Origin of the sequence: Evtepia gabavorous, assembly GCF_003425665.1 — a bacterium.
GTDB classification, from domain to species: domain Bacteria; phylum Bacillota; class Clostridia; order Oscillospirales; family Oscillospiraceae; genus Evtepia; species Evtepia gabavorous.
Window position 1 is genome coordinate 1 of record NZ_QQRQ01000007.1, and the last position, 57,671, is coordinate 57,671.

General features: G+C 56.3%; 56 protein-coding genes and 2 pseudogenes (1 of these 58 running past the window's edge). 10 read left to right on the forward strand and 48 right to left on the reverse strand.

All coding sequences use genetic code 11. The features are described from left to right. A partial coding sequence (locus DV520_RS05595; RefSeq protein WP_117142067.1) for a recombinase family protein occupies window positions 1–1,157 on the forward strand: 1,157 nt, incomplete at its 5' end. Between the two features lie 187 nt (window positions 1,158–1,344). Here DV520_RS05595 and DV520_RS05600 read toward each other — a convergent pair. The 23 genes from DV520_RS05600 to DV520_RS05710 form a co-directional block, all read right to left on the reverse strand. Beyond that, window positions 1,345–1,764 (reverse strand): GNAT family N-acetyltransferase, encoded by a 420-nt coding sequence (locus DV520_RS05600; protein ID WP_117142068.1) that lies wholly within the window; start codon window positions 1,762–1,764, stop codon window positions 1,345–1,347. Between the two features lie 150 nt (window positions 1,765–1,914). Next, on the reverse strand, window positions 1,915–3,492 hold the full coding sequence (locus DV520_RS05605) for a recombinase family protein (RefSeq protein ID WP_117142069.1): 1,578 nt from the start codon (window positions 3,490–3,492) through the stop codon (window positions 1,915–1,917). Window positions 3,493–3,659: 167 nt separating this feature from the next. Beyond that, window positions 3,660–4,793: a recombinase family protein gene (locus DV520_RS05610; protein ID WP_242984655.1), complete on the reverse strand. Its 1,134-nt coding sequence runs from the start codon at window positions 4,791–4,793 to the stop codon at window positions 3,660–3,662. Window positions 4,794–4,819: 26 nt separating this feature from the next. After that, on the reverse strand, window positions 4,820–5,020 hold the full coding sequence (locus tag DV520_RS05615; RefSeq protein ID WP_117142070.1) for an SHOCT domain-containing protein: 201 nt from the start codon (window positions 5,018–5,020) through the stop codon (window positions 4,820–4,822). Continuing rightward, window positions 4,996–5,412, reverse strand: coding sequence for an RNA polymerase sigma factor sigma-70 region 4 domain-containing protein (locus DV520_RS05620; protein ID WP_117142071.1), 417 nt, complete (start codon window positions 5,410–5,412; stop codon window positions 4,996–4,998). The genes DV520_RS05615 and DV520_RS05620 overlap by 25 nt, the downstream gene beginning before the upstream one ends. Before the next feature lie 135 nt (window positions 5,413–5,547). Continuing rightward, window positions 5,548–6,507, reverse strand: coding sequence for a LysM peptidoglycan-binding domain-containing protein (locus DV520_RS12775; protein WP_117142072.1), 960 nt, complete (start codon window positions 6,505–6,507; stop codon window positions 5,548–5,550). Further along, window positions 6,494–6,913: a phage holin family protein gene (locus tag DV520_RS05630; RefSeq protein WP_117142073.1), complete on the reverse strand. Its 420-nt coding sequence runs from the start codon at window positions 6,911–6,913 to the stop codon at window positions 6,494–6,496. Before DV520_RS05630 ends, DV520_RS12775 begins: the two co-directional genes overlap by 14 nt. Window positions 6,914–6,976: 63 nt before the next feature. Continuing rightward, window positions 6,977–7,345 (reverse strand): DUF2977 domain-containing protein, encoded by a 369-nt coding sequence (locus DV520_RS05635; protein WP_117142074.1) that lies wholly within the window; start codon window positions 7,343–7,345, stop codon window positions 6,977–6,979. Between the two features lie 10 nt (window positions 7,346–7,355). Next, window positions 7,356–9,899: a DUF859 family phage minor structural protein gene (locus tag DV520_RS05640; protein ID WP_117142075.1), complete on the reverse strand. Its 2,544-nt coding sequence runs from the start codon at window positions 9,897–9,899 to the stop codon at window positions 7,356–7,358. Between the two features lie 12 nt (window positions 9,900–9,911). Then, on the reverse strand, window positions 9,912–12,305 hold the full coding sequence (locus DV520_RS05645) for a phage tail spike protein (RefSeq protein WP_117142076.1): 2,394 nt from the start codon (window positions 12,303–12,305) through the stop codon (window positions 9,912–9,914). Further along, window positions 12,302–13,036 (reverse strand): phage tail domain-containing protein, encoded by a 735-nt coding sequence (locus tag DV520_RS05650; protein ID WP_117142077.1) that lies wholly within the window; start codon window positions 13,034–13,036, stop codon window positions 12,302–12,304. The genes DV520_RS05645 and DV520_RS05650 overlap by 4 nt, the downstream gene beginning before the upstream one ends. Beyond that, a complete protein-coding gene (locus DV520_RS05655; RefSeq protein ID WP_117142078.1) occupies window positions 13,033–15,645 on the reverse strand; it encodes a phage tail protein in 2,613 nt (870 codons plus the stop codon). The genes DV520_RS05650 and DV520_RS05655 overlap by 4 nt, the downstream gene beginning before the upstream one ends. A 94-nt stretch (window positions 15,646–15,739) precedes the next feature. Then, window positions 15,740–16,069, reverse strand: coding sequence for a type II toxin-antitoxin system RelE/ParE family toxin (locus DV520_RS05660; RefSeq protein WP_117142079.1), 330 nt, complete (start codon window positions 16,067–16,069; stop codon window positions 15,740–15,742). Beyond that, a complete protein-coding gene (locus DV520_RS05665; protein ID WP_117142080.1) occupies window positions 16,066–16,368 on the reverse strand; it encodes a type II toxin-antitoxin system RelB/DinJ family antitoxin in 303 nt (100 codons plus the stop codon). Before DV520_RS05665 ends, DV520_RS05660 begins: the two co-directional genes overlap by 4 nt. A 268-nt stretch (window positions 16,369–16,636) precedes the next feature. After that, complete coding sequence (locus DV520_RS05670; RefSeq protein WP_117142081.1) at window positions 16,637–17,020, reverse strand: hypothetical protein; 384 nt, start codon at window positions 17,018–17,020, stop codon at window positions 16,637–16,639. Window positions 17,021–17,033: 13 nt separating this feature from the next. Beyond that, a complete protein-coding gene (locus tag DV520_RS05675) occupies window positions 17,034–17,630 on the reverse strand; it encodes a major tail protein (protein WP_117142082.1) in 597 nt (198 codons plus the stop codon). 102 nt (window positions 17,631–17,732) lie between these two features. Continuing rightward, window positions 17,733–18,068 carry a hypothetical protein gene (locus tag DV520_RS05680; RefSeq protein ID WP_117142083.1) on the reverse strand — a complete coding sequence of 112 codons (336 nt, stop codon included), beginning with the start codon at window positions 18,066–18,068 and terminating at the stop codon, window positions 17,733–17,735. Further along, the gene (locus DV520_RS05685) at window positions 18,065–18,496 is read right to left on the reverse strand and encodes an HK97-gp10 family putative phage morphogenesis protein (RefSeq protein ID WP_117142084.1); all 432 of its coding nucleotides are present in this window, start codon (window positions 18,494–18,496) and stop codon (window positions 18,065–18,067) included. Before DV520_RS05685 ends, DV520_RS05680 begins: the two co-directional genes overlap by 4 nt. Next, window positions 18,489–18,821, reverse strand: coding sequence for a head-tail adaptor protein (locus DV520_RS05690; protein ID WP_117142085.1), 333 nt, complete (start codon window positions 18,819–18,821; stop codon window positions 18,489–18,491). The genes DV520_RS05685 and DV520_RS05690 overlap by 8 nt, the downstream gene beginning before the upstream one ends. Before the next feature lie 2 nt (window positions 18,822–18,823). Further along, window positions 18,824–19,135, reverse strand: coding sequence for a head-tail connector protein (locus DV520_RS05695; protein ID WP_117142152.1), 312 nt, complete (start codon window positions 19,133–19,135; stop codon window positions 18,824–18,826). A gap of 19 nt (window positions 19,136–19,154) precedes the next feature. Next, on the reverse strand, window positions 19,155–20,357 hold the full coding sequence (locus tag DV520_RS05700; RefSeq protein ID WP_117142086.1) for a phage major capsid protein: 1,203 nt from the start codon (window positions 20,355–20,357) through the stop codon (window positions 19,155–19,157). Between the two features lie 15 nt (window positions 20,358–20,372). After that, complete coding sequence (locus DV520_RS05705; RefSeq protein ID WP_117142087.1) at window positions 20,373–21,110, reverse strand: head maturation protease, ClpP-related; 738 nt, start codon at window positions 21,108–21,110, stop codon at window positions 20,373–20,375. Further along, window positions 21,007–22,374 carry a phage portal protein gene (locus DV520_RS05710; protein ID WP_117142088.1) on the reverse strand — a complete coding sequence of 456 codons (1,368 nt, stop codon included), beginning with the start codon at window positions 22,372–22,374 and terminating at the stop codon, window positions 21,007–21,009. The genes DV520_RS05705 and DV520_RS05710 overlap by 104 nt, the downstream gene beginning before the upstream one ends. 120 nt (window positions 22,375–22,494) lie before the next feature. Here DV520_RS05710 and DV520_RS05715 point away from each other — a divergent pair, with 120 nt between their 5' ends. Then, window positions 22,495–23,421 (forward strand): ribbon-helix-helix domain-containing protein, encoded by a 927-nt coding sequence (locus DV520_RS05715; RefSeq protein WP_117142089.1) that lies wholly within the window; start codon window positions 22,495–22,497, stop codon window positions 23,419–23,421. A gap of 185 nt (window positions 23,422–23,606) precedes the next feature. Here the strand turns inward: DV520_RS05715 and DV520_RS05720 are convergent, their stop codons facing one another. The 25 genes and pseudogenes from DV520_RS05720 to DV520_RS05840 form a co-directional block, all read right to left on the reverse strand. Beyond that, window positions 23,607–25,208 (reverse strand): terminase large subunit, encoded by a 1,602-nt coding sequence (locus DV520_RS05720; protein WP_205727603.1) that lies wholly within the window; start codon window positions 25,206–25,208, stop codon window positions 23,607–23,609. A 106-nt stretch (window positions 25,209–25,314) separates the two neighbouring features. Continuing rightward, entirely contained in the window at window positions 25,315–25,611 is a 297-nt protein-coding gene (locus tag DV520_RS05725) for an Nmad4 family putative nucleotide modification protein (protein ID WP_117142090.1), read from the reverse strand. A gap of 135 nt (window positions 25,612–25,746) precedes the next feature. Next, window positions 25,747–26,067, reverse strand: a complete 321-nt coding sequence (locus tag DV520_RS05730; RefSeq protein ID WP_205727602.1) for a hypothetical protein — start codon at window positions 26,065–26,067, stop codon at window positions 25,747–25,749. Window positions 26,068–26,201: 134 nt separating this feature from the next. Continuing rightward, window positions 26,202–26,408: a hypothetical protein gene (locus DV520_RS05735; RefSeq protein WP_117142091.1), complete on the reverse strand. Its 207-nt coding sequence runs from the start codon at window positions 26,406–26,408 to the stop codon at window positions 26,202–26,204. Further along, on the reverse strand, window positions 26,395–26,877 hold the full coding sequence (locus DV520_RS05740; protein WP_117142092.1) for a gamma-glutamylcyclotransferase family protein: 483 nt from the start codon (window positions 26,875–26,877) through the stop codon (window positions 26,395–26,397). Before DV520_RS05740 ends, DV520_RS05735 begins: the two co-directional genes overlap by 14 nt. After that, a complete protein-coding gene (locus DV520_RS05745; protein WP_117142093.1) occupies window positions 26,867–27,070 on the reverse strand; it encodes a hypothetical protein in 204 nt (67 codons plus the stop codon). The genes DV520_RS05740 and DV520_RS05745 overlap by 11 nt, the downstream gene beginning before the upstream one ends. A gap of 95 nt (window positions 27,071–27,165) precedes the next feature. Continuing rightward, window positions 27,166–28,116 (reverse strand): amidoligase family protein, encoded by a 951-nt coding sequence (locus DV520_RS05750; RefSeq protein WP_117142094.1) that lies wholly within the window; start codon window positions 28,114–28,116, stop codon window positions 27,166–27,168. Window positions 28,117–28,251: 135 nt separating this feature from the next. Beyond that, window positions 28,252–28,476 carry a DUF4314 domain-containing protein gene (locus DV520_RS05755; RefSeq protein WP_117142095.1) on the reverse strand — a complete coding sequence of 75 codons (225 nt, stop codon included), beginning with the start codon at window positions 28,474–28,476 and terminating at the stop codon, window positions 28,252–28,254. Beyond that, a complete protein-coding gene (locus DV520_RS05760; protein WP_117142096.1) occupies window positions 28,460–29,167 on the reverse strand; it encodes a virulence protein in 708 nt (235 codons plus the stop codon). The genes DV520_RS05755 and DV520_RS05760 overlap by 17 nt, the downstream gene beginning before the upstream one ends. An 87-nt stretch (window positions 29,168–29,254) precedes the next feature. Continuing rightward, entirely contained in the window at window positions 29,255–30,946 is a 1,692-nt protein-coding gene (locus tag DV520_RS05765) for a DNA cytosine methyltransferase (RefSeq protein ID WP_117142154.1), read from the reverse strand. A gap of 10 nt (window positions 30,947–30,956) precedes the next feature. Continuing rightward, window positions 30,957–32,210, reverse strand: coding sequence for a site-specific DNA-methyltransferase (locus DV520_RS05770; protein WP_117142097.1), 1,254 nt, complete (start codon window positions 32,208–32,210; stop codon window positions 30,957–30,959). Further along, window positions 32,200–33,366: pseudogene (gene metK, locus DV520_RS05775) on the reverse strand (methionine adenosyltransferase). Before metK ends, DV520_RS05770 begins: the two are co-directional and overlap by 11 nt. A gap of 1 nt (window position 33,367) precedes the next feature. Further along, window positions 33,368–33,919, reverse strand: coding sequence for a P27 family phage terminase small subunit (locus tag DV520_RS05780; protein ID WP_117142098.1), 552 nt, complete (start codon window positions 33,917–33,919; stop codon window positions 33,368–33,370). Window positions 33,920–34,329: 410 nt separating this feature from the next. Continuing rightward, on the reverse strand, window positions 34,330–34,710 hold the full coding sequence (locus DV520_RS05785) for an HNH endonuclease (RefSeq protein WP_117142155.1): 381 nt from the start codon (window positions 34,708–34,710) through the stop codon (window positions 34,330–34,332). 109 nt (window positions 34,711–34,819) lie between these two features. Continuing rightward, a complete protein-coding gene (locus DV520_RS05790; protein ID WP_117142099.1) occupies window positions 34,820–35,248 on the reverse strand; it encodes a DUF1492 domain-containing protein in 429 nt (142 codons plus the stop codon). Beyond that, window positions 35,245–36,602 (reverse strand): annotated as a pseudogene (locus DV520_RS05795) (SNF2-related protein). The gene DV520_RS05790 and the pseudogene DV520_RS05795 overlap by 4 nt, the downstream one beginning before the upstream one ends. After that, window positions 36,583–36,864 carry a VRR-NUC domain-containing protein gene (locus DV520_RS05800; RefSeq protein ID WP_117142100.1) on the reverse strand — a complete coding sequence of 94 codons (282 nt, stop codon included), beginning with the start codon at window positions 36,862–36,864 and terminating at the stop codon, window positions 36,583–36,585. The pseudogene DV520_RS05795 and the gene DV520_RS05800 overlap by 20 nt, the downstream one beginning before the upstream one ends. Before the next feature lie 169 nt (window positions 36,865–37,033). After that, window positions 37,034–39,385, reverse strand: coding sequence for a virulence-associated E family protein (locus DV520_RS05805; protein ID WP_117142101.1), 2,352 nt, complete (start codon window positions 39,383–39,385; stop codon window positions 37,034–37,036). Next, on the reverse strand, window positions 39,382–39,807 hold the full coding sequence (locus DV520_RS05810) for a DUF7768 domain-containing protein (RefSeq protein WP_117142156.1): 426 nt from the start codon (window positions 39,805–39,807) through the stop codon (window positions 39,382–39,384). Before DV520_RS05810 ends, DV520_RS05805 begins: the two co-directional genes overlap by 4 nt. A gap of 10 nt (window positions 39,808–39,817) precedes the next feature. Then, complete coding sequence (locus tag DV520_RS05815) at window positions 39,818–41,758, reverse strand: DNA polymerase (protein ID WP_117142102.1); 1,941 nt, start codon at window positions 41,756–41,758, stop codon at window positions 39,818–39,820. A 66-nt stretch (window positions 41,759–41,824) separates the two neighbouring features. Continuing rightward, the gene (locus DV520_RS05820; protein WP_117142103.1) at window positions 41,825–42,376 is read right to left on the reverse strand and encodes a DUF2815 family protein; all 552 of its coding nucleotides are present in this window, start codon (window positions 42,374–42,376) and stop codon (window positions 41,825–41,827) included. Window positions 42,377–42,380: 4 nt separating this feature from the next. After that, window positions 42,381–43,523, reverse strand: a complete 1,143-nt coding sequence (locus DV520_RS05825; protein ID WP_117142104.1) for a DUF2800 domain-containing protein — start codon at window positions 43,521–43,523, stop codon at window positions 42,381–42,383. Next, a complete protein-coding gene (locus DV520_RS05830; protein WP_117142105.1) occupies window positions 43,523–43,834 on the reverse strand; it encodes an rRNA biogenesis protein rrp5 in 312 nt (103 codons plus the stop codon). Before DV520_RS05830 ends, DV520_RS05825 begins: the two co-directional genes overlap by 1 nt. Then, window positions 43,827–44,027, reverse strand: coding sequence for a hypothetical protein (locus DV520_RS05835; RefSeq protein ID WP_117142106.1), 201 nt, complete (start codon window positions 44,025–44,027; stop codon window positions 43,827–43,829). The genes DV520_RS05830 and DV520_RS05835 overlap by 8 nt, the downstream gene beginning before the upstream one ends. A 76-nt stretch (window positions 44,028–44,103) precedes the next feature. Beyond that, window positions 44,104–44,502, reverse strand: coding sequence for a sigma factor-like helix-turn-helix DNA-binding protein (locus DV520_RS05840; RefSeq protein ID WP_117142107.1), 399 nt, complete (start codon window positions 44,500–44,502; stop codon window positions 44,104–44,106). 398 nt (window positions 44,503–44,900) lie between these two features. Here DV520_RS05840 and DV520_RS05845 point away from each other — a divergent pair, with 398 nt between their 5' ends. The 8 genes from DV520_RS05845 to DV520_RS05880 all read left to right on the forward strand — a co-directional run. Further along, the gene (locus DV520_RS05845; RefSeq protein ID WP_117142108.1) at window positions 44,901–45,764 is read left to right on the forward strand and encodes a hypothetical protein; all 864 of its coding nucleotides are present in this window, start codon (window positions 44,901–44,903) and stop codon (window positions 45,762–45,764) included. Window positions 45,765–45,768: 4 nt separating this feature from the next. Continuing rightward, window positions 45,769–46,431 (forward strand): hypothetical protein, encoded by a 663-nt coding sequence (locus DV520_RS05850; protein ID WP_117142109.1) that lies wholly within the window; start codon window positions 45,769–45,771, stop codon window positions 46,429–46,431. 33 nt (window positions 46,432–46,464) lie between these two features. Next, window positions 46,465–46,665 (forward strand): helix-turn-helix domain-containing protein, encoded by a 201-nt coding sequence (locus tag DV520_RS05855; protein ID WP_117142110.1) that lies wholly within the window; start codon window positions 46,465–46,467, stop codon window positions 46,663–46,665. A 33-nt stretch (window positions 46,666–46,698) separates the two neighbouring features. Beyond that, window positions 46,699–48,987: an AAA family ATPase gene (locus tag DV520_RS05860; protein ID WP_117142111.1), complete on the forward strand. Its 2,289-nt coding sequence runs from the start codon at window positions 46,699–46,701 to the stop codon at window positions 48,985–48,987. A gap of 70 nt (window positions 48,988–49,057) precedes the next feature. Next, the gene (locus DV520_RS05865) at window positions 49,058–51,148 is read left to right on the forward strand and encodes a type I restriction-modification system subunit M (RefSeq protein ID WP_117142157.1); all 2,091 of its coding nucleotides are present in this window, start codon (window positions 49,058–49,060) and stop codon (window positions 51,146–51,148) included. Window positions 51,149–51,160: 12 nt separating this feature from the next. Further along, entirely contained in the window at window positions 51,161–52,435 is a 1,275-nt protein-coding gene (locus DV520_RS05870; protein WP_117142112.1) for a restriction endonuclease subunit S domain-containing protein, read from the forward strand. Beyond that, window positions 52,428–55,391: a type I restriction endonuclease subunit R gene (locus tag DV520_RS05875; protein WP_117142113.1), complete on the forward strand. Its 2,964-nt coding sequence runs from the start codon at window positions 52,428–52,430 to the stop codon at window positions 55,389–55,391. Before DV520_RS05870 ends, DV520_RS05875 begins: the two co-directional genes overlap by 8 nt. A 12-nt stretch (window positions 55,392–55,403) precedes the next feature. Further along, on the forward strand, window positions 55,404–57,671 hold the 5' portion of the coding sequence (locus tag DV520_RS05880; RefSeq protein ID WP_117142114.1) for an AAA family ATPase. The gene runs 129 nt beyond the window's last position; only the first 2,268 of its 2,397 coding nucleotides appear in the window; the start codon lies at window positions 55,404–55,406; the stop codon falls past the right edge of the window.

A 57,671-nucleotide genomic window follows, 5' to 3' on the forward strand; every position in this document is an offset into this window, starting at 1 on the left:
GCCTGTCGCAAATCGTGCAGGAGGGGCGGTTCCGTGGCGGGATTGTCCCATATGGATACCGCCTGGAAAAGCAGGGGCGCTTCAATAAAAAGAATCATGAAGTCAACGAAATTCTGATTGACCCGGATGAAGCCGCTGTGGTGCGCATCATCTTTGAAAAATATGTCCATGAGGGCTTCGGCGCACAGCGGTTGTCCCGGTGGCTATATCACAACGGCTATCTCAATCGAAAGGGAACCAACTTCGCCAATACCACCATCATCAAAATGCTGAAGAACATCATGTATGTAGGCATCCTGCGCAGTGGGGAAACACGCTCAGAAATCTTTCCAGAGCTGCAAATCGTTCCTCTGGATCTGTATGAGCGGGCACAGGAGCTGATGGAGGCCAGGACAATGCACCACAATGAGGTGCCCTTTAACTCCAAGGGGAAGGCGCTACTCTCCGGAATGGTCTACTGTGCCCACTGCGGTTCCAAGCTGATGCTGACCACCAGCAGCGGCAGACGTGCCAAGGGTGAGCCCAAGCGGGAAACCCGCATCCGCTACGCCTGCCACTACAAGATCCGCCATCCTCAGGACTGTGATGGTCAGACCGGATACTCCGGCGAGAAACTGGACGGCATCGTTGATAAGATTGTTATTCGGCTTTTTGAACGGATGAAGACTGCCCCCAGGAGCCAGCTCATTCAAAAGCAACGGGAGAAGGAACTTCAACTGGCAAACAGTTCGGTGGCCAATCTGGAGAAGCTCCATGCCGCCACGGAGCGGGAGCTGGAAAGCTACAAAAAAGAGATCATCAAGACCATCAACGGGACTGGCAGTTTCGGAGCAGATATTCTCGGTGAGATGATAGAGGAAACCCGGAACAAACTGTTGGATCTGGCACAGGAATTGGAACAGGCCAAAGCAAAAGCGGCTGATCTGGAGAGTTCTGCCGTTGCTATTCAAAAGGAGTATGATAAGATCATGACCTGGGCCGACCTGTATGCGGGAAGCAGCATCGAGGGTAAGAAGATGATCCTGCGGCAGCTCATTGATCGAGTAAATATCGGCAAGAACTTTGAAATCGAAGTAGAGCTCAACATCAGTGTGATACAGTTCTTCGACTTCCTGCATCCAGAAGGGGACAGGAGTGTGTACTATCGCGCTTCCTGAGTGTATAAAAAACTCGGGAGATCTCAAAACGAGATCTCCCGAATGTGGCAAATGACCCTAATTGTGATACAAATGAACCCCTTTTTGCGTCAGGGGGTTCACTTTGTGTAAAGGGGGTTCACTCCGAACCGAGAGGGGTTCACTCTGTCCACCTCAAAAGCAAAGAACAACTCAACTGCCGAGCGAACTAACCCTGCGGAGGTAGCAGCTCTTTTATTGCTACCCGCAGTTCTGTCCCAACTTCATATCCTTCATTCTGATAATGAGACTCAAGCGTTTTATGGTAGAAAATTAAAGAAACGCCGCAGTGTGAGGATTCCTCCAATGCTGACATAAGACGTTTCCCTATGCCAGCCTTCCGGTTTTTCTCTTTCACAAACATAAACTGCGGGTACAAGGTATCGCAGAGAACTCCGCCATATATAAAACCGACAAGCTCTGTTCCCTCATATGCGACAAAGCAATTATCCCGGTACTCTTTATAGCGTAGCAAAGCCCCTGTTGTCGCTTTAACTTGTGGAGAATACCATTCTGAATCATCACACAGATCACCGAATTGCGGTATATCAGAGAACTCAAACTTTTTAATTTGAACGGAATCCTCCATACGTTTTGCACTCCTCAACTCCGCACCCTACCTTAAATAGAAGGGCACTACCTACAGTGCTTATTTTAGCACAGATAGTCGCACATTTCCAGTAAAAAAACAGCCAAGCCCACAGGCCACTACACCTGTGGGCTTGGCGCTATTCTGCGGTCAAACCGTAATCTCATGCCCTGTCTGGAACTTAAAGGTCAGCCGCCCGTCCCGGTGGACGGTCACGGTGTCGATGACCGTGAGCCAGAGTCGATCATCGAACTCGGTGATGGAATCGCCGTACTCCGCCAGCTCGAACATAAAACCGCCGATATCCTCGGATTTGGCTTCCCGCTGAGCCTTTGTCGCCTGGAGCTTCTCCAGCTTGGCCTTGGCGGTTTCGTACCGCTCTGCCAGGCCGTTGTAGCGTTCCAGGTAAGCGGCCTGGTCCTGCGCCGTGGTGGAATTCTCCTCGATGCACCGCTTGGTTAGCTCGGCCACCACCTCCATTTCGGAAAGGAGCGCCGCTATCTCGCTGTCCAGGGAGCCGGTATCGGTGAGCGCCGCCTGCATGGTGCGGCACTCGTCCAGCAGCCGCTCTTTGTCCGCTACCAGCGCATTGAAGGCGTCCAGGAACCGAGCCTTGATCTCCTCCTCGGTCAGGTGCGGTGTCTGGCACTTTTCTTCTCCGGTGAACTTGCTGTTGCACCGCCAGATAGTGCGCCGGTATTTGTCGGTGGAATGCCAGACCTTGGAGCCGAAGTAACCGCCGCAGTCTCCGCAGACCAGGCGGGAGGAAAAGATGCTGTTACCGCTGTAGCTGCGCCCGATGGCTTTCCTGCGCTCCAGCTCCCGCTGCACCAGTTTCCACTCGGCGGGGTCGATGATGGCCGGATGGCTGTTCTCCACATAGTACTGCGGCACCTCGCCTTCGTTTTTCTTCTGCTTTTTGGTGAGGAAATCCACCGTGAACGCTTTTTGCAGGAGGGCATCGCCCTTGTACTTCTCGTTTTTGAGAATGCTCTCCACCGTGCTTGCCGCCCACTTTTTCTTGCCGGCGGGGGTGGGTATCCCTTCCCTGGTAAGAAGGCTGGCAATAGAACCTGTGGTCTTTCCGCTGAGAAACAGGCTGTAAATCCAGCGGACGGTTTCCGCTTCCTCCGGCACAATCTCCGGCAGACCGTTGTCGCCCTTCCGATAGCCCAGGAAGTGGCTGTACGGCAGGCTGACCTTTCCATCGGCGAAACGCTTTCTCTGTCCCCAGGTGACGTTCTCCGAAATGGAGCGGCTCTCCTCCTGCGCCAGGGAGGACATGATGGTAATCAACAGTTCGCCCTTGCTGTCCAGGGTGTAGATGTTTTCTTTCTCGAAGTAGACCTCCACACCCTTCTCTTTCAGCTTACGGACGGTCACCAGGCTGTCTACGGTGTTCCGGGCAAACCGGCTGACGGATTTCGTCACGATGAGGTCGATTTTCCCATCGAGCGCATCCCGCACCATTTGGTTGAAGCCCTCGCGCTTTTTGGTGTTCACCGCCGAAATGCCTTCATCGGTGTAGACCCTTACGAACTCCCATTCTGGCTTGGACTGAATGAAGCGGGTGTAGTAGTCCACCTGGGCTTCGTAGCTGGTGAGCTGCTCCTCGCTGGAGGTGGAGACACGGGCATAGGCCGCTACCCGCCGGCGCACCACAGCGTTTCGCGCCAGGTGCGTGATGGGCTGAATGGTGGGCGGGATGACCGTTACGGCTCTTGCCATTTCTCACCCCTCCTTTGCGCCAGCGCCCGCTGCCGGGCGATTTCCTTCATTTCCGGCGTCCAGCTCTTGGCCCTGGATATGTGTTCCCAATGCCGCTCTGCCGTGGAGCCGTCTTTGAAATGGAACACCAGGGTCTTGTCCGGGGGGGCATCGATGCCCTTGACTCTTTACAGGAAGACGCCCTCATCAAACTGTGAAAGGCCGAGTACCTGGGCGGCAAGGTCGTAGAGCACCTTCTCCGGGATCTGGGATGTGCCGCAGGAAGGCAGATCTGTCTGCACCGCAGTTGGGCAGTTCCAGAAATGTCGCTTTCCGCCGGTACATCGCTTGTAGTTGCGACCGCACACCGTGCAGGTAATCATGCTGGTAAAGGCCGACCGCCGGCGGGGCCGCTTGACCGGGCTATTCTCCGTAATTCCGGTAAGAAGCTCCTGGGCGGCATCGAAAGTGGCCTGGTCAATGATAGCTTCATGGGTGCCCTCCGCATAGTATTGGGGCAGCTCACCCCGGTTCGGAATTTCCTTCTTCTCCAGATGGTTGTTCCGGTACTGCTTTTGCAGGAGCGCGTTGCCCAGGTACTTCTCATTGGACAGCATCTCCCGGATTCGCATGGAGTTCCACTTTCCGCCCAGAACACCAGTGAACCCTCTCCGGTTTAGGTCGATGGCCAGGCTGGTAAGGGATTCTCCCTCCAAAGCCCTGCGGAATACCTCTTGCACTACCGCTGCCTTTTCCGGGTCAACGGCCACGCGGCCCTTCTCGATTTTGTACCCGAACAGGAAGCGAAGGTTGACCAGCTCACCGCGCTCGAAGCCCCGGCGAATCCGCCACTTCTGATTCTCGCTGGCGGAGCGGCTCTCTTCCTGTGCGTAGGAAGCCAGGATGGTCATCATCAGCTCTCCGTCCGAACTCATGGTGTGGATGTTCTGTTCCTCGAAATAAACGTCAACCCCCAGAGCTTTCAGCTCCCGGACGGTTTCCAGCAGGGTCACCGTGTTCCGTGCAAAGCGGGAGATGGATTTCGTGATGACCATATCGATGTTTCCGGCGCGGCACTCAGCCAGCAGGCTTTGAAACCCATCCCGGCCGTCCTTGGTGCCGGTGAACGCTTCATCGGCGTAGACCCCGCAGTAAAGCCAGCCAGTGTGCTTCTGGATCAGCGCGCTGTAGTAGCTCACCTGCGATGACAAAGAATGCAGCATGGCATCCTTCCCGGAAGAAACTCTGGCATAGGCTGCGACCCGCTTCAGGCTGGGCCGCATGGGTGCGGGGAATGAAATTTGTTGAATGGTTCTTGCCATTCCGTCACCTCCTTGTCCAGTGCATATTACCTCTCAAAGGGCCTGTTATCCAGCGATTTCGGCGATTCAAAGCGGAATATACTACACGAAGATACCTCGTGCTTTTTGGCGATAATTGTATCAATTTTGCAGTAGTCATCCTCGCTGATGATGCCCTGGCGGAGCATATTCCTGGCAAGGCTCATGGCGGTCTGATAGGCGGTCAGCCGCTGGTACAGCTCATCCATCGGCGCTCACCGCCTTTTTTCCGAGCTGCGGCATAGCAGGTGCGGGAGCAGTAACGCCGGACTTTCGCACCGCTTTGAAACGAGCGCCCACAATAGGCGCAGTTAAAGGTGTAGAGGGTGCGCTTTCCACCCTTGTCGGGATGGTCGTTCCACCAGGAGATGCGGCATGAGTCCGAGCAAAACCGCTTTCGCTTTCGGTGGGGTGTCTGGATGATGGGCTTCCCGCACCTCTCACAGATGTCTGGAACGGCAGCGGCATTCTCGCCAGCGGGATGGCGGCGGAGGTAGGTTTTCACACTGTTGACCGGCAGGGCCAGGGCGGCGGCGATTTTCTTATACCCCAGCCCTTCCTGACTGAGTTTATGGATTCTGAGCTTTTCGGCTTCTGTCATAACAAGCCCCTTTCCGAGAGGCATAAGGCACTTCTCACCTTACAGCCACGGAAAAGGGCAAATATGAGGATGACAAAAAAATAAAGGGGTGCAGCCACGAAAAACATGACTGCACCCCTTCGGCTGGGCGGATATTCAGTTGGGGATCTTCAGCTTCTGACCGCTGTAGATGGTGTCGCCGTCAAGGCCGTTGAGTGCCTTGATCTCCTTGTAGCGAACGCCGCTGCCCAGATACTTCTCGGCAATGCCCCAGAGGATGTCGCCCTTGACTACGGTGTGGACGCGGTAGGTCACCGCCGCGCTCCCCGCCAGCGCCAGGTCGGAGACCCGCACCGGAGACATGATGGCGTTGGCGCCGCTCTCGTTTTTGTTGATGACCGCACGGTCGCCGGAAACCTCGTAAACATACCACTTCTGCTTCCGCACCCAGGCGGGGATGGTCTGGCCGCCGTAGTACTTCGTCCCGGTGATGGTCACCAGATCGCCGGCCTTAATTTTACCGCCGGGCTGCTCCGGCTCCACAGGCGTGTCCGGCACAGAGCCGCCCAGCTTGTCCTTGACCGCCGCACGGAAAGTGTCCATATTCTTCCCGTGCTTCGGCCACCAGTGCAGCACGTCCCCGTGGTTGGACGCGATGCCCAGGTCATGGCCTTCGCAGTGGCAGATGATGTCCTGCTCTGTCAGACCATAGAGCTCGCAGAGATACACGCAGAGATACACCGCCTCGTTGTAGACCTTGTCCAGATAGGCGGCGTCCGTGAGATAATCCTCGCAGATCTCGAAAGAGATGTGGGTGTCGTTGCCGGAACCGGCGCAGTGCCAGCCCCGGTAGTCCCACGGCAGGGTCTGGTAGGTTGCCACAGTCCCATCAGCCAGCTTGCCAATGAAGGCGTGGACGCACACCTCCCGGTCCATGGACTGGTTCCAGTGGTTGTTGTACTGGTTCTTGCCAAGCAGTCCGTCATCCGGTCCCACGTAGCGTTTGAGCCAAGGGTTGTTGGCGCCGGTGGAGTGTACCATGATGCCCTTGGGGGTGATTCGGCGCCCCGCCTTGTAGCAGGCGTTGTTGGTGAAAATCAGTTTATGCAGATTCATTGTCGTTTCCTCCTTTGTCATGCAGTTGTTCCAGCACGTCTTTCAGCTTCTCCGGGATGGGCAGGCCCAGGTGTCCGGCGTTCTCCAGGAAAGAGATGCCCTCATTGGACAGGTAGAAGAAGATCACCGCCGTGCGCAGAGCGCCGCCCTCTCCCAGCACATACACGTCCACCAGGTTGCCGATGCCCACCAGCACAAAGATGAGTACCTTCCGGCAGATGCCCTTAAAGCCCACGGCGCTGGACAGCTTCTTGTCCGCGATGGCGCACATCACACCGGTGATGTAGTCCACCAGCACGAAGGCGATCAGCGCGTAGAGAAAACCGTCCACGCCTCCCAGGTACCAGCCCAGGAAGCCGCCCAGGGCGGAAAAGGCAAGCTGGATGCTGACCCAGATTGATTTCATTGTCTCGTCCTCCTTTGATTTGAATATGGAAAAGACGCCCCCCCGGCGGGAGCGCCTTTGTCCTCATGTCAGCCATTCCGGTTTCTCCGGGATGGTTTGTGTGTTGGTACCGTCCAGCCATGCGCGGTACCAGGTCTTCAGCTCCGAGAGCTGCTCCCCGGTGAGAGCGTCATACCACAGCCGCCCCCGGTTGATGACGGGGAAGCACTCCGTCTGCCGCCGCTGACGGTATGCGGTTTTCGCCGCCTCTGCCTGTTCCGCAGCGGCCTGTGCGTCATCGAAGACCAGGACGCCGTCCTGCACCCGGTAGGCGGTAAAGTGCTCCTCAAAATGAGAGAGGTCAGCCGGTTCCGCCGCTTCCACAGCGTCCAGCAGATCCCCCTCAAGGGCGTAGCTCACCACATAGCCCTGTTCGTTCAGCAATACTTTCATAGGCGTCACCTCAGTTGACCCCGAATACACGGTTGATCTGTCCGTTGCCGTTGCCCATGGAGAGCGTCACCAGGGAGCCGGAATAGGACAGGTTGAAGGATTTGTAGTTGGACTCGTCCGCGATCTGGAAGGAGACAGCGGAGGTAGTCAGCATGATCTTCGGCACCACCAGGGACGCACGGGACGCCGAGCTGTTAGGCCGGCCTATGAACACATAGAAGTTGTAGTTCCCGTAATTGAAGGTGATGCTCCCGCTGGTCAGCGTCCCGTTGTAGAGGGATGTGGCGCTGATGCCCAGGTTTGTCCGAGCCGCCGCTGCGGTCTTCGCACCGGTGCCGCCGTAGGCAATCGCCAAGGCGTTGGTCAGCGAGATGGACGTCCAGGAATTCCGGTCATACGCCATTTTGACCGCATAGGGCGTCGCCGCCAGCGAACCACTGGTAGAGTTCAGGCTGTTGGACAGCATGGTGATGCCGTACCGGGCGGTGGTAGCCGGGAGACAGTTCAGTGCGATCCACCACGTCCCGTTATACACAAAATGCACCATCTGGTTGGCTGTCCACATATTTGCGTTGACGTAGTATCCGTTCGTTCCGCAGATGGCTATAGCCCCGGTCCCGTTCACATTCATGGACGGAGAGGTTGCCGTGTTGGCGTAGGTGAACTGCACCGCCAGCAGCGCCCCCTTCTCCAGCCTGAACTCATCGCAGGTGACCACCTTTGTCTGTGTGGCGGCGGCGGTTTCGCAGACGCCGAAGTAGGGTTTGTCAAAGGTGTAGTCGATGTCATCCGGGATCAACGTCCCCTCAATGCGTGTGTCTCCCACCACATGAAGCGCCGCCTCCGGGCTTGGGGTATTGATACCCACCATCTTCTTGCGAAGCGCCACCAGGGGCGTGCCCTGGGAGACAACGAAATACAGATCCAGCGAGGTCAGCGAATTGAGCTGGTCGCGGATCTGCAGGTGGAAGTCATAGGACGATTCGGAATCAAGGTTGCACAGCTCCAGATTGGAAAAGGAGAAGCTGGAACTGGTGGCGGTCACCGAGCTAAGGATGCTGGTGTAGCTGTTGTACGAGGACGCACTGGTGAGCTTATAGCGGTACCGAGCATAGAGCAGGCTGTTCTTCTGCGCCCCATCCACCGTGATGGGCGAAATGCTGCCATTGAACACGAGCTGCATCTCGGTCTCGATGTCGTTGGTGCGCCGCAGGGACACGTAGTTTACCCTGGGTTTCGAGTACGGCGCCACAGTGACGCTCTGGGTAACGGATGCGGTGTATCCCCGCGAGTCCGTCACCGTTAGGGTGATGTCCCGTGTGCCGGATGTGCCGATGGTCCCCAGGGAGAGGGCCGCGCCTGTGGTGTTGGATTTCGTCACGCCGCTGCACACCGCCGAATAGGACACGATGGAAGCGCCGTTCCTCGCCGTAGCGGTTCCGGGGGTGACTGTCAGCCGGGAGTAGTCCTGGATGAGCACCTGGTCGTTGTCCGTAATGGCGGTGGTGGTCGAGTAGCTGTCAGCGAAGGTGAATCCGGAGATGCTCGGCCCCGAATTTGCCTGTGAAGTTCGGATGGTGCAAGTACAGGTGGATGCGCTGCCGATCTGGGTACTTCCGCTCTTGGTTACCAGTTCGATGGTGGCGGTGAAGGACTTGACGCTGGCCATGGCGTTCAGCAGCGTTGTCCGCTCCGAAGAGGTCAGGGTAATGGTGCGGTTAGCTGTTCCCGCCGACCAGATGCGCCCCGCCAGGGACAGGTAGGTCGTGGAACCGTTTTTGATGGTGATATAGTTGGTGTAAGCGGCATTGTACACTGTCACCCGCAGGGAAAGGCTGATGGAAGCAGTGTCCGCCGCAAAACTGCCGCAGCTTAAAAGCACCGCGCCTCCCAGGGTCTTGGCGGATATTGTGGAAGAGGTGCCATACACCTGGTTGGCGCGCTTTCTTGCCCGTACCCGCACCGAGTAGGTGGTGTTGGGCGAAAGCGTGGAAAGGGTGACGCTGGCGCTGGTCCCCGCCGTGGTGGAGAACTGCGTCCAGGAAGTACCCCCATTCAAGCTGTACTGCCAGAGGTCGGCGGTGGCCGAGGAGGATGCGGAGATCTTAAACCCATTGGCAGTGATGCTGGAAACCGAGCAGGACACCGTGGGAGCGGAGCGGTCAATGCTATTCAGGGTTACGGTGGTGGAAGCTGTAATAGTTCCAATAGACACACCGGAATAAGTGCCGGAAAACCGCCACGAAGCGGAAAGTGCCACGCCGGATTTCGTTCCATCCGCATTGTGGCTGACCCTCACGGTCTTGGTCTTCAGCAGCTTCTTTTTCCAGCCGCTGGAGTAATCCTCGATGGCGGGTACGGTGTAGGTTTCGCTGACGCCGTTGATAGAGATGGTGGAGTCGCTTCTCGCCCCAACATCAAGGGTATAGTAGGACAGATACACTTTCAGGGTGACATCGGTATAGTTGGCGGTCACGCTCTGTGCGCCGCTCCACTCGCAGTACAGGCCGAAGCTGGAAACGGGATAGTTCTGAAATGTGCCGCTGAGAGCCATTGCTCCACCTCCTTAGTCCAGAATCACGATGTTCAGCCCCTCGGACGCTGTGGCCATGGGGACGAACTTCGTCTTGCCCACCGTGAGTTCGCCGTCCACGGTGGTTTTCTTTGTGATGGTCTCATCCTTGTTCAGGGAGAAAATCTTTTCCTCGTTGTAGTAGCCGGAGAATTCCGTATTGTTGATGACCGTCCGCTGGGCTGAGTCCGCGTTGGACACCTCGATGCCCCGGCGGTCGATCTTTACCTCGGAGGTGTAAATCTCATTGGGCGCCGGCGTCCATTTGTGAAGAGACGCCCCCTCCGTCAGCATGATGTCCGAGACGAACAGGCTGGCATCGCGGGAGTAGATTTTGATGGTGATGACGCTGTCCTGCACGTCCGGGAGCAGAGCGGTGTATTCCGTCCACTCAAAGGACACCGAGGTATTGAACAGGTCGATCTCCGTATCGCCGTTGATGACGGCCCGGACATAGGCGTTGTAGGTGGAGGTTTTCTTGGCCTTCACCGTCAGCCGGTAGGCCTGACCCGGCACGATGCTGTCCACCACCTGGGTCAGCGTACTGTAGGCGGCAAGCTGGAAGCAGGAGTTGGACACGGTACTGTTCTTGGTTTCCGCACCCTGCTGGGCGGTGATCGTCCCGGCATAGGTCCAGTCATCGGAAAGGCCGTTTAAGCCGGCGGAGTTGCGGACAAAGTTGATGCCGCCGCTGTACTGCTCCTGCATGGTGAGGGACAGCCCGTCCACCGACTGCTGAAGCTGGGACATCTGCCCCTCGATGAGCCGGAGGTTTTCCTGCTCCTCCGTCAGCTCCCCGGTGACGTCCTCCACCGACTCGGTGAGGTCGGCCACATAGCTGTTCAGCCCATCGATGGACTGCTGGAACTGGCTGACCCTGCCGCTGACCTCCTCCAGGGAGTCCGTGGTGGCATAGGCGCTGAACATGACCTCGCCGCTTTCCAGATCCCACCAGGAGGAACCGTCCTGGGACTGGATCACCCCGGCCTTAATGATGTTGGCGATGAGAGAGCCGGAGGTGATGAAATCCGCCACGATCTGCCCATCGGCGGTGATGGCGGTTTCATAGGGGCCGTTGTAGCCGCTGCCGGAGAAGCCAAGCCCCTCCACATTCCACCGCCAGACATTGACCGCATCCTCGATGGAGGGCTGGTCAAGAATCAGCAGCTCGTAAGGAAGGCCGCTTTCACTGTCGGTGTGCAGCACCACATAGCCGCCGGGCTGACCGGTGATGCGGTCGGTGGCGTTCTGGATGGCGGAGTTCATCAGTGCTGGGAAACGACCAGCCTTCTCCGCCGCTTCCTCCGCGCCGGCTTTGGCGTCCGAGACGTTGTTCAGCAGATTGGCCTTGCCGCTGCCCAGGGTGACGGACACATACTTCTCCGCCAGGGTGTCGTAAACCGTGGTGATGACTTTTGCCTTGGCGGTGATGCCCAGAGCGGAATGCCGGATGGTCACGGTATCGCAGAGGGACACCCGCTCCAGCACGGCGGCATACTCCGGCTGCTTCCACAGCGGCTCGAAAGAAACGGTGAGCGCGGGAACCTCCACCCCCAGGGGATTGTTCGCCAAATATGTCTGCGCCTTGGTGCGGAGAGCATCCTCGGTGATGGCTTCTTCCTCTCCAAAGCTGTCGGTAAAATCCCGGATGAGGGTCTTGCGCTGGGACAGCGTGGTGTCCGCAATGGGAAGCAGCACCTCGGTGAGGGTGACCACCGTTTCGCTCCCGTCCTCGGCGGAGATCACCGCGTAAGGCAGCAGGTCGGTGTACACCTCGGTGATATCACTGTCGTGCTCCAGCTCGGTGAGGTTTTTGCCGTACTCGATCACCACTTCGGTATGCTGGCCGCGCCCCTGGTGGTGGATGACGTGGAAGTTGTCCCACTCATACTCGCCGCCCCACAGATCAAGAAAGGAACCGGCCACGCCGCCCAGACAAGCACGGACGCTCTGGGGCTTGGCCACGGAGAAGGGCTTTGCCTCGGAGTAGTCTGTCTGACAGGTGAAGCTGTGGGCGGTGGCGGTGTTCTGAAACACGCGCTGCATGGCAAGAGCCGGTGAAATGCTCTCGCTGGACCAGGTCAAGGCGGCGATATTAGAGAGGTCGTAGGAGATGTGCTGGGCATACACCGTTACCACGCTATCAATGGGCGTGGTGATGCGGTAGATGCGGAAGGCCTGGTCATCGGCGGTATCATTGGGTTTGGCCTTGATGATCCGCTCAGAGGACAGCTCCCCATAGTTCCTCCCTGTGACGGGGTATTGGAGCACCAGCTCGTAGGTGCCGTTTCGCTCCTCGGTCACCTCACAGGAGATACAATCGGCCAGCACGCCGATGCCGTAGGTGGAGAAATCCACCGCATTTGCTTTGAACAGAACCGGAATCATAGTGTCACCCACCTCGGCTGTACCACCAGGCTGGTCACCGTCCCCACCCAGGAGATGGTGTTGACGCCGGGCTGCAGCCTGGGAAATCCGTCCCCGCTGACCTTGTCGTTCATGGGGGTCGTGCCGGAGTAAAAGTTCATCTGCTCACTGTCGCAGACGATGCTCCCGTCCAGCCCGGTAAAGACCCAGCTCTTGTTCTGACCGCCGCCCTGTATGGTCAGGGTAACCGTCCCTTCCCCGGTGAGGGTGAGGATAGGCAGAGACTCAAAGCTCTCCGGGTTGGTCACCGTGGAGCCGGACTGTGTGAGGGTGATGGGCTCAGTCCCCGCCACACTGTAACGGAAGGGCTGGCAGGAGAAGCTGACGGTGAACACACCGATGCGGTTGAGCTGATCCTCGATGTCCAGGCTCCCGGAATACACCGCCTTTCGTGTGTAGAGGGTATCATAGCTGTCGGACAGGGTGTGGTAGGCGTTCTGCTCCCCATAGAGCCAGGCCTCCTTGACCTTGGTGATCTTCTCCGCCAGTTCGGCGATGGACTTGGCGGGCAGGAACACGGAATAGGTCACCTGCACATTGGGGTAGCGGCCATTGGGCAGGATGAGGTCGCCGTTTCTGCCGGGGATGGACTGGAAGGTCACATCGTACTCCGGGGCAGAAAACACATTCTTGCTCTCAATGCGAAGCCCCATGTCCAGGGACGAAACCCCGTTATACACAAAATAGTTCATGCGAAGACCACCCCTTTCCGCTTGGCAAACTGGCCGGCGGTCACCATGATCTCATTGGTGAGCTGCCGGATGTCCTCATTGGTATAGTTGTTGAAGGTGCCGATGTTCAGCTGCAGGACGAAGCCGCTCTTCCCAGCGCCGCCGGAAACAGCGGAGGCCATGGCGTTTTCCATGCTGCCCTTCACGGAGAAATCTGTGGGCAGCGCCGTGGTCATATCCTTGGCGAGGTCCTGCATGACCCCGTTGATGTCCTTGCTCATGCCCTCGGCGGCTTTCACCGCCTGACCGCCGTTGTCCACAATGGAACCGGCAAGGCCCTCCACCAGCATTTCGCCCACCCAGGCCATTTCTTTGGAAGGCGAGTTGATGCCGAAGAAGCCCAGGATACCGTCCCAGATGCCGGAGATCCAGCCGGACACTTTGTCCCAGATCCATCCGGCCAGTGACTGGATGCCCTGCCACAGGCCGCGCACCAGGTTGGCGCCCACCTCGGCGATCTTGGAAACGCCCTGACCGAGGGCCGAAACGATCCCCGTGATGATCTGCGGGATTGCCTTCACGATCTCCGCAATGATGGTCGGGAGATTCGCAATCAGGGATACCAGCAGCTCCACACCGGCCTGGATGATTTGAGGGATGCTGTTGATAAGAGCGTTTACGATGCCGGTGATGATCTGCGGGATAGCCGCTACAATGGTAGTAATGATCTGGGGCAGCGCCTGGATGAGCGACACCAGCAGGTCGATGCCCGCCTGGATGATCTGCGGAATGGAGTTCAAAACGGCTGTGATAATGCCTTCGATGATCTGGGGAATAGCCGCGACTATGGCGGCGATGATGTCCGGCAGAGCCGCCACCAGCGAGGTCAGAAGCTGGATGCCTGTCTCAATGATCTGGGGGATGGCGTCCAGCAGGAAGGTCACGATGCCGTTGATGATCTCCGGCAGGGCCGCGATAAGCACCGGCAGGGCGTTGAGGATGCCCTGGGCCAGTCCCGTAACCAGCTGCAAAGCCGCGTCCAGGATGAGGGGCAGATTGGCGATAAGGGTCTGGCAGATCTGCACCACCATCTGCACAATGGTGGGAACCAGCTGGGGCAGTGCGGAAGCGATGCCGGAAGCCAGGGTTGCCACCACCTGCATTGCCGCCTGTAAAAGCTGTGGCGCCAGCTCGGTCAGACTGGTGACGAGCTGGAGAACAATGGACAGGGCGGCTGCGGCCAGTTTGGGCAGCGCGTTCACAATGCCGGTGACAAGGGTGGCGATGATATTCACCCCGGCTTCCAGCAGTACCGGAAGGCTGGCGAGGATGGCTTCCCCGATGACCGGCACAATGGTGGAGAGCTTCTCCATTAACACAGACACCAGGCCGGAGATGCCCTCGGCAAAAGTCTCGGCAGCTACGGCGGTGCCGTTCAGCACGCCCTGCAACCCCTCGCCCATGAGGGACACGAAGGGAATCATGGCGGTAAGAACATCCGCCGCCATGGTCTTCAGCGTGGTCATGATGGGTTCCGCAATGGCGCCCAGCTGGGCGTAGGCGTCTGTAAGGAGCGCCTGGGCACGCTGGGCTTCCATCACATCCCCATTGAGGGTTTTGTAGTTTTCCGCCGCTTCCTGGTACAGGCCGTTGAGGGTATCGGTGATGAGCGCGGCGCGTTCCTGCTCGGAACTGCAGCCATCCAGCGCCGACTGGAAGGCCTCCTCATTGACCCCTGCCCAGTTGAGGGCGTCCGCCAGCTGGCCGGTGATGGTGCCGGTCTTGGCGGTCTCATTGGCGGCTTCGGTCAAACCTTCAATGGGAAGGCTGTCCCCGAAGGTGGCCCACACGCCGGCGGCGATATCCGTCCACTGCGCCAGCTCTTCCTCGGTGGAGCAGAGCTTGGCGAGGTGGTTGACTGCTTCCACGCTGCGGTCCTCTTCGCCCAGGATGGCATAAAAGCCGGTGTAGGCTTCGCCGGCTTGTTCCGCCGTAAACCCGGCGGTGGTGAAGGCTGCGTCCAGCTTGGCATGATCCTCCCGGTATTTCCGTGTGGATTCCGCCAGGTCGAGGAAACTCTTGGTCAGCCCGGCGAGGGCGGCGCCGGCGGCGGCAACAGCGGCACCCGCCGTGACCGCCAGGCCTTTGAGGACGGAGCCGACCTTCTCCAGCTTGCCGGAAGCCTTATCGGTCTTGTCAGCGGCGTCATCGATCTCATCCCCGAACTTGTCCGTCTGCTGGGCTGCATCCCGCATCTCATCGCCCATGGAATCGATGGCCCTCTGGTTCTGGTCAAGCTCCCGCTCCATGTTGTTCAGAGAGGCCTGGGCATTGTTGAGCTGGATCTGCCACTGCTGGGTGCGCCGGTCGTTCTCCCCGAAAGAGGTGGAAGCGTTCTCCAGCGCCTTGCGCAGGGTCTCGATTTTCTTCTTCTGGGTATCGATCTCCTTGCCCAGCACCTGATTCCGGGCGGTGAGGGCTTCCACGGAATCATCGTTTTTGTCAAACTGGGACTGTACGACCTTCATTTCGGAGCCGAGGACCTTGAAGGACTGGTTGATGTCCGCCAGCGCCTTCTTGAATTCCTTTTCGCCCTCCAGCCCGATTTTCAGGCCAAAGTTATCCGCCATCCGTGGTCACCTCCTTCAAAATGGCATAAAAAAAGCCCGGATTACTCCAGGCAAAAGAAAAGAGCCGATGACTCGACTCTTTCCAAAACTCGATTCAGTTTCCTTGCATTTTTCGGAGCTGGGCGTCAATATCCCGCCCGCCGTACATGACGCAGAGCACCGTGACGGTTTTTACCTGGTGGTTTGGGATGTAGAACACCAGGTAATTGTCCACCGGCATGACCCGGAGGTTGCGGCTGCTCCATGGCTCTCGGTCGTAGACCCGGAACCGCTCCGGCATCTCATCCAGCTTGAGGATGTTCTCCTCCAAGCGGTCCAGCTGGCCATTGGCGTTTTGCTCCGACTGAAGCTCCACCGCGATATAGCGGTAGATTTCCCGCAGGTCGTGCTTTGCTTCCGGGGTCAGCGTCACCTCATAGCTCATACGCCCAGTTCTCCACGCAGCTCGTCAAACGCCTGCTTTGCAGGGATGACTTGCCCGGCCTTCATCTGGGCATAGCCCTTCTCCAGTTCCGTATCCATCTGTTCTGCCGTCATACGGCTGACGTCCAGCGGATGCTCCGGGAGCTTTACCTCGAAGGGCAGTCCCCGCTGGAGGATGACCTGCTTGTAGAACATGGTGATGGCATTGGACGCCGGGATGCCCAGGGCGCTGAGGATGGCTTCTGCCTGTTCCTTGACCTCCGGCTCAATGCGCGCATACAGATTTGCCGACTTTGCCATATCCAAGACTCCTTTCGGGATTTATGGTTTCTTCCTCGTCTCCATTGTACTCTGTTGTGCGGACAAAAGCAATACATTATTCAAATCCCGTAGGGAATCACATCGTCAATGGTCAGCTCCCGCTTGGGCTTCGCCAGGCCGAGGAACTGCTTGTGGCACTCCCACAGATCCAGCAGCAGGCCAAAGGGCAGGAGCATGGTTTGCTCCGGAGTAAAGCCCAGCTGGGCGGTGCCGTAATAGAAAAGCCGGGTAAACAGCTCGGCGTCTGTTACCCGACTTGCGCGTTTTTTGAGTCCATCTCGCTTTCGATATTCCGCTTGGTGCCCTTATACATGGCTTCCATGATGGCTTCCTTGTACCCCGCCAGCTCGAAGGGAGAGGTCAGCAGCTCCACGGCGTCCTGGGTCAGCGGCTCCTTTTTGTCCTCCGGGTGCTGGAGGTTGTGGATCAGCACGCTCTGATTGGCCAGCAGGGTGATAAGCCAGATGATCTCATCAAGCGCCATCTCAAAGTTCTCGGACTTCATCAGCCTGTCGCCCAGGTTCTCCAAACCGCCGTAGCGTCCGGCGATCTCCTTGGTGGCACGGGTGGTGAGTACCAGCTCATACTCCTTACCGCCGATGGTGATGGCGGCGCTTCGCTCCTTGCTCATGGGTCAGCCCTCCTTACGCGGTTTCCAACGTGCTGTAGTCCGGCTCATACACCTCTTCGTACCAGCCGGAGATGGTGGCAGGCAGCACGCCGGTATCGTCCTCGGACACCTCTGCCTTCCAGGGGTGCTTGCCCTGACCGTCCACCTTGTTGCGGCGGGTCACAGTGCCTTCGATGGAAGGGGTGGAAAATTCAATGCTCTCACCCTTGGTGGTGAGGTTGGTGGCGGGGATGCCGAACTTCACCCGGTAGAGCCAGAAGTAACGGTACTTGCCGTTGGCCTTCTTGGCGCGGAAGCCCACAGCCACAGGGGTGCCGCCGTCCTCACTGGTGGAAACCAGCACCTTATTTCCGTCAATGGTGGCGCCGGTCAAGTCTTGGGCAACGGTAACGCCGATGTCATCCACGCCCAGGGTCAGGGTGCCGCTCTGGAACTCCTTGACCACGGCGGCGGCGCCATCGTCCGCATACAGCGTGGCTTCCGCCAGCTCCACCGAAAGCTCGGCGGTCATGGCCTTTGCCAGGGGGTGGGGGTCGCCGTAGGTTTCGTTGCCGGAAGTATCCTCGGTGATTTTGGCATAGTACAGCTTGTCCAAGCCGATAGTAGCCATATCTCATTCCTCCATTTCACCGGCGAGCCGCCGGTGGCAATTCGCGCACCACCAAGCCAGGTAACGCATCCTTGCCGCCCGCGCCGCTGCGCCGTTTGTAATTTAAAGTTGGTATAGTTTCGCCACGTCAATGGCGTAGTGGTGAAAGCCGGTATCATCCTCATGGGCGATATACCGGCGGTCGGTAATGCAAAAATCCGCACCCAGCAGGGCGCGGACAAGCGTGTCTTTGATGGCGGTGTAGCTGCCCTTCACGAACAGGGACAGCCGCGCCTCCTGGGTGTCGTACCCTGGGGAATCATCGGCATGAAGCGCAAAGGTGTCCACCATGGGCGTGATGACCAGGTAAAGGTCGGGCGGCACGCCGGAAAAGACGCCGGTCTCCACCGGAATGGCGCAGGTATCCGCCACGGTCTTCAATTCAGAAAGCAGACTCACAGCTTCTCCACCTCCTCTTCCAGCTTGCGGATCATGGCGCTGGTACAGGCCTTCCGGGACGAGGTCTGGGCGGGTTTGAGAAAGGGCTTCGCCGGCTGGCCATTCTTGCCGTACTCGATGATATTGGCCAGCATGGCGTTGCTGCCGCCATCGGAACGCGGCTCGGCAAAGCCGACCTTGATGTTGTGGTTTCCGTCCCTGTCCACCAACGGCGGGGTCAGGCCCAGTGAGCGTTCCAGCTCACCGGTGGAGCGGGAGTCATATTTTGTCCCGCTTCCAATAACGGAGGAGAGGTTGCTTCGCACCTTTGCCAAAACGACCTCGCCGCCGGCTTCCAGGACACGACCGGCGATCTCATCTGTTTTGCTGCCCAAAAGGGACAGCTTACGGAGGAACTCCTCCGGCATTTCTACTTTCACTTTAGCCACCTGGCTTCACCACCTTTGCCATGACCTCCAGATACATCCCCCGGCCCTTCACGTCTTCCACAGAGGTGATCTCGAAGCGGTCGCCATCGCAGAGGAGCGCAAGGTCTGTGGTCACGGATACACCGGGAATGACCCGGAAGCGGAACAGGTCGGTGGCTTCCCAAAAAGCCGCCATGTTTGCCCATCTCTCGCTTCCGTGCCTTCCTTCCCGGTATGCCCGGACGGAGGCCTGGGTGACCTCCTTTTCAGATTTGAAGCCCTCCGCATCCACGGAGACTTCCTTTTTTACCAGGTCAATAAAGGTGTTCATCTTTCCAAAGGACATACTCACACCTTCCATTCCCGGTCAAGCCGGAGAAGTAGGTTCACGGTGTGCCACACCTGCTGACCGGCCTGCACGTTATCTGCGAAAAAGCCGCCCGTGCTGCCATCCCTGGACTCGTAGAAGTGGGATGACAGCATGATGACGGCCTGTTCAGTAGTGGGCGGCATGGGGTGCTCCTGGTAGTACCCCGCCGCAATGTGCTGGTAGCTCTCCGCATAGGAGATGGCGGCGGTGATGAAGCGTTCCAGCAGCTTGTCATCGGCGTCATGCTCCAGGATGAGGTTTTCCTTGACCTTCTGCAAAAGCTCGTCCATCATCACCACCGCCTTTCTATTATGCAGACGCCTTCTGCGCCAGCACCTTGATGGCCTCCGACAGGATCAGCTTACCGTCCACGCGCTGGGTGGCCATGAAGCCCACCTGGCCGGTGGTGGCGAACAGCTCGTTTAGACGCTTGAAAGAGCGTCCCTGGCGGTCAGCGATCCAGTAGTAGCTGAAATCACCGAAGGCGATGGTTTTGGCGCCGGCGGCGATGGCGGGTACATAGGAAGAGGTGTAGACCGGACGGTTCAGGATGGTATCGGGGGTCCCAGCCGTGAGGGAGGGCTGCCACAGATACTGACCCTGGTTGTCCTTCAGCTTGCGGATGGCCTTGAACGTGGAGTCGTTCATCACCCAGACCGCCTTTCTGCGGTAGGGGGATTTCAGAGAATAGAACAGATCGATCAGCTCATCGGCGGTAATGGCGGTGGAGCTGGCGGCGGTAACGCCGGTCTGGGCGCCGCCGGTGGCCGCAAAGATGCCGGTGGCCTTGCCGCTGCCATCGCCCACGAAGAAGGCTTCCTCCTCCTTGGCGCCGATGCGGCGGGCAAACTCGGTGGAGATATACGAGGGCAGGTCGAACACACTGTCATTGAGCAGCTCATCGGACACCTTCAGGAAGGTACCCAGCTTGTAGGCGGACAGAGAGGTCTGGTCGAACACCTCATCGCTCTCGGTGAGTGCGTCCTCCTCATCCAGCCAGACAGCGGTGCCGTGACTGGTCACAATGGGGATCTTGCGGTCGCCGCTGGAGGTCTGGATGACCTTGGCCAGGCGGCGGAACACGTTTTCCTCCTCCAGAGCCTGCACCAGGGTGCGCTCATATTCGTCCGGCACCAGGTAACCGCCCTCGCTGTCGGTGCCTTCCTGCAGGGCGTTGCGGATCTCGTAGGGGTTGCCCTGCAGACGCATGGCGTTCCAGAAGTTCCGCTTGTACTCATCGGAAGCGCGGCCCTTCTTCTCGGCCTGCTGGTCGCCGGCGGGCTTGCCGGTGATGGGCTGGCTGACCGGCTTGTTCAGCTCGGCGTCCAGAGCCTCGCGGCGCTCCATCCGGGCGATCTCCTTGCCCAGATCGGTGATATCCTGCTCCATGCGGGAGTAGGCGGCGTCATCCTCGGCGGACAGGGTACCCTTATCGGTGCGGTGGGAGTCCAGGAAAGCCTTGGCGGCGTCCCAGGCCTTGGCGCGCTTCTCGCGCAGTTCCAAAATAGTCATGGTAGTTTTCCTCCTTTAATGTTTCAAAAGATTGAGCCGCTCGTAGAGATCGCCTACAGAGCGGCCCTTGGGTTCCGCCTTGGGGGCGGGTCGGTTGGTTTTGCATTTCTCGGCGATCTTGTCCATGAGGGAATTGACCACCGCCGCTTTGGAATACAGCATGGTGACCGCCGGGGGTTCCGTGTCCTCGATTTCGGCAGGGCGCTTCATCACCTCATCGGCGAAGCCCAGCTCCACCGCCTTTCCAGCGTCCATCCAGGTTTCCGCATCCATGAGGTGGGAGAGCTTGGCGCGGGACAGACCGGTCTTGATCTCGTAGGCGTTGATGATGGAGTCCTTGACGCTGGAGAGCATCTCGATGGCCTTCTGCATCTCGCCGGTATCGCCCATAGCCACGGTCATAGGATTGTGGATCATGAGCATGGACACCGGGGACATGAGGACCCTGGTGCCCGCCATGGCGATGACGGATGCGGCGGACGCCGCGATGCCATCGATCTTCACGGTCACATCGTGGGGGTAGTCCATCAGCATATTGTAGATTTGAGCCGCCGCCACACAGTCGCCGCCGGGAGAATTGATCCAGACGGTGATGTTCCCGTCCCCGGCCATCAGCTCCTCCTTGAAAAGCTGGGGCGTGACGTCATCGTCAAACCAGCTTTCCTCGGCGATGGTGCCGTTCAGATACAGCGTCCGTTCCGCCGGAGCCGTCTCTGTCTGGGCTTGATTCCTCCACTTCCAAAACTTCTTCATCGGCATTTTCCTCCTTTCCGTCATCGATGGATTCGGTATTTGCAAAAGCCCCCGCGTCCTTGAGCGGGAGCATATTGCCGTTGATAAGGTACAGGTCGCCGCCCTCTTCAGCGGGAATACGGTCGAGGTTTTCCAGTTCCCGGATGTCGTTGGCGGACATCCAGCCGTTCTGCCGACCGATGGCGTACCCGTTCATGCGGCTCTGATAGTCGCCGCGAAGCAGACCCTCCAGATTGAACTTCACGAAATACTGTGATTTCTCATCCGGCAGCAGGAGCGACCGGTGAATGGTCTGCTCCCAGCGGATCACCCAGGGGTCCAGCGTGTATTTTACGAACTCCAGAGACTGCTGCTCAATATTAGAAAAGCTCGACTTTTCCAGGTCGCCTACCATGTGGGGCGGCACTCGGAAAATTCGCGCGATCTCATTGACTTGGAATTTTCGCGTCTCCAAAAACTGCGCCTGCTCCGGCGAGATGCCGATGGGCGTGTACTTCATGCCCTCCTCCAGCACGGCGATCTTGTTGCTGTTGCCGCTGCCGCCGAAGGTGGACTGCCAGCTCTCCCGCACCCGCTGGGGGTCTTTTATGGTGCCGGGATGTTCCAGCACACCGCCGGGGGCCGCGCCATTGGCGAAGAACTTAGCCCCGTACTCCTCGCAGGCAATCGCCATACCGATGGCGTTCTTGGCCATGGCAATGGGACTGTATCCCACCAGCCCATCAAAGCCCAGACCGGGGATGTGCAGCACATCCGAGGGCGGCAGGTTGACGGTAACGCCCTTCATGGTGGGAGCATCCTCTGTGCTGGTGGTGTACTGGTAGTAGAGCCGACCTTTGGTGTCCCTGTCCACCACCATGCGGTTTGGCATCAGCGGATAGAGAGCAATGACCTCGCCCTTGCCGTTGCGGATGATCTGGGCGTAGGCGTTGCCCCACAGGAGCAGATGGGTCATGAGCGTCTCCCGGAATACGAAGGAACTCATCTCCGGGTTCGGCTCATCGTGGAGAAGATTATAGAGCGGATGGTCCAGCGCCTTTTCCTTCCCGCCATCCTCCTTGTAGCGGTAGAGGTGCAGCGGCAGACCCGCCACCGCTTCCGCCAGGATGCGGACGCAGGAGTACACGGCGGTCATCTGCATGGCGGAACGCTCATTGACGTTCTTGCCGGCGGTGGAGCCGCCGAAGAAGAAGCTGTACCCGCTACCGGATGTCCGGTTCTGGGGCTTGTCGCGGGATTTGAACAAGCCGGAAAAGATGCCTATAGGCTTGACCTCACTTTCTTTTTATTTTTGGATATCCAAATACTTGACAGAGCGAGGAGAAAGGTGTATTCTTTGATTACAGCCTTTCTGGATATCCATTAAATCAAAGGAGATGATAAAATGCTTGGTAGGCCTAAAAAGGAAGATAGCCGCGAAAAGCAATACCGTGTCCGCCTCAATGATAAAGAGGATGAAATGCTGGCTTTTGCCAGCAATGCGACTGGCGTTCCCAAGTCTGAAATCTTTAGAAAAGCTCTGCAGGAGTACTGTGAAAAGGTAAAACTCCAGCAGGCAGCAGAAGAAATTGGGGATGACACATCATGGGAAGATGACCGCATTAGTCTACAGCGCGCTGTTGAATGTCCCTATTGCAAAGCGAAAAATCGCATTGACCTGGAAGATGAAGGAACTGTTTCTACTTCCGAACGGCAGATGGGTGATGAGGTAATTTATGAATTTGAGAATGTGGAGTGTCAGTGCCATAGCTGCGGACGATCCTTCACGGTGTCTGGATATATTAGTGAGTACCCCATTGGGGCATTCAACGCTGAGAGTCTCCAGGTGACACCTATTGAACCTTTGCCAGATGAAACAACTCACGCTGTTGTTTGCCGCGACTGTGGTGCAGTGCTTGAGTCGGGTACAAAACAGAAGCTCTGCCCCGATTGCCGTGAAAAGCGCAAAGCCAAGTGGATGGAGCGCCTTAAGGCTGGGGCAAAGATTGTCGGCATTATCGGTGTAGCGGTGGGTGCTGCATACTTGGCTACAAAGGGAACCGGCGACTCCGATGAATCGACAGATGACTTTGAGCCGGAATCCCTGGGTGATGACTCTGGTCGAAAATTCAAACTCCTTATGAAATACCCCGATGGTACCGAGGAGGAAGAAGATGAACTCTTCGATTCCGAAGAAGAGGCAAAAGAGTACGGGGACTACATGATCTCCTGTTCACGGGAAGGTGCGGAAACACTTTATATGTCTAACCCAGGCGACTACCCTCTGGAGGATTATGAAGACCCCGATTATGAAGTTATCGAAACGGAGTGATCAACAATGTTGGTGCTTTGTATCAACTACGCCTGTGACTGGGTTTAAATAACAAACATGGGATGCCGGTATACCTGTCCCATGAAGGAAATCGATGGTGAGCTGTACTTCCGTTTTAAGAACCAGTGGCATCGAGTACGGGATTACACCTCAGAACTGACATCAGAATTTCGCTAATAGGCAACCTATAAAAACAGCAGCCCTCTGCTGTCATAGACCGACTCGCTGGTGTCGTTGCCGCATCGGATGGCCCGATCAAGGGCCATAACGGTGGCAACGGCGCCATCTATTTTTTCTGTGGACTTTTCCTTGTCCGGTTTGATGTTCCCCACCGGGTCGGTGCGGATGTAGATGTTGTCCATCATCCAGCGGAGGACAGGATGTCCCCCATGGGCGATGCGTTCCTCCAGCACCAGTTTCATTAGCTCCTTGGTAGGCGGGGACATATCCTTGAAGCCCTGTCCAAAGGGAACCACCGTGAAGCCCATGCCCTCCAGATTCTGCACCATCTGCACGGCGCCCCAGCGGTCGAAGGCGATCTCCCGGATGTTGAACCGCTCTCCCAGCCGCTCGATGAACTTTTCGATGTAGCCGTAGTGGACTACATTTCCCTTCGTGGTCTGGAGGTACCCCTGCCGCTCCCAGACATCGTAAGGCACATGGTCGCGGCGGACGCGCAGGTCGATGTTGTCTTCCGGTATCCAGAAGTAAGGCAGCACGGTGTATTTGTCCTCCTCATCCAGCGGCGGGAACACCAGCACAAAAGCCGTGATGTCCGTGGTGGAGGAAAGATCCAGCCCGCCGTAGCAGACGCGCCCTTCCAGATCGTCCTCGGAAACCGGGAACGCGCAGGCATCCCACTTGTCCATCGGCATCCAGCGCACCGCCTGTTTGACCCACTGGTTCAGCCGGAGCTGGCGGAAGCTGTTTTCCTCGGCAGGGTTCTGCTTGGCGGACTCACAGGCGGCTTTGACCTTGTCTATGCCCACCGTGATGCCGAGAGAGGGGTTGGCCTTCTTCCACACCTTGGGGTCTGTCCAGTCATCCCCCTCATCGGCGCCGTAGATGACCGGGTAGAAGGTGGGATCGATTTTCCGGCCTTCCAGGATGTCTTTGGCCTTTTGGTGTGTCTCGTAGCAGATCGAGCGGGTATCCGTCCCCGCCGTGGTGATCAGGAAGTAGAGGGGCTGCATCCGGGCGTCCCCGGAACCCTTTGTCATGACGTCAAAGAGCTTCCGGTTTGGCTGGGTGTGCAGCTCATCAAAAACCACACCGTGGATGTTGAAGCCATGCTTGGAGTAGGCTTCCGCCGAGAGCACCTGGTAGAAGCTGTTGGTGGAATGGTAGACGATGCGCTTCTGGGACGCGAGGATCTTGACCCGCTTGGAGAGCGCCGGACACATCTTCACCATATCCGCCGCTACCTCAAAAACGATGGACGCCTGCTGACGGTCGGCGGCGCAGCCATACACCTCGGCGCGTTCCTCACCGTCCCCGCAGGTGAGGAGAAGCGCCACCGCAGCGGCCAGCTCCGACTTACCCATTTTCTTTGGGATCTCGATGTAGGCGGTGTTGAACTGCCGGTAGCCGTTCTCTTTGACCACGCCGAACAGGTCGCGGATGATGCGCTCCTGCCAGTCGATCAGCTCGAAGGGCTTTCCCGCCCAGGTGCCTTTGGTGTGGCAGAGACACTGGATGAAGCTGACGGCATAGTCCGCCAGGGCTTTGTCGTAATGAGACCTCTTGGCCATAAAGGGTGTGGGGGTGTATTTCTTGAGCTTTCTAATGTCCGTCACCTCCGTAAAATGAGCATAAAAAAACAGCCCTTCGCGGCTGTAACGAGGAACAGAGCCTTCCGGCTCCATCCCTGTAGGGTGTTATGTCGTGGTTGTTTTAGTTCGCCTTGCTCATTGCCCAGGCCATGGCGTGCCCGTTGTCGATGAAGGTCTCATCCGAAACGCTGACCAGCTTGATGTCGCCTTCGCAGGTGTGATCCTCAGTGGTGAACCGGTACACAGCGCCGTAGTAGCTGCGCCCGTTGGAATCGTAGAAGTACCCGACGGCGAGGATGCGGTCGCCAAAGGTAAGGATGGTCCCCAGGTTGTTCATCAGCTTCATTTCCAGGTTTTCCGGGGTGGTGGCTTCGGGCAGGCGGTAGGCTGCGGTCTTCTGGGCGGTGGTTTTCTTCATGTTCGTGTCCTCCAATTCGGCGGTGTATTCCCTTTCGGTGTACACATATTCGCTCTAAAGGCGGATAATAGCAAGCGATTTCTCAAAATATACTACACAAACCTTGCCGGGTGAAACTGTGCAGCTTACGGGAAATCATCCCTTGAGGACATCGACCAGCCAGCCCGCTGTGGGGTGGGCTTCGCCGGTCAGCTTGTTGACCACCTGGTATTCGGTGTCGATGTAGTGGAGGGCCTTGCCAACCTTGACGAAAATGCAATCCTCATAGCCGGGAAGGTTGCTGCGGTAGACGCGGGCCACCCGGCTTTCGCCGTTGTAGGACTTGCCATCCCAGCCGTTGAAGGTGAACTCGATGCGTTCCTTGGTGTGGGTGAACAGTTCCTCAAAGGTGCGGCGGCTGATTGCAATGCGGTCAATCAGTTCAAAGTTCTCTCGAATCTGCCATGCTTTCATCATTTTGAATTCCTCCTGAAAAGTGGTGTTTTCCCTTTCGGTGTGTACATATTCGCTCTAAAAGCGAATAATAGCAAGTCAATTCGGAGGAATATACCACACAAACATGGCGTTCAGATATTGTGTGTTTTACAGCTTCATTCCGACCTCAGACAGCGGTGGATGGTCTGGATAATGGAGTCCTGCTCCTCAGGCGAAACGCCAATGCTGTCCAGCGCCTCCCGTGTGCCGCAGTCCGGGCAGATGAGGGTCTCGTTGTCCAGCCGGGAAAGCGCCGGAGGTTCGTAGTAGGGCTTGCCGCAGCGTGGGCAGATTGACAGGCGGCTGATGTTATCTTCCTTCATGGGGCTTCATCCTTTCTCTGCTGTACCGACAGGCTTCCAGGAGCTTGTCAACGGGGAATCCGAAGAACCGGTAGCCCTGGCCGCAGATGCTCAAGTAGCTGCTGGCGGGAATGCCGTAGGGTCGTTCCTCTCGCATGATGTACACGAAAGCCCTCCTGCGCCGGAGCTTGCCGGTGCAGATGCCTTTGACATCCAGCGTCATCTCGGTTTTGTAGTAGAAGCTGGGGTACCCTTCGTAGCGGTCCAGTGCCAGCTCATCCTGGTCGGTGACCTCCCAGACCGCAACGGGGACCGTGCATCCCTTCTTCGGCTCGACCGTGAGATAGGAGCCAGTCTTGCTGCCCTTGAACAGGAGCCGGTAGTCCTGCAGTTCCGAGGTGCCGATGATCCGCGCCCCAGGACAGCGCCAGCGCATTTGCTGGACGTTGAGGTTGCTGCCATAAGCGATGTAGTACCTCTTATCTGTCATTGCCCTGCTCCTCCTTTTCCACCTTTGCCAGAATCCTTTCAGCGCATTCGATGTAATTACCGATTGCTTCATCAAAGAGTTCATTCCATGTCACGCGCCGTCCCTCCACTCTGGATCGCAGTTTTTTCAGTTCTCTCAATTTTTCCACCAGTTCTTGCGGAAATCGTATGTTGAGTGTTTTTCTTTGTTCCATTTGGTATCCATCCTTTCCTGAAGGACTTAGGTTACTTGTCCTTCTACCACCGAAAGCCCGCGTCAGCGGGTTCGGGGGCCTCTGGGCGGCGTCCTTCAAGCGGCGGCTCTGCCGTTGCGGAAGGCTGCGTCACCGGAAAGGCGGCGGGTCAGGATGTCTCGTGCGGTTTCGAACTCCTCGCCGATGAAGCCCAGGCGGAGGAGCCAGGTGCGCATGGCGTATTTGGGGTTTTCGGTCTGCTGAGGCTTGGGACTGGCAGTTCGCACCGTCTTGGCCATCTGGCTGAGCGCCAGGCAAAGCTGGATGTAACTCTTCAGCTGGCCAGCGTGAAGGCCGTTGCGTTTACCATTGGAGGGAGCATCAAATTGGAAAAGCCGGAACTCGACCGTGCCTTTGGTGAAGGTGGCGTGGAGGTTGAGCATATGGTAGCGGCTGTCATTGTAATGGTGGCTTCTGCCGTAGTTAGTGCCCTGGCTTCTGTACCAGATGTCGGCAAGGTCGGCCATGGTGGTGGGCTTCCTGCGGTTGAGCTGTTCCAGGAAGCGAGGGTCTACTGTGCGGCAATACCGACTTATGCGGTAGTGGTCGAGATCGAGGGCTTCGGCCAGCAGGCTCTCATGGCTTGCCATGATGTTGGCCAGATTGCGCAGGGTCTGCGGGGTGTGGCCCTTGGCTCCAATGTGGATGTGGACTCCGCAGCCCCTGGTGGAGTCGCTTTTGGCTCCCGCCTTGCGGAGTCGGCGAATCATCTCCTGCAGGGTTTCCATGTCGGCGTAGGTCAGGATCGGGGTGACCATCTCACATTTTTCGCTGTCTGGGCCGGAAATGGAAACGTCCTTCTGGAATTTCCATTCGCGTCCCTGGCTGTCCCATGCGCTCCAAGTGCTGTACCCGTTGCGGTGGGCGGTGTTCTCATAGCGCCCGGTGCCAAAGAACTCGGCGGCGACCTTTGCCGCCCGGCTGCGGTCGATGTTGTTCATCTCGACCTCGACCCCAATGGTCTGCTTCTTCATTTCCTCGATTTGGATTCTCGTTTTCTCGTTCATGGTTCTACCTCCTGGTTGGTGTTGTTTTCCCTTTCAGTAGTGTCATATTACCTCTGAAGGCACACTATATCCAGGACTATTTGAGCCATAAACTACACGATCTTGTGGTCGGAAAACTGTGTATCTTACAGCGCCTTATTCCCCAACCTTGCAGCAGACATCTTCGCCAAAGGCCACGTTCAGGCCGCTGCCGTTGTCCCATGCTACCAGGATGCTCCCCATATCGTCCACACCCAGCACCGTGCCTTTCGTCCCAATAGGCGGAGCCTGGGGATCATCCATGCGGATGAGTTCCACCCGTGCGCCCTTGGGGTAGCGGGAGCGGAGGAGCGTCAGCGTTTCTTTACTCGGAAGCCGCATCGTCCGCCACCTCCTTCTGGGGTACCGCCTTGAAAGCGGAGCTGCCGGTCAGATTCCGTAGGAGAATCTTGCGCTCCTGTTTGTACTCCGGGCCGATGAAGCCCAATCGGAGGAAGCAGCGGAAGGCGTATTTGTCATTCCCGGTATCCCGCTCCTTGGCGGTGATGCGCTTCTGGTTCCTGGCCATCTCGCACAGGGCGCAGATGAAGTGGTCATAGGCCTTGACCTCCTCCGGCGTGGGCGTCCCGGCAAACCAGGGAAAGGAGACCTTCGTCTCACCGACTTCAATGGGTAGCTCCTCCACCCCAAGGGCTTTGCGGATCAGGCTGCCCTTCGCCGCCGTGATATCCTTGAGGTTTTGCAGCGCCGCTTCAGAGAACAGGCTGGCTGGCATGGAGATGCACAGCCCGTCCACCTCGGCGGGAGACGGCTCTACAGTCTCGGATACCTCGACCTCCTGCGGCTCGGCGGTGAAGCCCTGGCTGTCCAGCGTTTCGATGAGGTTTTTGATCTCCTCGCTGTCGGCCCGGTCATCAAAGGCGACGCCGCCATTGCGGTCGATGGTGAAGTAGTCCACCTGGTAGGCGAAGCTGGGCGCGCCCAGGTATTTAGCAGGAGCGCCGGTGATCTCGCTGATAGCGGTCACCAGCCGCTTGCGGTCGGCACCGGTCAGGTTGTATCGCAGGGTCATTTCTCGTTCCTCCTTGATTTTTGGTAGTCACATATTCGCTCTGCGGCCCCCAAATATCAAGTCAAATAGAAACCTGGGATTGTAGAATTATGCGGGAGATAATTGTGTACTGAACACAATGCCGGAGAGGACGAACCAGACGCAGGGCAGCGCCACGCCGTTGCCCCACATCTTGTATTCCGCCGCATCGGAGTAAGGGGCTTTCAGCCATTTGACGATCTGCCGCTCCGTCTTGGGCTTCACGGAGGGATTCACGGCTCTTCGGTGTGTCTCCCAGACCTCCGTCCAGAACGCGATGTCCTCCCTGGTCGGCTCCGGGGTTTCCAAGCCAGCGCACCACCAGTCCGGGAAACCCTGCAGCCGGGCGCACTCGGTGGGTGTCAGCCGCCGCACGGTGTAGCCGCTGTTCACAGCGGTGGGGTCTTTGTAGTCCCGTGCCATGAGTGTAGGAGAAGTTTCTTTTTCGACCTGGGCATAGCTTCCGGTGGTCATAGCGTAAACCACGGCAATCCCGCCTTGATTGCAGCCTGGGTTCCCGCCGCTGGTATCCAGAGTACGGGATGTCCGCGCTTTGTAGATCCCAGCGTGGGGATTGCTGGAGAGCATGGCCTTGGACTGGTCGGAGGAGATGCCAAAGGCCACAGGCTCGAAGAGGGCCTGGTCGTTGTTGCAACCCAGCGTAGCGGACTTGTCCTCCTGGATGAGCGGCCCTTTCCCGCCTCCCTCGCAGCCGGAGCGGATCTTCATCACCAAGGGCACATTCATCCCGCCTGTCCCCATGCGGGAGGTCAGCGTCTGAACGGTACCGTCATCGGCGATTTTGATTCGGCTGTCGATGGGGTGGCTCTCCAGCGCAATAGCAGCAGGAACCACGCCGGCCCGAAGCGTAGGGGCGCGCTCCGGCTCAAAACCGATACCCCGGCTGTCCGCCGAGTGTTCGGTGCAGAAGCCAGCGGCGTCCAGCACACAGGGCAGATGCCCATGGTGTTCCGCCCGGAGCGTGGCGGCGACTTCGCTGGACACGTCCATGCAGCTCCCGCCCTGGTCGTTCAGGCAGATGCCTGCCGCTCCAGAGCCAGCCGCAGGATTTCTGGCAGCTCTTTGCCACGCACGGAAGCCCTCCGCAGAATACCCTGACAGGCCTTCGGACTCAAATAGTACTTGTCCGGCACCCCAGCCTGCAAAATCTGCGACAAGGAAGATGCGGCGTCTTCGCTGGGGGACTCCCCAGTGTTGCGCGTCAAGAGTGCGGTACGCAACGCTCCACTGCTCTCCCATGTACAGGTCGGCGTAGGGCCAGAGGTTTTTTTCAGGCATAGGCACCTGGGCGCCCGGCTCCTTGATCCCGATGACCGCTTCGAGGACGGCCTTGAAGTCCTCTCCGTGATTGGAGCTGAACGCGCCGGGGACGTTCTCCCATACGATGTATCTTGGATATTTGCCATGGGTGGCATCCCTCATTTCCTGAATGATGCGGATGGCCTGGTAAAAGAGGACGGATTGCTTCCCGTCCAGGCCGGCCCTCCGTCCGGCGATGCTCATGTCGGTACAGGGGGAGCCGAAGGTGATGATGTCCACCGGCTCGATCTTCCCGCCATCCATCTGGGAGATGTCGCCGTAGTGTTTCATAAAGGGAAGCCGCTTTGTGGTCACCCGGATGGGGAACGGCTCGATCTCTGAAGCCCACACCGGGGTGATCCCGCAGAGCAGACCGCCCAAAGGAAAACCCCCGGAGCCATCGAAAAGACTACCGAGGGTCAAAGCTGTATTCAATTCCATGGGCGCCTCCTCAGAACAGCGGGATGTCTTCCGCATCGTCCCCAGCCACCTCCTCATAGCGGTAGGTCAAGCCGTCCCGCTGGAGGGATACACCGTCCGCATTGCCCACCTGCTCGATGTACCGCTTCACGATGACATCGCAGAACTTTTCATCCAGTTCGATGGTGCGGCAGATGCGGTCGGTTTGCTCACAGGCGATGAGGGTGCTGCCGGAACCGCCGAAGGGGTCCAGCACAATGGCGTTGCTCATGGAGGAGTTGAGAATTGGATAGGCCAGGAGCGGGATGGGCTTCATGGTGGGGTGGTCCTTGTTCTTCTTGGGCTTATCGAACTCCCAGATGGTGGACTCTTTCCGCCCGGTGTACCACTGGTGTCTGCCTTTCTTCTTCCAGCCGAAGAGGATCGGCTCATGCTGCCACTGGTAGGGCGAGCGGCCCAGTACCAGGGACTGCTTCTTCCAGATGCACGTCCCGGAGAGGTAGAAGCCGGCGTCAGAGAACGCCTTTCGGAAGTTCAGCCCCTCAGTGTCCGCATGGAACACATAGATGGAGGCATCGTCCGCCATGGCTTCCTCTGTATTCTGAAACGTCGCCAGCAGGAAATTATAGAAGGCGGCGTTCTCCATGTTGTCATTCTTGATCTTCCCGGCGCCGCCCTCGTAGTTGACATTGTAGGGCGGGTCGGTGATGACCAGGTTGGACTTCAAGCCCTCCATCAGCAGGGCGAAGGTCTCCGGCTTGGTGCTGTCCCCGCAGACAAGCCGGTGCCGCCCCAACGTCCACACATCCCTGGCTTTGGTGATGGTAGGCTTCTGCAGCTCGGCGTCCACATCGAACTCGTCATCCTTCACCCCATCTTTCAAGCTATCCTTGAAGAGGTCATCAATTTCGGCTGGGTCAAAGCCGGTGAGGGATACATCAAAATCGGCGCCCTGCAGGTCGGAGATAAGGAGCATCAGCTTGTCCTTGTCCCAATCGCCGGAGATTTTGTTGAGGGCGATGTTGAGAGCTTTTTCCCGTTCCTCATCCATCTCCACCACCACACACTCCACCTCGGTGACGCCCATGTCCATGAGCACCTTCAGCCGCTGATGACCGCCCACCACCCGTCCGGTGGACTTGTTCCAGATCACCGGCTCTACATAGCCGAACTGCTCCATGGAGCGTTTCAGCTTGTCGTATTCCGGGTCGCCGGGCTTTAAGTCTTTGCGGGGATTGTAGTCGGCGGGGATGAGGTCGGCGGTGTGTTTACGTTCAATCAGCATACTTTTCCACCGCCTTTCTCAGTTCCTCAGTCTTGTCGAGGTTCTCCCAGCTGAACTTGTAGCCGTTGAAGTGTCCGTAGGCGGCGGTGTCGGCGTAGATGGGAGCGCGGAGATGCAGCAGGGACATAATGGCGGCGGGCCGCAGATCGAACACATCCAGCACCGCCAGCCGAATCACATCCTCGTCCACCCTGGCTGTGCCAAAGGTGTCGATCTCCACAGCGGTGGGTTCCGCCTTGCCGATGGCATAGGAGATGGACACCTGGCATTCCTCCGCCAGCTACGCGCCCACCACGTTCCGGGCGATAGCTCTGGCCATGTATGCGGCGCTGCGGTCCACCTTGGTGGGGTCCTTCCCGGAGAAGGCTCCGCCGCCATGGGCAGCAAGACCGCCGTAGGTGTCCACCATCAGCTTCCTGCCGGTCAGTCCGGTGTCGGCGGCGGGACCGCCCTCCACAAACCTGCCGGAGGGGTTGATGAGGATCTCCACATCCTTGGGGAAGTCGAAACGATCCAGAATGGGATACAGAACCTCCGAGATGATCTCCCGGCGAAGCTCCTCCAGATCCTTGTCCGCATCGTGCTGGACGGACACCACGATGTTCTTGGCGCTCACGGGTTTCCCATCCTCATAGGCCACGGTCACCTGGGCCTTGCCATCAGGGCCGACGCCACGGATGGTCCCATCGTGCATGGCGTCATCCAGTCCTTTGCAGATTTCATTCGCGAAGACCACCGGGACGGGCAGACGGGTCCAGGTCTCCCTGGTGGCGTAACCGTACACGGTGCCCTGGTCGCCAGCGCCGGTGGATGCGAACACATCCTCGCTGCTACCGTCCCGCACTTCCAGCGCGGAATCCACACCGCCGGCAATGTCGGGACTCTGCCGGTGAACATAGACGAACACGATGAATTTCATGGGGTTGTAGCCCACCTTGCGGAGGACTTCCCGGACCACCGAGCGGATGTTGATCTTCGCCGCGCAGGTGATCTCCCCGCAGACGAAGATTTTTCCCTTGGTGGCCATGACCTCACAGGCGCAGCGGGAATAGCGGTCGTGCCGCAGGCACTCGTCCAGAATGCTGTCGGCGATCAGGTCGCACAGCTTGTCTGGGTGGCCGCGCCGCACGCTCTCAGCCGTTTTGTATTTTGTCATATCAGTTTCCTTTCCGAGCGGACAGCAGCCGCTCCATCACATCGTCCTGGGGCGTGGCCCCGCCATACTCGCTGGAACAGTTCTCCTTGACGATTTGGTAGATCTCCATCCACAGGCGGTTGGTCTGGGACATGAAGTTCTGACTCATCGCCACATAGGGGCTTTGAATGGCGTTCCCCGTGGTGGGGTGCTTGGCGAGGAACCCGTACTCGGTGATGGCCTCCTCACACTGTATCCAGCGGGCCACGCTCATGGCGTATCGCTCCAATAGCTGCGGGGAAACGAGAGCGGCGCAGCCCCGCTCCGCCAGCCAGGTCCAGGTCTTTTCATAGACCTCGGCGGCGACCAGCGTCTTGCCATCCTTCTGGGTGGCGGACAGCATGGCTGACGGTTTCGGCATGGGCTGACCTTCTAAATCGGCTGTGTCCTGAAAGTCGATGACAGTCAGCTTCCTTCTGCCGGGATTGCCCTCGGCGATCTTGTCTACGAGGGGCTTCTTCTTTGCGCCGGCACCAGCACGGGCACCGCCGCAGTTGGTACCGTCTTTGGCCACAGGCTACCTCCTTTCTCGGCCTGGGGTATATACCCCCTTTGAAACCGCGATTTTGTGCGCGAGACCCCCAGCCCGTTGCACGGCCCACAGGCTGTAGAGATTTTTATTCCCCTACCGTCAGTTTTGTGCTATACTATGTTTGTAACATTAGTTGGTTATGGTGACAATCATGTCCCTGCTCAACGGAGTCCCAGTCGACACAGTTTCACTCTTCTTGACGGTAATTCAAACAGCAATTGCTATTGGAAGTTTAAAGGGGGAACTCGCGATGGTAAACGGGTATAACACGGTGGTATGCGGCGCGCACGGAGTGGCCTCGTTGTAACTGTGGACTCCGCAGGGGAAATGTGAGAAACCTTAACAAGTGCCCATAGCAGGTTCGAATCCTGCCCGCTCCGCCATATTGGAGACTACCCTTCGGGGTGGTCTCCATTTTTTCTGTGCCAGCGATCCCCGCGTTGGGCGTGGATTCTGGCGTGACAGGATTTACAGAGGGCAACGAGGTTGTCCCGTGCGTGTGTGCCACCCTCGGAAAGAGGTACCTTGTGATGCACCTCCTCAGCGGGAGTCAGCCTGCCATCCCGCTGGCACAGCTCGCACAGCGGGTGCTCCTGGATGTACCGGTCGCGGATGCGCTTCCAGGCGCGGCCATACCTACGGCGTACAGCCGGGTCACGGTCGTACTTCTCGTAGCGTTTAGCTTCCGCCTTGGCGTGCTCCTCGCAGAACCTGCCGTCCGTCAGCTTGGGACAGCCGGGGTACGAACAGGGGCGCTTTGGCTTTGTGGGCACCATTCCACCTCCTTCCGGGCATAAGAAAAGCCACCGCAGGGGTGGCCCCACGATGGCTTCGCTTGATTCTTTTGGCAATTATAATGGTACCACGGGGCGGCACTCTCATTCAATACATCGAACTCTCATGTTTCCTGGGGACGGGAAATTCCCGCAGCGCCCAGTCGTGGAGACGGTAGATGTGCTGGATAGAGTAGCCCATGTCCACGGCGATTTTTTCCCAGGGCATGAAGCACAGATACCGCTTCTCCAGAAGGAGCTGGTACTCGGCGTTGGGGATGGATTTCACCCGGCGGGTGATTTCCCGCTTCAAATCCACCAGTTCATCGATGTCGTGGTTGATCTCGTTCTGCAAATCCACGATCTTGACCACCGCTTCCGCCATCCGGGACTCGGAGCGGTTGGGGTTGCGCGGCATCCCCGTAAGGGTGGCCGTGGCATGGGTGGCCAAATCATTGAGAGCCGCGACCTGCTGGATTTTGGCGTTGATCCGGGCGTCCAGAAGCCGGGCTTGGGATAAATATTCTTTCGCTGTCATTTTCGCACCTCCAGATCCGCTTTGACTGCGTTGATCAGAGCCGACTGCGCCCGTTCCTTCTTTTGAAGGGCGGACATGATCCGCTCATCAATGGTGTTCTTCGTGATAATGTGATGGATGACCACAGTTGTGTCTTTCTGCCCCTGCCGCCAGAGCCGGGCGTTGGTCTGCTGGTAAAGCTCCAGCGACCAGGTCAGCCCGAACCAGACCAGGGTGGAACCGCCGGACTGCAGGTTCAGCCCATGGCCGGCGGACGCCGGGTGGATGACCGCCACCGGGATCTTGCCCTGGTTCCAATCGGCGATATCCCGGCTGGTCTTGATCTCCCGGACGGTGAACCGCTCCCGGATGCGCTCCAGGTCGTGCTTGAACCAGAGTAGGCCACCAGGACGGGCTTGCCGTTAGCGGCTTCGATGAGGTCCTCCAGGGCGTCCAGCTTGCGGTCGTGTAGCCGGAGCACCCGCTTGTCCTCCCCGTACACCGCGCCGTTGGCCATCTGGGAAAGCTTGTTCGCCAGAGCTGCCGCGTTCCCGGCGTCCACCTCTTCACCGTTCAGGGAGAGCACCAGCTCCGCCCTCATGGTGTCGTAGGATTGCCGCTCCTTTTCGGAGAGGTCGACCTTGACCTCGTTGACCACGCATTCCGGCATATCCAAATAGTCGCCGGCCCGCATGGAGATGGTGATGTCGGAGATCCGCTCATAGATGGCGTCCTCGGCTCCCGGCAGGGGCTTGTAGGAGAACACCACCTGGGCGTTGCGCTTGTCCGGCTGGAAGTAGGCGCTGCGGTACCGGGTGATGAACCGACCCAGGCGTCTGCCCATGTCCAGCACCCGGAACTCCGCCCATAAATCCATGAGTCCGTTTGAGGAGGGGGTGCCGGTCAGGCCCACGATGCGCTTCACGCCGGGCCGCACCTTCAGCAGAGCGCGGAACCGCTTAGCCTGGTAGCTTTTGAAGGAGGACAGCTCATCGATGACCACCATGTCATAGTCGAAAGGTAGCCCGCTGTCCTCCACCAGCCACTGGACGTTCTCCCGGTTGATGATGTACACACTGGCCCTCTGCAGGAGCGCCGCCTTGCGCTGGGCTTCGCTGCCGACCGCGACCGAGTAGGTAAGCCCTCGCAGGTGGTCCCACTTCTCGATTTCACCGGGCCAGGTGTCCGCAGCCACGCGGAGCGGGGCGATGACCAGCACCTTGCGAACCAGGAAGCTGTCCAGACAGAGGTCGAAGATGGCGGTCAGGGTAATGACGCTCTTGCCAAGGCCCATGTCCAGGAACACCGCCGAAACGGGATGCTCCAGGATGAAGTCCGTGGCGTAGGTCTGGTATTTATGAGGACTGTATTTCATCCAGTATCCCTCCAATCTGCTCTGGGCTGTCGATGCGGTACACCGGAAAGCCCAGCGCTTCCAACTGCTGCTTCCGCCTTATCTGCAAAGGCCGGAGCGCCTTGCCCGGCGATTTCAGCTCAATGAAGGCGATTTTCCCCTTGGGGAGGAGCACCAGGCGGTCTGGCACTCCATCAAACCCTGGACTTACAAACTTGGGTGCGAGACCGCCCATGATTCGGACGGCCTTCACCAGTTTGGCTTCAATGGCTTTCTCCCGCATATTGGCCTCCTGTGTTCCGGGAACCGAAAAATCCCCTTATGCGCGTATATGCGTGTTTCGCGTGCTGATGACCCTTATTTCCTTTATCTTTCGATATATAATAAATGTTGGGAACACAGGAACGCTGCCCCTGGGAACTTGTTCCCGAAATTTGTGCCTGAGCGTCTCTTCATTGGGAACACCCCTTCGGAACAAAGACGTACTGCGGCCCGTAGAGGGGGATGCGCACCTTGCTCTCCGCCCGTTTCCAGCCCAGCCGCGCCAGGATACCCGTCAGCTCATTGCTGTCAGTGCGACGCAGGTTGGCCCGTTCCTTGCCGAAGCACTCGCACCAGATCTCCATGTTGGACACACTGGTGCGCTTCACCGTCCCCTTTTCCTGCAAGTTGCCGAAGTCGGAGCCGGCGAGGAAATTGCGGCGTTCAAAGAGGTCCATCTCCGCCCAGCGTTCCGGCAGAAGGGTGTCCATATATTCCCGCACCAGCCCCTCGCGCTCATCGGACTCCATGGCTTCCCGCTGCTCATCCTTGGCCAGCGCGTCCATTTCGGGAGAGAGGTAGAGCTTCTCACCCTGCCGCACATACATGAGAGCTTCCGCCCAGATCTGGAGGATCTCCTCGTGGGTCAGGTTCCAGGACTGCTTCTTTCCGCTGCCGGGGGTCTTGACCGGCCAGAAGCGGCGGTTGCCGGTGGTGTCCCGCAGATACCCGGACTCGGCGTTAGTGGTGCCGAAGAACACGCACTGGCGCAGATGGGGCGTGGCCCGTTTGCCGAACGCCGCCCGGTAGATGTCGTTCTGCCGGGAGAGAAAGGAGCGCAGGGTCTCCACCTCAGCCTTCTTCAGCCCGGCCAGCTCACCGATCTCCAAGATCCAGTACCCCTGGAGCTTCTCGGCGGCGGTTTTGTCCTTGGTGTCGCCCAGGTTCAGGCTGTCCGAAAACCACTCTCCGGCCAGCTTGGCGATGAGGGTGCTCTTGCCCACACCCTGGGGACCGTTGAGCACCAGCATGGAGTCGAACTTGCAGCCCGGACGCAGCACCCGGCTGATGGCGGCGCAGAGGGTCTTCCGGGTCACCGCCCGGACATAGGCGGTGTTGCCGGCGCCCAGATAGTCCACCAGCAGGGTGTCCACGCGGGGAACCTTATCCCATTCCGGCAGACTTTCGATGAACTCCCGAATGGGATGATAGGCCCGGTCATCCGCCACTTTGGTCACGGCGATGTCGTAGTTCCGTGCGGAGAAGGTGCCGTAGTGGGCGTCCACATAGCTGATAAGCTGGGCGTCATCGGCGTCCCGCCAGAACTTGGAGGGATGCTTCCAGGGCACCTCGCCCTTGATCTCCATCCCGTCCAGGAGCTGGTTGAACACCACGCCCTTGAGGTTGGGGTCGTTCTCCAGAATGAGGGTCAGGTTGTGCAGGGTGTTCTTCACATGGCCGGACTTGTCCAGCTCCAGGCCGTTCTGCCAGTCCTCATCGGAAAACTCGGCGCTGGCCTGGGCGATGCGCTCCTCGGCGAAGACCGCTTTGACCTTATCGTCCGCCAGGGCAAGGTCGCTCATGGCTTTGAAGGAGGGTAGCTTGCCCGGCGGGGTGTCCAGCCCCACGTTTTCGTCCAGCTCCCGGAATTTGTGGAGCCGCACCAGGTCGAAGGCGTTTAACAGCTTTCCGCAGACCGGATCGGTGGCGTGGTGGCTGTAGGCAAACTTCCCATCGTACACCACTACGCCGGCGGCGGAGTCTGCGGGGATGTAGTCATAGCGCCCATTCATAGCGGACGGTTCGTAGACATCGGTGAGGAAGGCTTCAATGGCTTCCTCAATGGTGTAGGCGCGGCAGAAAGCGCCCACGATACCGGTCTTTTCCAGAGGGTCGGCCTGCTGGGTGATGCTCCGGCGCACCGCTTCGGACTGGCGAGAGGAAACCGGCCAGGTGGAGGCGTCGTGCCAATCGGCGTACTTGGCGAGATAGGCGTCCGGGTCCAACAGCGGGCCTTCCTTGGTTTTGTAGAAGAACTCGCCGTTTGCGGAGGTGGAAGGCCAGTACATCAGGCGGCAGGCTTCATAGGTGGTATCGTCAAACAGGTCGATGCCGATCTCCTTGGCTACCATCCGGGCCACAGCCGGATACTCCTCCTCGGTGATATCGCGGGCCAAGGGGATGATCATCCGCAGCCGGGGATGCTCCGGCGTGTGTTTATGGGTGGAGTAGACGCAGCACTGAAAGTCGTGGAGCAGGTCGATCTCGTCCCAGACCCCAGGTTTGCCGTAGTCCATATCCAGGGTGAGCATGGAGCGGCAGAGTACCATGCCGTTCTTGCGCCTCCCCTCCCGGAGCTGACCGCCCACGAAGCCGCCCACGTCCTTGATGTTGTCCTGGGCGCCCTTCTTCAGCTTGCGGTATTCCTCCACGGTCTCCGTGGTGCGGATGGTGGAGCCGACCCTGGCGCACAGGTCTTCCCAGGAGATGTCCCGGTTCTTCCACTTCTTATCCATGCGGCTGTTGCCTACAGCGATTTTCATACGGACACCTCCTGGCAGTTCTCCGTGAAATAGCGGATGGTCTGGCCTTTGCGCCTGGCCTTCTCGATCTCGATGCTCATGCCTTTGGAGACGGTGTCCCCGAACACCCACAGCTCGGCGCATTTGGTGAGCAGAACGATGTCCATGAACAGGGCCAGATCCCGCTCCCTGGGGTTGGCGTCATCCATGAACTGGGGAAAGTACAGATGGGGCGCGATTGGGATATACCCGGCGTCCACGGCGAAGCGGCAGTAGCGCACCGCCTTTTCCTGGTTGCCCTCCAGATCCCCGGAGAGCGGTGAGCAGATATACACGACCGGACGGAAGGAGCGGAGCTTGCGCGCCTCGTTCTCAATCCGGGTCAGGGCTTCGTAGGCCGTAGGGTCGTAGTAGCCCTCACAGTTGAATTTGTTGATTCCCATAAGGGTCACCTCAGTCTTTCTGATAAAAGTCGCAGACATAACCGTCTGCCCGGAGCAGCAGCCCTTCCGCCCAGGCGGGGGTCTGGCCCATGATAGCGCAGATGTCATCCAGGGATGCGTCCGCCGGAGCTTCGATGACCGCTTCGTCATGGACGTGCATGACGATTGAGTACCCCGCCGCTTCCAGCCGGCGCATGGCTTCCACCAGGATGTCGCGGGCGGTGGCCTGGACGATGTTCTCCACAAATTTGGGGCCGTAGCTCTCCAGTCGCAGCCACTTTTTCTGTTCGCCCACACCCTCGTAGGTGACGGACTCGCTGCCATAGCGGTTGACGCCCATCTTGGGCTTCACATACACCAGCTTTCTGCCGGAGGGGAGCGCGATGAACATCATGCCGCTTTGGTAGAAGAAGCGGATGCCGTGCGTCTCGGCGGGAACTCTGTCCCGGACGCAGGTAGCGGCGGCGCGGTCTACATCCCACCAGAACTTCACGATCCGGGGGTTGGACTGCCGCCATGCGTCCACCAAGGGCTTCAGCTCTTCCTCGGTCAGGCCGTAGTTCAGAGCGCCCATGGCTTTCAGCGTCCCCACCGAGCCGCCGTAGCCCAGGGCCAGCTCCGCGATTTTGCCCTTCTGCCGGAGATGGCCGTTAACGCCGTGTTTGACCACGGGGACATGGAACATCTGGCTGGCCGAAGCGCAGTAGATGTCACCGCCCTGGGCGAACACCTCCTGCCGCCACTGCTCTCCGGCGATCCAGGCGATGACCCGCGCTTCGATGGCCGAAAAGTCCGCCACGAAGAAGCGGCATCCCGGCTTGGGGATAAAGGCGGTGCGAATCAGTTCGGAAAGCACCAGCGGGACGGAATCGTAGAGCAGCTCCACGGCGTCAAAGCGCCCGTCCCGCACCAGTGTCCTGGCCTGTTTCAGATCGGGCAGATGGTTCTGCGGAAGGTTCTGCACCTGGATGAGCCGCCCGGCAAATCTGCCGGTTCGGTTGGCTCCGTAAAACTGGATCAGCCCACGGGCGCGGTCATCCGGACAGACCACCGACTCCATGGCGGTGTATTTCTTGACGCTGCTTTTGGCCAGCTCCTGCCGCAGGGACAGGGCCAGCTCCACCTCGCCCTCCGCATGGAACAGAAGTTCCAGTACGGATGCTTTGGAGAGGGACTCGGCTTCCACACCCTTTTCCGCCAGCCACGCTTTGAGCTGGGCGGGGCTGTTGGGGTTCTCCAGCCCGGTGACCGAGCGGGCCTGTTCCAGATGGGTGCGCTTGAACCGCTCGTCACAACGGATGGCCTGGGTCACCAGGGTGCGGTCCAGCAGAATGCCCCGGTCGTTGATGCGCTGGTCGAGATGGTAGTTCTCCCACTCCTCCTGGGAGACCGGGAAACGGGACAGTCTCTGCTGGATGGACATCTCCGTCTCTACATCCCGGAGGTTGTAGGCTTTGAAGGCGGCCCACTTCTCCGGCGCGTCTGTAGGAAGGCGGCGAAAGGTGGAGCCATCCCTGGCCTTCGCCGGTGTGCAGAAATAGCGCACCAGGTCTTTGCCCTCCTTGAGTTTCTGCTTCTCCAGGCCCAGCACGGCGCCGGCCCCCTCCAGAGAGAGGGGCAGACCCAGGGTAGCAGACCACACCATGGTGCAGTACCAGGAGTCGGGGTCCAGGTATTGTCCGACAGGGTACCCCAGGTGCCGGGAGAGACACACCCGCTCGAACTGTGCGTTGAAGGCCCACTTGGACACCGCAGGGTCTGTCAGCGCAGCCAGCACATCGGCGGGGATGCGTTCGCCGATGGTGAGATCCACCACCCGGACGGGGCCGCTGTCCACGGAATAGCCGAACAGCAGCACTTCAAACTCCGGGACCTGGCAGTAGCGGTACACGCCGCACTTGGCCAGCGGCTCCGGGGAAAAGGTTTCAATATCGATGGATAGCGTTTTCATAGGATCTCCTTTCCCGCAACGTAAGGGCGGCAGAGGTCGCCCTCCGCCACCCTCGCCGGATGGTTGTTAGGAAAGGAAATCGTCATCGAAATCGGTGGAGAAGTCATCAGCGGCAGAGGAACGACCACCCAGAGGTTCACCGTCCCGCACCTTCTGGATGTTGCCCAGGCCGCAGGCGATGCTGCGGTTGCCGTTGGAGTTGAAGGCGTAGAAGTTGATGGACACACGGGCGTAGCAGCCGGAGTAGACCTCGGCGCGGTCCAGGATGGGCTGCACGGAGCGGTCCACAATCTGGGGTGCGGTGGTGCTGTTGGCGTTCACGAAGTAGGCGCCCTTGTAGGCTTCATCGTCCCGCTCCAGATCACCGTCCCGCAGGGGGAGCTTCAGCGCGGCCTTGTTGGGGATCTTCCCGCCGAACTTGGCGGCTCCGTCCTTGATGGCGGCGTCCACGGCGGCGTTGATGGCATCGATGGTCTTGGTGTCGGTCTTGGGGATGATGAGGGAAACGCTGTACTTGGGGTTGCTTCCGTTGATGGAAGCCGGCTCCCAAACGTTGGCGTAGGACAGGCGGACAACACCGGTGACCACCTTGGTCGGGTTCTTGTGATTGACAGACATATCGTTATACCTCCGTAATTTCAGTAAATTCTTGGGCGGCATCCATCGTGCTGATGGCCGGACGCCTGTCGGATACCGGAACCAGGGTCGGCCTGCCCTTGGGCTTTTCGACCAGGCTACCGAGCACCTCGGCAAAGGCCTTTTTGCCCATGAGCTTCTCCATCTCGGTGATGGGGATGAGGGTCTTCTTGAAGATGTCGTGGTACCCGGCGGCGTTGGCGGCGCGGATCACGGCTTCCTCATCTGTGTACTTGCGGTTGGTGCGGCTCTCCACCAGCTTGAATCCGTGCCACACCTTGCCGTGGTGGATGGCGGCGTCCTGGGCGTAGGCTTCGATTTCGCCGGCCCACTTGGTCAGGCCGGGCAGACGGGAGAGTATGTCCTCGATCTCCGCATCGGTGAGGAGCGGCGGCATGGCGAACTCGTACTTGGCGAGCTGGAGCTTGGCTTCCGCTCTGGCGCGGCACTTCACCGCCGCCTTGCAGAAGGTACACCAGGGGCCAGGAACATAGTCCCCTTCACCCTGGTAGGCCATTTCCGCTTTAGTCTTGAGGGTGTGTTCCACCCACTCCATGAGCTGCTCCACGGAGATGGTCCAGGTGGACACGTTCTCTCGGCGGGGCTGGTAGATGCTCATGTCAACCTGGGTAATGTCATAGAGATGGTCGAACTGTCGGAGCGCGCCCAGGGCGTACAGCATCATCTGGGGATTTTCCTCTGCGTCTACCAGGACGCCCTGCCCGTACTTGAAATCGATGATGTGCAGGAGCTTGTCCGCCACGATCAGGCAGTCGCCGGTGCCGAAGCCGTCCGGCACATAGCAGGAGAAGTCCAGCCGCTGTTCAATGAGGACAAGAGGGTCGGCGCAGAGCGCCTTGGCTTCCTCCAGCTGTTCCAGCACAAACTCCACATACCCATCGGTATAGGCGTCCATTTCATCGCAGTCATATGGGCTGACGGGCTTCCGGGAACGCAGCTTCAGTGCCTTTTTGAGCTTGTGCTCAGCCAGAGCGTGAGCAGCGGTGCCTTCGGCTGCGGCTTCCGTCTCCCGGTCGGCGAACTCCAGCTCCAGCCGCGCCGAGGGGTTGCAGTGGAGCCATCGATGGGCGCCGCTGGCAGAGAGAACAGCGTGTTTGGAGGGCGGCATCAGAGCACCTCCGCATCCTTCAGCAGAGCCGGGTAGTGCTTGGGGTCCACCGACGACAACTTCGGAGCGCCGTACTTCTGCAGCAGTTCCCGGACCGCTTCGGTCTTCCCGTCATGGCTTTTTTCAGCCAGCACCGCCCGAACCTGCTCCAGCGTGACCGCCGGCTCCTTGGGAGGAGACGGAGCGGCCTTCTGTACCGGCTCGGCTTCCGGGGCTTCTCCCTGGGTCATGGCGTCCGCCAACGACTGGAGACTGTCGGCGAGGGAGCGCATATCCTCCACCACATCCAGGAGGAGTTTGATCTTACTCACAGGCCGCACCTCCCTCCGACAGCTCGGTGATGTCCAGGGATTCCACGGTGTTGCCGGGAATGAGGATCATCACCCGCTCTTTGCGGCCCAGGAGCCGGGTGAGCATCTTCTCCCGCAGGGTCACACTGCGGCATCTGACCACCCCGCCGTTCTGCGGCTCCTTGGACACGCTGATCTTCAGCTTGTGCCTCATGGCGTTCATCCTTTCTGGAAGGCTGCTTTTCTTGCTCCTTCCGACATACGGCCAGGAGAAAGGCCGAATATGAGGGTCAGCCCAGAAGTTTTTTCAATTTCTTTTTCACGGTCTGCAAACGGTGGGAAATGGCGGACTGCGTCACGCCCGTCCGGGCGGCGTAGTCGTTGACGCTCACGTTTTCAAAATAGATGGCCCGGACCATTTCCTGCTGGTCGGGGGAGAGCTGCCGGATTGCGGCGTGGAGCCGCTCCTCATCGGTGGGGCCGGCAAAGAGAGCTTCTAAGCCGGAATCCTCTACGGCGTAGTCCATGCCCTCGTAGACCTTGCCCTCCAGCGAGTAATGCCGGCGGGTCTCCTTATGATCGTTGTTGTACTCCTGGCGGTCCAAGTCAATGAGGATCTCGCCCCAATCATCGGGGATTTCGATAGAAACAGTTTCTCCGTCAGAAAAATGGTAGCGGTACGCAAACATAGTGAATGCCCTTTCCCGACGAGAAAAGGGCACCACAAAAGGCCAAAAAACTCGCCGTTTTTTTTAACGGGAGCCTTTGGCTCATTTTCAAATATTGGTTGTCAATCGACTTATCACGGCCTCACCTCAACGACTTACAACTTTGCGAAATCCAACAAATGGCCTTGAGGTTTTCACAGGGCATATCTAATCGTTTATAGCGTCAGCCGCCATAGTTGGTAAGGTTAATTAGGTCGAAAGCAGAAACTTCCTGTGCTCATGGTCATACGAGCACAGGAAGAGATTGTATTTTTGTATTTCTTGCGATATAATATGAATTAGTTGGGTTTGATATGGACTTCCTAATGCAATAGGTTTCTGTTATCTTGAAAGATGTCTGAGATTTGGAGGAACAACTTGTGACAACAAACGAATATCCTCGCCTGTGCGGAGGCACTTTCTTCACGTTGGTGTTGCAAGCCCTCCGGCAACGAATGAAAGCGAGAGAACATTATTCTGGTGATAGCGATGGCCTATCCGATCCAGAAGTGCTGGTGGGTCTGATTAAGGTAATCAATCCAGATTACACAGATCCCGGCAAGGAGAATCTGAAAGTCACAGCGAACAACTACAAAGCCTGCAAAATATCGAACAGCACATACCTGCCTTTTGATGATGAACAGGTAATATCGGCATTTGATTCCAAAGTGAGAACGGCCTATCAATCCGTTCTAAATCGAATGATCGGATTCGTGAATGACTTCCTTGATATAAGTGAGGTGGTACATAAGGACGTCAATCTTGTACGAGCGCTCATCGATTTGGTCCAACAGGATCAAACCATCCAGGCTGGGGACGAGTTCTTTGTCGAGCCAAATGGAGAGAAAAAGAAAAAGGCCGCACTTGGCGACCTTAAGGAAGTATGCCTCCCATCGTTCCTACTTGGCATTTGGCATTATGTTGTTGTAAACCGAAAGGACAACAGCATCGGCAAGAAGACCTATGATGCATGGTGTCCATCTACAGGCGGAGGTCAAAGAAAATATACAGCTCACATGGGCGAAGGAATTCTGGAAGGTCTGATTACCTATTTAGTGGATACTGTAGATAAGCCAACGACGGATGCTGAGCCGGTCGAGACTGTCATCATTGAGGATGAACAAAAACAGTCGGTCCAACAGACCGTAAACAATCCCTTCGTATTTAATTTCAACCAGTATGGCAACAACGGTACACAGATAGGCCATGTTGAGAATTACTATGGCGGTAAGAAGGAGGATTGAGCCTATGAGCGATGATACACAGATTGCGAAGATTGGCAACAATCTTCCTCAACCGGGCCGGCCGCAGCAGCCGATTCAGGCAAACCTGAATCAGTACGGAAACGATAGTACACAGATTGCGTATGTTCAACACTACGACGCCACTACAAATCAGACGGTGCTCATTATGCAAGGCGCCCAGCCAGCCGGTGGAACTGTCGTTGGACAAGGTGTCACATTCAACTATGACTGTTTCAATTTCTTTGTCCTCGGAACCGAGCAATATGACGGCCCAACATTCATTGTTCCAAAGAATCGGGCTTTAACAGAAAGCACGTCGGACGAGATGAAGGCACGGTGTGCCGCACTTACTCCAGAGGCGATTGAGATTGTTAAGACTTTTCCAGCACTGTTTTGTAGTGAGAATCATAATTTCACAAAAACCGATCCCGATCACATGGCCTATTACGGTTATGTGACGGATATAAAAGTGCAGGATAATGGAATCAAAATATATTTCACCAAACTGAATGCACTGCCTCAGCAGGTCTTGATAGACCTTGCTGCAGATCTATGCATTGGCGGTGCAAAGGCTTATAACGAACTCAGTCGGACGCATTGGGCAATCAAGCGAATTAATCTGGTGGAGGTTCTTGAAAAAGCAGGATACAGAGTATTCAAACTTTAAGCTTCACGGTTATGCAAAAATGGAGGTAACACGATGAGCCGCGAATATGAAGAAATGCAAGTTGAGAAGTGGGTTAATCTGGAAGATGTGGCTGAGCATCTAAGCATTAGTCAAGATACAGTTCGCACATGGATAAAAGAAGGAAAGCTGCCCGTGTACAGGGCCGGTAAACGATATAAATTTAAAATTTCCGAAGTGGATGAATGGGTTCGCGAAGGGAAAATTCAGGAGTGAGATTAGATATGGAAATAGGAGGGTGAAAAACGGATGCAACGTAAGGTTCCTTCGGCAATTGCGAATATTACGCTCAATAGAGCAACCTTTACAGATGTCTTGATAGACGGACTCACATTCGTCAACTTTTTCTATGGTAATAACGGTGCAGGGAAATCTTCTATCGCCCATGCTATAGCAGAGGATGATGGTGTTGTCTGGGCCGATGGCAAAACCGTCGACGACTTTGATGTGCTCGTTTATAATCAGGATTTCATCAACGACAACTTTGTAAATTACGGTGATCTCAAAGGCGTCTTTATCTTTGGTGAAGAGGATATCGAGGCCAAAAAGAAAATCGCTGAACTCACAAATCAGAAAAAGCAGAAAATGGATGCTCGTCAGACCGCGCTTGATGAGTACAAAAAGAAGTCAGACGGTCTCGCATCTGCACTGACGCAGTTCCAGGACACATGCTTTTCTAAGACGGCCAGTATTCGTCGTCGCTTTGAAAAGTGCATGGACGGTAAGAAGCAGAAAAAGAACTTTGCAGAAGCCGTTCTCGGTGAAGTGAAACCGATTGACCACGATCTGGCAGAGTTGGAGCGTCTTTATGACGTTGCCTTCGATGATTCGGCCAGAGCGTATCCAGAGTTCAAAAAAGCAGCTGCTACCACCTACGGTAGCCTCCCCGGAAAGGATCTGCTCGACAGGATGATTGTCAGTAGCAGCGATACGCCTTTCGCAAAATTCATGAAGGCCCTTGGTGACACTGCTTCTGACTGGGTTCGTGATGGCCATACCCATTATGCTGGTGCAGCTGGCGGAAAATGCCCGTACTGCCAGCAGAGGCTCCCTGCGAACTTTGAGGCAGATATAGCTGCTACATTTGACGCTCAGTACCAGCAGGACATTCGTGATCTTGGTCAGTTCCAGACTATATATGAAAGAGAGACCAGAGAGATTGTCCGGGCGATTCAGGCAAATGCCAGCGACGTTATGCCGACGATTGATCTGATGGCTTATCAGGAAAAACTCGCCTTGCTGGAGAGCAACTTTGAAATCAATCGCCAGCGTATAGCTGAAAAGGTCAAAGAGCCTTCGAAGACTATCTCACTTGAGGACACTGACACGCTCCTGCTTGAGATCGGTGCCATGATCGATGAGATCAATAAGCAGATCAAGGCAAACAACGATGTTGTTTCTGCTAAGCGGTCCAGTAAGACGAAGTGCAAGACGGAAATCATGCAGTATCTTGCGTTCATGCTTGCCGCTGATGTGAAAAGTTACCAGGACGAAGTGGCTCGTCTCCAGAAGGAAATCGAGGACGTCACAGAGCGTGGAAAGAAGCTCAAAAAGGAAATTGGAGATCTTACCACAGAGATTTCTGCCCTGAACAAGCATAATGCAAACACTGAAGCGGCCATTGATAGTATCAATAAAATCCTGCGGGACTCCGGTTTCCAAGGCTTCGGCATTCGTGCCAAGACCGGTGTAGAAAATGTATATGAGGTTATCCGCGAGGATGGCTCCGTGGCCGAAAACCTCAGTGAAGGCGAGCGTAACTTCATCGCATTCCTGTACTTCTACCATCAGGTTCGTGGCAGCATGAGCAGCGAGGAAATCAAAGAGAAGATCGTCGTTATCGATGATCCGGTATCCAGCATGGATAGCACAGCCTTGTTCCTCGTCAGTGCAATCGTCCGTGAGATGGTCAACGTCTGCCGGAACAATACCGAGTACCTGAATCCGAAAGTTCCAGGCGACTACATCAAGCAGCTGTTCGTGCTGACGCATAACGTGTATTTCCACCGTGAAGTCACTTATCAGCAGGTTGGATATTATAACTGTACGTCTTTCTACATGATTCGGAAAAACGACAACATTTCCACCATCAAACTCTGTAAGCGGCAGAGCAAGGAGATTCCGTCTGAAGAGGAGAATTATAATCCGGTTCAGAACTCCTATGCTGCTTTATGGGACGAGCTTCGTGACCTCCAGTCTACAATTCCGGCATTAAACGTGATGCGACGTATTCTGGAATATTATTTCCTACAGCTTTGCGGCTATGAAGGAAGCGATCTTCGCGAGATTGTGCTGGATGAACATCGGAATAAGTTCATTAAACAGGTCGAGGGTGAGAAGCCGGATATGACCGACTACCAGCTGGCGTCTTCTTTGCTGGCCTATATCAACAATCCTAACGGCATCAGTGACGGGCTGAACTATGTGGAGGATTGCGAGGATGTTGAGGCTTATAAGAGGGTCTTCAAGATGATCTTCGATGCCCTCGGTCAAATCCAGCACTACAAAATGATGACTGGCAAAAGGATCGAGTCCTGATCATTTTAGACGGATGAGTATGTATGATAAGGCAGCAAAGCTCTGCCGAATGAAAAGCGAGGTAACCAGCATGGCTGATAAAAAGATAATCGATGCAATGTGGGACGATTCTCCGGTAGACGTTTCTACAGAGGTGAATTTTATATGGTCCATCGCCAATAAGCTGCGTGGTACATATCAGAGCGATAAATACAAGGATGTCATCATTCCGATGGTCATCATCCGCCGCTTTGAGTGCGCTCTTGCGCCCACGAAGGCCAAGGTCGTGGAGACCTATAAGGCGAATCCAAATTATCCGGCGAAAGCGATGTACCGTCTGTCCGGATTCCAGTTCTACAATACCAGTGAGTTTGATCTTGCAGAGCTGGTCAACGACTCCGACCACCTGGCGGCCAACTTTAAGGCATACATCCAGGGCTTCTCTGCCAATATTCAGGATATTATCCGCAGCCTGGATTTTGACAAGCAGATCGACAAGATGGACAAGAACAATCGGTTGCTCTCTGTGGTAAAGGCGTTCTCTGAGTTGGATCTCGATCCGCACACCATCGACAACGTGAAGATGGGCTACATATTTGAAGACCTAATCCGCAGATTTTCTGAAAATGCGGAAGCTGGCGACCACTACACCGGCAGGGACATCATCAAGCTGATGGTCAACATCCTGCTGGCGGAAGGCTGTGATGATATCTTTGATGACGGAAAGGTCATCACCGTATTGGATCAGGCGTGTGGCACGGGTGGTATGCTCTCCACCAGCTATAATTTCATCAAGCGCTACAATCCCTCTGCCGATGTGCGTCTGTTCGGTCAGGAAATCAACCCGGAGTCCTATGCCATCTGCCTGGCCGAGATGATGATTAAGGGGCAGAACGCCGAAAATATCTGCTACCAGGACACCATGAAGGCCGACCGCTTTAAGGGCACGAAAATGCGCTTTGTTATCGAAAATCCGCCGTTTGGAACCCCGTGGGGCGGCAAGGACGCTGCCGAGGGTGTGGAACAGGCGGTTCAGGACGAGTACAAGAAAGGCTTTGACGGACGCTGGGGCGCAGGTCTGCCGGGCTCTGGCGATATGCAGATGCTGTTTCTGCAGTCTGCCGTAGACAAAATGGATGAGCATTTGGGCCGTGCCGCCATCATTGAAAACGGCAGTCCACTGTTTTCCGGCGGCACATCTTCCGGCGAAAGCCAGATCCGCCGCTGGATGCTGGAAAACGATTTGATTGAGGCGATCATCGCCCTGCCGGTGGATCTGTTTTACAACACAGGCATTGCCACCTATATCTGGGTGCTTTCCAAGAACAAGCGCCCCAAACGCAAAGGAAAGGTCCAGCTAATCGACGCCTCCAGCTTTTTCAAGAAGCTGCGCAAGGCCCTAGGTGACAAGAAAAACGAAATCTCTCCCGAAGACCGCACCGCCATTACCAAGCTGTATGCGGACTTCGCGGAGAACGAATATTGCAAAATTTATCCCAACGAGGAGTTCATCTACCGGGAGTATGTAGTGATGCAGCCTCTCCAGCGCAGCTATGCCATTACGGCGGAGCGCATGGAAGCGATGTTGTCCAAGGGGTCGCTGTCCTCCCTGTATGACCAGGCGAAGGTCGATGAGATAGAAAATATGGAGGAGCCGACCGGCAAGGATTTAAAGAAGTTGGAAAACTACCAGCACAATCAGCCGGTCTATGAAGCCATTATCGCTGCACTGAAAGAAGCTGTATCGGATGAAATCTATCTCTCCCCGGCGGCATTCATGCCGGTGCTGACTCGTGCGCTTGCCAATGTGACCGCGGACAAGAAGCTGCTGGAGAAGATCGCAGACGGGCTATCTGCGATGGACAAGTCCGCCGAAATTCAGCGGGACCGCAAGGGAAATATTCTCTATGATAAGGAGACCAAGGATACGGAAATCGTCAAGTGGGAGGAGGACATCAAGGACTACATGGCCCGCGAGGTGCTGCCCCATATCCCGGACGCCCAGTGGTTCTTTGAGGAGAATCTGGGAGCCAAGAAGCCGGTGGTCAAGACCGGTGCGGAGATCCCCTTCACCCGCTACTTCTACAAATATCAGCAGCCAGTGCCCAGCGAGGAACTGGAAGCCAAATTTATGGAGCTGGAGCTTTCGGTGTCGAAGCGTGTGACGAAGCTGTTTGAGTGAGGTGGTGGTAGTATGAGAAAGATGAAAGATAGTGGAGTTAACTGGATAGGGCTGATTCCTGTCGATTGGAAGATTGATAACCCGAAATATCACTTCACACAGAGGAAAGATCGTGCACCACAAGGAATGGTACAGCTTACCGCCTCGCAAAAATATGGAGTCATTACTCAGTCTGAATATGTGGAGCGAACAGGTGCAAATATCGTTACAGTTCAAAAGGATTTTGATATTTTAAAGCTCGTATGTGCCGGGGACTTTGTAATACACATGAGAAGCTTTCAAGGCGGACTGGAATATAGCGAGAAGACTGGTAGCATTAGTTCTGCGTATGTAATGCTGATTCCTCACAAAACAATTCGTGTGCCGAGATATTATAAATGGTTTTTCAAATCAAGTAACTATGTTGATGCGTTAAGTAGCACATCAAATCTTGTACGTGATGGACAGGCAATGCGATGGGCCAATTTCATCCAACTGCCGATTACGTTACCGCCGGAAGAGGAACAAAACCGAATTGCTGATTACCTCGATGCCAAATGCGCCGAAATCGACGCCCTCACCGCCGACATTCAGACTCAAATCGACACTCTGGAGCAGTACAAGCGCTCCGTCATCACCGAGGCTGTGACCAAGGGGCTGGAGCCGGATGTGGAGATGAAGGATAGTGGGATTGCGTGGGTGGGGATGATACCGGCACATTGGCCTCTGCATCCTGTGTATACCTACTTCGGCGAGAGAAAGAACAAGAACAGATTCGGCGTGGAAGATAACTTGCTGTCTCTGAGTTATGGCAGAGTTATCCGCAAGGACATCAATACCAGTGACGGTTTGCTTCCTGAAAGCTTCAACACCTACAATATTGTTGAAGCTGGAGACATCATCATCCGCCCGACTGACTTACAGAATGATAAGCGTAGCCTGCGTACTGGCCTGGTTAAGGAACACGGTATTATTACATCGGCGTATATTGACCTGTGTCCAATCAAGGAAGTAGATTCGAGATATTTTCACTTTCTGCTCCATGCCTATGATGTTATGAAGGTGTTTTACAACATGGGCAATGGTGTGCGTCAGGGATTAAACTATTCTGAGTTTTCCCGATTGATGGTATTTGAGCCATCGTATGACGAACAGGTAGCTATTGCGGACCACCTTGATGCGAAATGTGCTGAGATTGATGACACTATCGCCCAAAAACAAGAACAGCTCTCCACATTGGAGGCTTACAAGAAATCTCTCATCTATGAGTATGTGACCGGAAAAAAGGAGGTGTCCTGCGGTGAATAATGTGTTATCTGAAAAAGACTATCAGAAATTCCTCCTGGAGCGGCTGGCAGACAACGGCTATGTCATCCGTAAGGCATCTCATTTCGACCGTCTGTTTGCGATGGATCGAGAGATGCTAATGAAGTTTCTGGCTGACACCCAGCCGGACACGATGGATTATCTGCGGAAGATATACAAAGATGACCTGGAGGACACCATCGTCAGCTTTATCAACGCAGAGACGACTAAGGCCAGGGGCAGTCTGATTGACGTGCTGAAGCACGGCATTGAGATCTCCAACCGCCAACTGGATCTGATGTACACCAAGCCCGCCACCACCTTTAACCCGGAGCTAACGAAGAAGTATGGGCAGAATATCTTCTCCGTCATGGAGGAGGTCTGGGCCAGCGACAAAGAGCGGATCGATGTGGTCATTTTCCTGAACGGTCTTGCAATCATCTCCTTTGAGCTCAAATGCAACACCGCTGGACAGTCCTATCAGGACGCTATTTACCAGTACCGCACCGAGCGCAACCCTAAGACCCGTCTGTTTCTGTTTAAGTCAGGCTGTCTTGTGAACTTTGCGATGGATTTAGAAGAAGTCTACATGACCACCAAGCTGGCGGGCGAGGCCACTTTCTTCCTGCCTTTCAACATGGGCAACGGTGAAGGTGTGACCGCCGGGGCGGGCAATCCGGCTTTTGAGGACAGATACAGCGTGTCATATATGTGGGAGGATATTTTGACCAAGGATACCGTGCTTGACCTCATCAGCAAGTTCATCTTTGTAGAGGTCAAGGAAAAGGTGGACGATGAAACCGGCAAAGTGAAGCGTTCTGAGAACCTCATCTTCCCGCGCTATCACCAGCTGGATGTCATCCGTAAGCTCCTCGCCGATGTTCGGGAAAACCGTACCGCTCAGAATTATCTGATCCAGCACAGTGCCGGTTCCGGTAAGACCAATTCCATCGCTTGGTTGGCTCACCGCCTGACTTCGCTCCACGATGCCGACAATAAGATCATCTTCGACAATGTCATCATCGTTACCGACCGTGTGGTAGTGGACAGGCAGCTCCAGAAAGCCATTATGGGCATGGAACATAAAGCCGGGCTGATCCGGGTGATGGACGATAAATGTAATTCCACTGATTTGGCGATTGCCCTCAACGGTAACACAAAAATCATTGCCACTACCATCCAGAAGTTTCCGTATATCGTGGACAGCGTGAAGGGGCTGAAAAATAAGCGGTTTGCCGTCATCATTGACGAGGCCCATTCCTCCACCGCCGGTAAGGATATGGCCGCTGTTACGATGTCTCTGGGCTCCGGCGAGCAGTTTGATGGCGATGTGGAGGACATGATCTCCGACGAGATCAAGCGCAACGGCAAACAAGCCAATGTGTCCATGTTCGCCTTTACCGCCACTCCGAAGCCTACCACCATTCAGCTCTTTGGTCGCTTGAACACCAAAGGTCAGCGGGAGGCTTTCCATGTCTACTCCATGAAGCAGGCCATCGAGGAAGGTTTCATTTTGGATGTATTGCAGAATTACACCGAATACTCGACCTTCTACCAGATCAATAAGGAAATTGAGGATGATCCCCGCTGTAAGACCAACGCAGCCAAGCGACAAATCGCCCGCTTTGTAGAGCTGCATGATACCAATATCTCGCAGCGGATCGAGGTCATTGTAGAGCATTTCCGCACCACCGTCATGCAGGAACTGGGTGGCCAGGCCAAGGCAATGGTTATCACCGCCTCTCGGCAAGCCGCCGTGAAGTATCGTCAGGCGTTTGAGGATTACATAGTGAAAAAAGGGTATGAGGGCATCCACGCCTTGGTAGCTTTTTCTGGCAAAGTGAAACTCCCAGATGATGAAACCGAATATACAGAGGCTTTTCTGAACGGCTTTCCGGAGGATCGGCTCACAAAAGAATTTGATACTGATGCCTACCAGGTGCTGTTGGTTGCAAACAAGTATCAGACTGGATTCGATCAACCGAAACTATGCGCCATGTATGTGCTGAAAAAGCTGCGTGGGGTGAATGCGGTCCAAACGCTTTCACGCTTGAACCGTATCTGCCCGCCTTACGATAAAAAGACTTTTGTCTTGGACTTCGTGAACAGCTATGAGGATATGAAAGCTGCATTTGCACCTTATTACACGACTACGCTTCTGTCAAATTCCGTGACGCCAAACGCCATTTACGACCTGGAGGCCAAGATCGATGCCTATGCGCTATTTGATCCTGCGGATATCGACAGTGCAAACGAGATCCTGTATGCGGAAAAAGTCACCGGCAAGCAGAAGCAGCGGCTGACCTTCTTCCTGCAAAAGAGCAAAAAGCTGCTGGATCACTATGAGTATGAGGAACAGCGAGAAGCGGTTGCGGCCATGCGCAGCTTTGTCCGCTACTACGAGTTCTTGTTGCAGGTGTCTTGCTTTGAGGATGTCGAACTGCACAAGAAGTATAACTTTATCGCTTACCTGCTGGCGTACATCAATATCAAGCATCCTGGTGCCGGTTTTAACCTTGACGGTAAAATTAAAGCATCCAACTTTATTCAGAAGAAGGGTGAAGAGCACGTTTCTCCAAACCTGGTGGCAAAGCCGGTGATGAAACTGCCCACGGCCGAGCACTTTGGCCTTACGGAAGACAAGGAGCAGCGGCTGTCAGAGATCATTGATGAGATAAACAGCCGCACCGGAAAATCCTATGATAACGATGTGGTGGTCAAGGCCATGCTTCAGATCAGGGATATTCTGATGAAATCAGAGAGACTTAAGACCAGCGCAAAGAATAATACGCAGACAGACTTCGAGTTCTCCTACTTTGATGACATTGACGATGCTCTCATCGAAGGGTTGTCCCAGAACCAGGATTTCTTTTCCCTTCTGCTTTCCAATGAGGAGATGAAACGGCAGGTTTTGGGTATCTTCTCCGAAGAAATCTATAAGAGTTTACGAGACGCATAGTGAGGTGATTGTATGTTTGAGCAGTTCCGTTTGACAGAGGTACTGGTACAGTACAAACAGAATTTCGTTTCAAAGTTGTGGGGCGAAGAAAAATATAAATGGGAAGCCGTGAAGTGGTTCCAGGATAATTGGGATGTGAATGCTCCTGACTTTGCAGAAATGTTAAACCGCTCCCTGGACAAGACCTATAATCTGCTGGCGTCTGCTAACAATTTCCCGAAAGGCATGATTGTTGGCTTTGCTAAATCTGCGCCTGAAGAAGTGCGCGCCATGTTTTTATCGCTGTATGATGAAAGCAAAGATGTGTACGAACGAATCAATGCGTTCAAAATGCAGTCGACTGTTCTGCTGGAGAAGTATGGAAACGGAGCTGCACAGCACTATCAGTACGAAAATGCCATCAGCACATACCTTTGGCTTCGTTTTCCAGACAAATACTACATCTATAAATTCGGCGAAGTAAAAACAGTCGCCAGCGAATTGGAATCGGACTATCGATTTAAGAAAGGTGCTTATGCCGACAATATTCGGAATTTTCTGAAGCTGTATGATGAGATCAGCGTGGCGCTGAAAGAAGATACGGAATTGGTGAACCTGTTCCAATCTCAGCTTACGGACACCTGCTATCCTGATCCGCAACTGAAAACGCTGACGATCGATGTCGGTTTTTACATTAGCAGATATTATTCTCAGAAAGAGGCTTCCGCTGCTGCGACTACAGAATGGTATGGTTCAGATTATGACCCAGGTCTTTCTGTTGATGACTGGTTGAAACTTCTGAAGGATGAAGCTGTCTTTACCACCGGTGCCCTTGAAATTATGAAACGTATGAAGGATTACGGTGGGGTGGCTTCCTGCACACAGCTTGCCGTGAAATATGGAGAGACAAAGAACTTCTATAATTCAGGTTCTGTTGCATTGGCAAGGCGGGTATGCGATTCCACCGGCATCACCCCGAATGCCAGAGAGGACGGTTCTATACAGTGGTGGACAATCCTATACACAGGCCGTGACGCAGGAAAGGATGAGGATGGAAGTTTTATTTGGAAGTTAAGAGACGAGCTTTCAGCAGCCCTTGATAAAGTAGATCTAAGTAGCATCGAATTGTATGTTGCAGCGGCTCCCGGAGAGCAGGATCACGGCTATTGGTGGCTGAATGCCAATCCAAAGATCTGGAGCTTTTCCGACATTGCGGTTGGCGAGGTTCAGGCATACACACTTTATAATGAGAACGGAAATAAGCGTCGTATCTTCCAGAACTTCCTTGATGCGAAGGCTGGGGATATGATCATCGGATATGAATCGAATCCGGTGAAGCAGATCGTCGCCATCGGTCGCGTCAGCGCAGAGCAGGACGGCGAGAAGCTGTTCTTTGAAAAGGTCGAAGGCCTGACTTCACCGATTGATTATGCGACCTTGAGAGGATGCCCGGAACTGGAGCGTATGGAGTATTTTCAGAATCCGCAAGGTAGCCTGTTCAAGCTCACCAGAGGCGAATTTGACTTCATCTTCGATTTGATTCGTGAGGAAAATCCGGCAGCGCAGGAAGCCTCCATTGATGCTTACACAAAGAGCGATTTCCTCGATGAAGTGTACATGACCGAAAAACGCTACGAGAACCTTGTGGCTGTTCTCCGCAATAAGAAGAACATCATTCTGCAGGGTGCTCCCGGTGTTGGTAAGACTTTCGCCGCAAAACGTCTGGCGTGGTCCATGATGGGCGAAAAAGATGATAGCCGCATCGAGTTCGTACAGTTCCACCAGAACTATTCCTACGAAGACTTCATGATGGGCTATAAGCCGGTCGAGGACGGCTTTGAGTTGAAGTACGGTATTTTCTATCGTTTCTGCCAGAGGGCTGCCAACCAGCCGGACAAGGAGTTCTTCTTTATCATTGACGAAATCAACCGTGGCAACATGAGTAAAATCTTCGGTGAGTTGCTGATGCTGATCGAAAAGGACTACAGAGGCACAAAAGCGACTCTGGCCTATAATGGTCTCTCGTTCTCAGTGCCGAAGAATCTTTATATCATCGGCATGATGAACACGGCAGACCGTAGCCTTGCTATGATCGACTACGCGCTTCGTCGTCGTTTCAGCTTCTTTGAGGTGGAACCGGGCTTCGATTCCGAGGGATTCATTCATTATCAGAACGGTCTGAACAACGAGACGCTGAATGAACTTATTAACAAGGTGAAGGACCTGAACCGTGAGATCACTCTTGACAAGTCGTTGGGTAAGGGCTTCTGCATCGGCCACAGCTATTTCTGCGGCAGGGAT

Bases quoted from the DNA above. Each gene is read 5' to 3' on its own strand.
- DV520_RS05670 (WP_117142081.1), bottom strand. From the start codon at position 17,020: ATGAGCAAGGAGCGAAGCGCCGCCATCACCATCGGCGGTAAGGAGTAT.
- DV520_RS05735 (WP_117142091.1), bottom strand. From the start codon at position 26,408: ATGAAGGAAGATAACATCAGCCGCCTGTCAATCTGCCCACGCTGCGGC.
- DV520_RS05630 (WP_117142073.1), bottom strand. From the start codon at position 6,913: ATGAAATCAATCTGGGTCAGCATCCAGCTTGCCTTTTCCGCCCTGGGC.
- DV520_RS05865 (WP_117142157.1), top strand. From the start codon at position 49,058: ATGGCTGATAAAAAGATAATCGATGCAATGTGGGACGATTCTCCGGTA.
- DV520_RS05760 (WP_117142096.1), bottom strand. From the start codon at position 29,167: ATGACCCTGCGATACAACCTGACCGGTGCCGACCGCAAGCGGCTGGTG.
- DV520_RS05690 (WP_117142085.1), bottom strand. From the start codon at position 18,821: ATGTCCTTTGGAAAGATGAACACCTTTATTGACCTGGTAAAAAAGGAA.
- DV520_RS05675 (WP_117142082.1), bottom strand. From the start codon at position 17,630: ATGGCTACTATCGGCTTGGACAAGCTGTACTATGCCAAAATCACCGAG.
- DV520_RS05665 (WP_117142080.1), bottom strand. From the start codon at position 16,368: ATGGCAAAGTCGGCAAATCTGTATGCGCGCATTGAGCCGGAGGTCAAG.
- DV520_RS05850 (WP_117142109.1), top strand. From the start codon at position 45,769: ATGAGCGATGATACACAGATTGCGAAGATTGGCAACAATCTTCCTCAA.
- DV520_RS05805 (WP_117142101.1), bottom strand. From the start codon at position 39,385: ATGAAAATCGCTGTAGGCAACAGCCGCATGGATAAGAAGTGGAAGAAC.
- DV520_RS05820 (WP_117142103.1), bottom strand. From the start codon at position 42,376: ATGTCTGTCAATCACAAGAACCCGACCAAGGTGGTCACCGGTGTTGTC.
- DV520_RS05800 (WP_117142100.1), bottom strand. From the start codon at position 36,864: ATGCGGGAGAAAGCCATTGAAGCCAAACTGGTGAAGGCCGTCCGAATC.
- DV520_RS05730 (WP_205727602.1), bottom strand. From the start codon at position 26,067: ATGATGAAAGCATGGCAGATTCGAGAGAACTTTGAACTGATTGACCGC.
- DV520_RS05620 (WP_117142071.1), bottom strand. From the start codon at position 5,412: ATGACAGAAGCCGAAAAGCTCAGAATCCATAAACTCAGTCAGGAAGGG.
- DV520_RS05745 (WP_117142093.1), bottom strand. From the start codon at position 27,070: ATGGAACAAAGAAAAACACTCAACATACGATTTCCGCAAGAACTGGTG.
- DV520_RS05855 (WP_117142110.1), top strand. From the start codon at position 46,465: ATGAGCCGCGAATATGAAGAAATGCAAGTTGAGAAGTGGGTTAATCTG.
- DV520_RS05840 (WP_117142107.1), bottom strand. From the start codon at position 44,502: ATGTTTGCGTACCGCTACCATTTTTCTGACGGAGAAACTGTTTCTATC.
- DV520_RS05610 (WP_242984655.1), bottom strand. From the start codon at position 4,793: ATGGCAAGAACCATTCAACAAATTTCATTCCCCGCACCCATGCGGCCC.
- DV520_RS05635 (WP_117142074.1), bottom strand. From the start codon at position 7,345: ATGAAAGTATTGCTGAACGAACAGGGCTATGTGGTGAGCTACGCCCTT.
- DV520_RS05815 (WP_117142102.1), bottom strand. From the start codon at position 41,758: ATGAAAACGCTATCCATCGATATTGAAACCTTTTCCCCGGAGCCGCTG.
- DV520_RS05705 (WP_117142087.1), bottom strand. From the start codon at position 21,110: ATGAAGAAGTTTTGGAAGTGGAGGAATCAAGCCCAGACAGAGACGGCT.
- DV520_RS05755 (WP_117142095.1), bottom strand. From the start codon at position 28,476: ATGCGGCTTCCGAGTAAAGAAACGCTGACGCTCCTCCGCTCCCGCTAC.
- DV520_RS05695 (WP_117142152.1), bottom strand. From the start codon at position 19,135: ATGGACGAGCTTTTGCAGAAGGTCAAGGAAAACCTCATCCTGGAGCAT.
- DV520_RS05605 (WP_117142069.1), bottom strand. From the start codon at position 3,492: ATGGCAAGAGCCGTAACGGTCATCCCGCCCACCATTCAGCCCATCACG.
- DV520_RS05825 (WP_117142104.1), bottom strand. From the start codon at position 43,523: ATGCCGCCCTCCAAACACGCTGTTCTCTCTGCCAGCGGCGCCCATCGA.
- DV520_RS12775 (WP_117142072.1), bottom strand. From the start codon at position 6,507: ATGAATCTGCATAAACTGATTTTCACCAACAACGCCTGCTACAAGGCG.
- DV520_RS05740 (WP_117142092.1), bottom strand. From the start codon at position 26,877: ATGACAGATAAGAGGTACTACATCGCTTATGGCAGCAACCTCAACGTC.
- DV520_RS05750 (WP_117142094.1), bottom strand. From the start codon at position 28,116: ATGAACGAGAAAACGAGAATCCAAATCGAGGAAATGAAGAAGCAGACC.
- DV520_RS05870 (WP_117142112.1), top strand. From the start codon at position 51,161: ATGAGAAAGATGAAAGATAGTGGAGTTAACTGGATAGGGCTGATTCCT.
- DV520_RS05700 (WP_117142086.1), bottom strand. From the start codon at position 20,357: ATGACTATTTTGGAACTGCGCGAGAAGCGCGCCAAGGCCTGGGACGCC.
- DV520_RS05615 (WP_117142070.1), bottom strand. From the start codon at position 5,020: ATGGATGAGCTGTACCAGCGGCTGACCGCCTATCAGACCGCCATGAGC.
- DV520_RS05835 (WP_117142106.1), bottom strand. From the start codon at position 44,027: ATGAGGCACAAGCTGAAGATCAGCGTGTCCAAGGAGCCGCAGAACGGC.
- DV520_RS05765 (WP_117142154.1), bottom strand. From the start codon at position 30,946: ATGGAATTGAATACAGCTTTGACCCTCGGTAGTCTTTTCGATGGCTCC.
- DV520_RS05600 (WP_117142068.1), bottom strand. From the start codon at position 1,764: ATGGAGGATTCCGTTCAAATTAAAAAGTTTGAGTTCTCTGATATACCG.
- DV520_RS05645 (WP_117142076.1), bottom strand. From the start codon at position 12,305: ATGATTCCGGTTCTGTTCAAAGCAAATGCGGTGGATTTCTCCACCTAC.
- DV520_RS05770 (WP_117142097.1), bottom strand. From the start codon at position 32,210: ATGCTGATTGAACGTAAACACACCGCCGACCTCATCCCCGCCGACTAC.
- DV520_RS05715 (WP_117142089.1), top strand. From the start codon at position 22,495: ATGCTTGGTAGGCCTAAAAAGGAAGATAGCCGCGAAAAGCAATACCGT.
- DV520_RS05790 (WP_117142099.1), bottom strand. From the start codon at position 35,248: ATGACAGCGAAAGAATATTTATCCCAAGCCCGGCTTCTGGACGCCCGG.
- DV520_RS05640 (WP_117142075.1), bottom strand. From the start codon at position 9,899: ATGGCTCTCAGCGGCACATTTCAGAACTATCCCGTTTCCAGCTTCGGC.
- DV520_RS05660 (WP_117142079.1), bottom strand. From the start codon at position 16,069: ATGAGCTATGAGGTGACGCTGACCCCGGAAGCAAAGCACGACCTGCGG.
- DV520_RS05655 (WP_117142078.1), bottom strand. From the start codon at position 15,645: ATGGCGGATAACTTTGGCCTGAAAATCGGGCTGGAGGGCGAAAAGGAA.
- DV520_RS05860 (WP_117142111.1), top strand. From the start codon at position 46,699: ATGCAACGTAAGGTTCCTTCGGCAATTGCGAATATTACGCTCAATAGA.
- DV520_RS05725 (WP_117142090.1), bottom strand. From the start codon at position 25,611: ATGAAGAAAACCACCGCCCAGAAGACCGCAGCCTACCGCCTGCCCGAA.
- DV520_RS05650 (WP_117142077.1), bottom strand. From the start codon at position 13,036: ATGAACTATTTTGTGTATAACGGGGTTTCGTCCCTGGACATGGGGCTT.
- DV520_RS05810 (WP_117142156.1), bottom strand. From the start codon at position 39,807: ATGGGAATCAACAAATTCAACTGTGAGGGCTACTACGACCCTACGGCC.